Source organism: Brevundimonas lutea, from assembly GCF_003704105.1.
Classification (GTDB): domain Bacteria; phylum Pseudomonadota; class Alphaproteobacteria; order Caulobacterales; family Caulobacteraceae; genus Brevundimonas; species Brevundimonas lutea.
This window is the reverse complement of record NZ_QUOQ01000002.1, coordinates 55095-109131: the sequence shown is the minus strand read 5'-3', so window position 1 is coordinate 109131 and position 54037 is coordinate 55095. Positions and strand designations below refer to the sequence as shown.

Annotated in this window: 63 protein-coding genes and 3 tRNA genes (2 of these 66 only partly in view); 25 read left to right on the top strand and 41 right to left on the bottom strand. The window is 67.2% G+C overall.

The window, feature by feature from the left end; genetic code table 11:
• From EES48_RS00615 to EES48_RS00605, 3 genes are all read left to right on the top strand, one after another.
• Positions 1-1040: the 3' portion of an argininosuccinate synthase gene (locus tag EES48_RS00615; protein WP_122464449.1), read on the top strand. It extends 193 nt beyond the left edge of the window; the window shows 1040 of its 1233 coding nt (coding positions 194-1233); the start codon falls outside the window, past its left edge; the stop codon is at positions 1038-1040.
• Between the two features lie 104 nt (positions 1041-1144).
• On the top strand, positions 1145-1711 hold the full coding sequence (locus tag EES48_RS00610) for a response regulator (protein WP_240623168.1): 567 nt from the start codon (positions 1145-1147) through the stop codon (positions 1709-1711).
• Positions 1708-2178: a chemotaxis protein CheE gene (locus EES48_RS00605; RefSeq protein WP_122464448.1), complete on the top strand. Its 471-nt coding sequence runs from the start codon at positions 1708-1710 to the stop codon at positions 2176-2178. Before EES48_RS00610 ends, EES48_RS00605 begins: the two co-directional genes overlap by 4 nt.
• Here the strand turns inward: EES48_RS00605 and EES48_RS00600 are convergent.
• Positions 2175-4016, bottom strand: coding sequence for an ABCB family ABC transporter ATP-binding protein/permease (locus EES48_RS00600; protein WP_122464447.1), 1842 nt, complete (start codon positions 4014-4016; stop codon positions 2175-2177). The genes EES48_RS00605 and EES48_RS00600 overlap by 4 nt on opposite strands.
• Positions 4017-4095: 79 nt before the next feature.
• Positions 4096-4809 (bottom strand): RlmE family RNA methyltransferase, encoded by a 714-nt coding sequence (locus tag EES48_RS00595; protein ID WP_122464446.1) that lies wholly within the window; start codon positions 4807-4809, stop codon positions 4096-4098.
• A gap of 67 nt (positions 4810-4876) precedes the next feature.
• On the opposite strand from EES48_RS00595, the gene EES48_RS00590 reads away from it, so the two are divergent.
• Complete coding sequence (locus EES48_RS00590; protein WP_122464445.1) at positions 4877-5326, top strand: peptidylprolyl isomerase; 450 nt, start codon at positions 4877-4879, stop codon at positions 5324-5326.
• Positions 5327-5330: 4 nt separating this feature from the next.
• Here the strand turns inward: EES48_RS00590 and EES48_RS00585 are convergent, their stop codons facing one another.
• On the bottom strand, positions 5331-6476 hold the full coding sequence (locus EES48_RS00585) for an acyl-CoA dehydrogenase family protein (RefSeq protein ID WP_122464444.1): 1146 nt from the start codon (positions 6474-6476) through the stop codon (positions 5331-5333).
• Positions 6477-6483: 7 nt separating this feature from the next.
• A complete protein-coding gene (locus tag EES48_RS00580) occupies positions 6484-7668 on the bottom strand; it encodes an acyl-CoA dehydrogenase family protein (protein ID WP_122464443.1) in 1185 nt (394 codons plus the stop codon).
• Positions 7669-7767: 99 nt separating this feature from the next.
• On the opposite strand from EES48_RS00580, the gene nhaA reads away from it, so the two are divergent.
• Positions 7768-9003, top strand: coding sequence for a Na+/H+ antiporter NhaA (nhaA, locus tag EES48_RS00575; RefSeq protein WP_122465068.1), 1236 nt, complete (start codon positions 7768-7770; stop codon positions 9001-9003).
• Positions 9004-9009: 6 nt separating this feature from the next.
• Here nhaA and mscL read toward each other — a convergent pair whose 3' ends face one another.
• The 6 genes from mscL to aroA form a co-directional block, all read right to left on the bottom strand.
• Complete coding sequence (gene mscL / locus EES48_RS00570) at positions 9010-9435, bottom strand: large-conductance mechanosensitive channel protein MscL (RefSeq protein WP_122464442.1); 426 nt, start codon at positions 9433-9435, stop codon at positions 9010-9012.
• Between the two features lie 9 nt (positions 9436-9444).
• Positions 9445-9921: a GNAT family N-acetyltransferase gene (locus EES48_RS00565; RefSeq protein ID WP_122464441.1), complete on the bottom strand. Its 477-nt coding sequence runs from the start codon at positions 9919-9921 to the stop codon at positions 9445-9447.
• A gap of 6 nt (positions 9922-9927) precedes the next feature.
• Positions 9928-10218, bottom strand: coding sequence for an integration host factor subunit beta (locus EES48_RS00560; RefSeq protein WP_122464440.1), 291 nt, complete (start codon positions 10216-10218; stop codon positions 9928-9930).
• A 134-nt stretch (positions 10219-10352) separates the two neighbouring features.
• A complete protein-coding gene (gene rpsA / locus EES48_RS00555; protein WP_122464439.1) occupies positions 10353-12059 on the bottom strand; it encodes a 30S ribosomal protein S1 in 1707 nt (568 codons plus the stop codon).
• A gap of 151 nt (positions 12060-12210) precedes the next feature.
• Positions 12211-12855, bottom strand: a complete 645-nt coding sequence (cmk, locus tag EES48_RS00550) for a (d)CMP kinase (protein ID WP_122464438.1) — start codon at positions 12853-12855, stop codon at positions 12211-12213.
• Positions 12852-14195 (bottom strand): 3-phosphoshikimate 1-carboxyvinyltransferase, encoded by a 1344-nt coding sequence (gene aroA, locus EES48_RS00545; protein ID WP_122464437.1) that lies wholly within the window; start codon positions 14193-14195, stop codon positions 12852-12854. Before aroA ends, cmk begins: the two co-directional genes overlap by 4 nt.
• 80 nt (positions 14196-14275) lie before the next feature.
• Here aroA and EES48_RS00540 point away from each other — a divergent pair, with 80 nt between their 5' ends.
• The 4 genes from EES48_RS00540 (at position 14276) to EES48_RS00525 (ending at position 15836) form a co-directional block, all read left to right on the top strand.
• Complete coding sequence (locus EES48_RS00540) at positions 14276-14734, top strand: TIGR02300 family protein (RefSeq protein ID WP_122464436.1); 459 nt, start codon at positions 14276-14278, stop codon at positions 14732-14734.
• A 134-nt stretch (positions 14735-14868) separates the two neighbouring features.
• A tRNA-Ala gene (locus tag EES48_RS00535) sits at positions 14869-14944 on the top strand.
• A 147-nt stretch (positions 14945-15091) separates the two neighbouring features.
• Complete coding sequence (locus tag EES48_RS00530; protein ID WP_205679315.1) at positions 15092-15508, top strand: Hsp20 family protein; 417 nt, start codon at positions 15092-15094, stop codon at positions 15506-15508.
• 73 nt (positions 15509-15581) lie between these two features.
• Positions 15582-15836: a DUF1150 family protein gene (locus EES48_RS00525; protein ID WP_122464435.1), complete on the top strand. Its 255-nt coding sequence runs from the start codon at positions 15582-15584 to the stop codon at positions 15834-15836.
• Between the two features lie 62 nt (positions 15837-15898).
• Here the strand turns inward: EES48_RS00525 and hpf are convergent, their stop codons facing one another.
• Both hpf and rpoN read right to left on the bottom strand, forming a co-directional pair.
• Entirely contained in the window at positions 15899-16552 is a 654-nt protein-coding gene (gene hpf, locus EES48_RS00520) for a ribosome hibernation-promoting factor, HPF/YfiA family (protein WP_122464434.1), read from the bottom strand.
• Positions 16553-16636: 84 nt separating this feature from the next.
• Positions 16637-18151, bottom strand: a complete 1515-nt coding sequence (rpoN, locus tag EES48_RS00515; RefSeq protein ID WP_122464433.1) for an RNA polymerase factor sigma-54 — start codon at positions 18149-18151, stop codon at positions 16637-16639.
• A gap of 142 nt (positions 18152-18293) precedes the next feature.
• Between rpoN and EES48_RS00510 the strand changes: the two genes are divergently transcribed.
• A complete protein-coding gene (locus EES48_RS00510; RefSeq protein ID WP_122464432.1) occupies positions 18294-18701 on the top strand; it encodes a hypothetical protein in 408 nt (135 codons plus the stop codon).
• 4 nt (positions 18702-18705) lie between these two features.
• Here EES48_RS00510 and lptB read toward each other — a convergent pair whose 3' ends face one another.
• From lptB to EES48_RS00485, 5 genes are all read right to left on the bottom strand, one after another.
• A complete protein-coding gene (gene lptB / locus EES48_RS00505; protein WP_240623204.1) occupies positions 18706-19437 on the bottom strand; it encodes an LPS export ABC transporter ATP-binding protein in 732 nt (243 codons plus the stop codon).
• 99 nt (positions 19438-19536) lie between these two features.
• The gene (locus tag EES48_RS00500) at positions 19537-20034 is read right to left on the bottom strand and encodes an LptA/OstA family protein (protein ID WP_122464430.1); all 498 of its coding nucleotides are present in this window, start codon (positions 20032-20034) and stop codon (positions 19537-19539) included.
• A gap of 27 nt (positions 20035-20061) precedes the next feature.
• Entirely contained in the window at positions 20062-20739 is a 678-nt protein-coding gene (gene lptC, locus EES48_RS00495; RefSeq protein WP_122464429.1) for an LPS export ABC transporter periplasmic protein LptC, read from the bottom strand.
• Positions 20739-21353 carry a ribonuclease D gene (locus EES48_RS00490; protein ID WP_122464428.1) on the bottom strand — a complete coding sequence of 205 codons (615 nt, stop codon included), beginning with the start codon at positions 21351-21353 and terminating at the stop codon, positions 20739-20741. Before EES48_RS00490 ends, lptC begins: the two co-directional genes overlap by 1 nt.
• A 96-nt stretch (positions 21354-21449) precedes the next feature.
• A tRNA-Leu gene (locus tag EES48_RS00485) sits at positions 21450-21536 on the bottom strand.
• 201 nt (positions 21537-21737) lie between these two features.
• On the opposite strand from EES48_RS00485, the gene EES48_RS00480 reads away from it, so the two are divergent.
• The gene (locus tag EES48_RS00480; protein WP_122464427.1) at positions 21738-22736 is read left to right on the top strand and encodes a complex I NDUFA9 subunit family protein; all 999 of its coding nucleotides are present in this window, start codon (positions 21738-21740) and stop codon (positions 22734-22736) included.
• Positions 22737-22775: 39 nt separating this feature from the next.
• Here the strand turns inward: EES48_RS00480 and EES48_RS00475 are convergent, their stop codons facing one another.
• The 5 genes from EES48_RS00475 to EES48_RS00455 form a co-directional block, all read right to left on the bottom strand.
• Positions 22776-23045 (bottom strand): ATP synthase F1 subunit epsilon, encoded by a 270-nt coding sequence (locus EES48_RS00475; protein ID WP_122464426.1) that lies wholly within the window; start codon positions 23043-23045, stop codon positions 22776-22778.
• On the bottom strand, positions 23045-24595 hold the full coding sequence (gene atpD / locus EES48_RS00470; RefSeq protein ID WP_122464425.1) for a F0F1 ATP synthase subunit beta: 1551 nt from the start codon (positions 24593-24595) through the stop codon (positions 23045-23047). Before atpD ends, EES48_RS00475 begins: the two co-directional genes overlap by 1 nt.
• 37 nt (positions 24596-24632) lie before the next feature.
• Complete coding sequence (locus tag EES48_RS00465) at positions 24633-25511, bottom strand: F0F1 ATP synthase subunit gamma (protein ID WP_122464424.1); 879 nt, start codon at positions 25509-25511, stop codon at positions 24633-24635.
• A 35-nt stretch (positions 25512-25546) separates the two neighbouring features.
• Positions 25547-27079: a F0F1 ATP synthase subunit alpha gene (gene atpA, locus EES48_RS00460; protein WP_122464423.1), complete on the bottom strand. Its 1533-nt coding sequence runs from the start codon at positions 27077-27079 to the stop codon at positions 25547-25549.
• Between the two features lie 66 nt (positions 27080-27145).
• Positions 27146-27703, bottom strand: a complete 558-nt coding sequence (locus EES48_RS00455; RefSeq protein ID WP_122464422.1) for a F0F1 ATP synthase subunit delta — start codon at positions 27701-27703, stop codon at positions 27146-27148.
• A 258-nt stretch (positions 27704-27961) separates the two neighbouring features.
• On the opposite strand from EES48_RS00455, the gene EES48_RS00450 reads away from it, so the two are divergent.
• From EES48_RS00450 to EES48_RS00440, 3 genes are all read left to right on the top strand, one after another.
• Complete coding sequence (locus EES48_RS00450; protein ID WP_240623166.1) at positions 27962-28873, top strand: endonuclease/exonuclease/phosphatase family protein; 912 nt, start codon at positions 27962-27964, stop codon at positions 28871-28873.
• A gap of 96 nt (positions 28874-28969) precedes the next feature.
• Positions 28970-29800, top strand: a complete 831-nt coding sequence (locus EES48_RS00445) for a TerC family protein (protein WP_122464421.1) — start codon at positions 28970-28972, stop codon at positions 29798-29800.
• 3 nt (positions 29801-29803) lie between these two features.
• Positions 29804-30673 (top strand): glutaminyl-peptide cyclotransferase, encoded by an 870-nt coding sequence (locus EES48_RS00440; RefSeq protein WP_240623165.1) that lies wholly within the window; start codon positions 29804-29806, stop codon positions 30671-30673.
• Here EES48_RS00440 and ypfJ read toward each other — a convergent pair.
• From ypfJ to EES48_RS14690, 4 genes are all read right to left on the bottom strand, one after another.
• Positions 30634-31458 carry a KPN_02809 family neutral zinc metallopeptidase gene (ypfJ, locus tag EES48_RS00435; protein ID WP_122464420.1) on the bottom strand — a complete coding sequence of 275 codons (825 nt, stop codon included), beginning with the start codon at positions 31456-31458 and terminating at the stop codon, positions 30634-30636. The two genes, EES48_RS00440 and ypfJ, sit on opposite strands and share 40 nt — an antisense overlap.
• Before the next feature lie 133 nt (positions 31459-31591).
• Positions 31592-32671, bottom strand: a complete 1080-nt coding sequence (locus EES48_RS00430; RefSeq protein WP_122464419.1) for a site-specific DNA-methyltransferase — start codon at positions 32669-32671, stop codon at positions 31592-31594.
• Between the two features lie 51 nt (positions 32672-32722).
• Positions 32723-33475 (bottom strand): HesA/MoeB/ThiF family protein, encoded by a 753-nt coding sequence (locus EES48_RS00425; protein WP_122464418.1) that lies wholly within the window; start codon positions 33473-33475, stop codon positions 32723-32725.
• Positions 33476-33543: 68 nt separating this feature from the next.
• The gene (locus EES48_RS14690; RefSeq protein WP_162997942.1) at positions 33544-33795 is read right to left on the bottom strand and encodes a YccF domain-containing protein; all 252 of its coding nucleotides are present in this window, start codon (positions 33793-33795) and stop codon (positions 33544-33546) included.
• A gap of 25 nt (positions 33796-33820) precedes the next feature.
• Here EES48_RS14690 and EES48_RS14685 point away from each other — a divergent pair, with 25 nt between their 5' ends.
• Positions 33821-34183: a hypothetical protein gene (locus EES48_RS14685; protein ID WP_162997941.1), complete on the top strand. Its 363-nt coding sequence runs from the start codon at positions 33821-33823 to the stop codon at positions 34181-34183.
• A gap of 40 nt (positions 34184-34223) precedes the next feature.
• On the opposite strand, the gene EES48_RS00410 is transcribed toward EES48_RS14685, so the two are convergent.
• Both EES48_RS00410 and EES48_RS00405 read right to left on the bottom strand, forming a co-directional pair.
• Positions 34224-35726 (bottom strand): sensor histidine kinase, encoded by a 1503-nt coding sequence (locus EES48_RS00410; protein WP_240623164.1) that lies wholly within the window; start codon positions 35724-35726, stop codon positions 34224-34226.
• Complete coding sequence (locus EES48_RS00405) at positions 35723-36445, bottom strand: TVP38/TMEM64 family protein (RefSeq protein ID WP_122464415.1); 723 nt, start codon at positions 36443-36445, stop codon at positions 35723-35725. The genes EES48_RS00410 and EES48_RS00405 overlap by 4 nt, the downstream gene beginning before the upstream one ends.
• Positions 36446-36557: 112 nt before the next feature.
• Here EES48_RS00405 and rpmH point away from each other — a divergent pair, with 112 nt between their 5' ends.
• The 6 genes from rpmH (at position 36558) to EES48_RS00375 (ending at position 41309) form a co-directional block, all read left to right on the top strand.
• Positions 36558-36692, top strand: a complete 135-nt coding sequence (rpmH, locus tag EES48_RS00400) for a 50S ribosomal protein L34 (RefSeq protein ID WP_122465063.1) — start codon at positions 36558-36560, stop codon at positions 36690-36692.
• Positions 36693-36727: 35 nt separating this feature from the next.
• Positions 36728-37138, top strand: coding sequence for a ribonuclease P protein component (locus tag EES48_RS00395; RefSeq protein WP_122464414.1), 411 nt, complete (start codon positions 36728-36730; stop codon positions 37136-37138).
• A gap of 6 nt (positions 37139-37144) precedes the next feature.
• Entirely contained in the window at positions 37145-38941 is a 1797-nt protein-coding gene (yidC, locus tag EES48_RS00390) for a membrane protein insertase YidC (protein ID WP_122464413.1), read from the top strand.
• Between the two features lie 20 nt (positions 38942-38961).
• Positions 38962-39606, top strand: a complete 645-nt coding sequence (gene yihA / locus EES48_RS00385; RefSeq protein WP_122464412.1) for a ribosome biogenesis GTP-binding protein YihA/YsxC — start codon at positions 38962-38964, stop codon at positions 39604-39606.
• A 102-nt stretch (positions 39607-39708) separates the two neighbouring features.
• A complete protein-coding gene (locus EES48_RS00380; RefSeq protein WP_122464411.1) occupies positions 39709-40731 on the top strand; it encodes a hypothetical protein in 1023 nt (340 codons plus the stop codon).
• An 11-nt stretch (positions 40732-40742) separates the two neighbouring features.
• Positions 40743-41309, top strand: a complete 567-nt coding sequence (locus tag EES48_RS00375) for a fasciclin domain-containing protein (RefSeq protein WP_122464410.1) — start codon at positions 40743-40745, stop codon at positions 41307-41309.
• A gap of 18 nt (positions 41310-41327) precedes the next feature.
• Here the strand turns inward: EES48_RS00375 and EES48_RS00370 are convergent, their stop codons facing one another.
• The 7 genes from EES48_RS00370 to EES48_RS00340 are packed head-to-tail and all read right to left on the bottom strand — an operon-like array spanning position 41328 to position 47249.
• A complete protein-coding gene (locus tag EES48_RS00370; protein WP_122464409.1) occupies positions 41328-42146 on the bottom strand; it encodes a sulfotransferase in 819 nt (272 codons plus the stop codon).
• 3 nt (positions 42147-42149) lie between these two features.
• Positions 42150-43223 carry a hypothetical protein gene (locus EES48_RS00365; protein ID WP_122464408.1) on the bottom strand — a complete coding sequence of 358 codons (1074 nt, stop codon included), beginning with the start codon at positions 43221-43223 and terminating at the stop codon, positions 42150-42152.
• The gene (locus tag EES48_RS00360) at positions 43220-44089 is read right to left on the bottom strand and encodes a class I SAM-dependent methyltransferase (RefSeq protein WP_122464407.1); all 870 of its coding nucleotides are present in this window, start codon (positions 44087-44089) and stop codon (positions 43220-43222) included. The genes EES48_RS00365 and EES48_RS00360 overlap by 4 nt, the downstream gene beginning before the upstream one ends.
• Positions 44086-44334, bottom strand: a complete 249-nt coding sequence (locus tag EES48_RS00355; protein WP_122464406.1) for a hypothetical protein — start codon at positions 44332-44334, stop codon at positions 44086-44088. Before EES48_RS00355 ends, EES48_RS00360 begins: the two co-directional genes overlap by 4 nt.
• Positions 44331-45251: a polysaccharide deacetylase family protein gene (locus EES48_RS00350; RefSeq protein ID WP_162997939.1), complete on the bottom strand. Its 921-nt coding sequence runs from the start codon at positions 45249-45251 to the stop codon at positions 44331-44333. The genes EES48_RS00355 and EES48_RS00350 overlap by 4 nt, the downstream gene beginning before the upstream one ends.
• A 25-nt stretch (positions 45252-45276) precedes the next feature.
• Positions 45277-46773 (bottom strand): AMP-binding protein, encoded by a 1497-nt coding sequence (locus EES48_RS00345; protein ID WP_122464404.1) that lies wholly within the window; start codon positions 46771-46773, stop codon positions 45277-45279.
• Positions 46770-47249: a GNAT family N-acetyltransferase gene (locus EES48_RS00340; RefSeq protein WP_122464403.1), complete on the bottom strand. Its 480-nt coding sequence runs from the start codon at positions 47247-47249 to the stop codon at positions 46770-46772. Before EES48_RS00340 ends, EES48_RS00345 begins: the two co-directional genes overlap by 4 nt.
• 91 nt (positions 47250-47340) lie before the next feature.
• Here EES48_RS00340 and EES48_RS00335 point away from each other — a divergent pair, with 91 nt between their 5' ends.
• Together EES48_RS00335 and EES48_RS00330 are read left to right on the top strand one after the other, a co-directional pair.
• Positions 47341-47814 carry a hypothetical protein gene (locus tag EES48_RS00335; protein WP_122464402.1) on the top strand — a complete coding sequence of 158 codons (474 nt, stop codon included), beginning with the start codon at positions 47341-47343 and terminating at the stop codon, positions 47812-47814.
• Positions 47811-50141: a hypothetical protein gene (locus tag EES48_RS00330; protein ID WP_122464401.1), complete on the top strand. Its 2331-nt coding sequence runs from the start codon at positions 47811-47813 to the stop codon at positions 50139-50141. Before EES48_RS00335 ends, EES48_RS00330 begins: the two co-directional genes overlap by 4 nt.
• Positions 50142-50145: 4 nt before the next feature.
• Here the strand turns inward: EES48_RS00330 and EES48_RS00325 are convergent.
• From EES48_RS00325 to EES48_RS00300, 6 genes are all read right to left on the bottom strand, one after another.
• Positions 50146-50220: transfer RNA gene (locus EES48_RS00325), tRNA-Gly, on the bottom strand.
• 73 nt (positions 50221-50293) lie between these two features.
• Complete coding sequence (locus tag EES48_RS00320) at positions 50294-51253, bottom strand: TraB/GumN family protein (protein ID WP_122464400.1); 960 nt, start codon at positions 51251-51253, stop codon at positions 50294-50296.
• 44 nt (positions 51254-51297) lie between these two features.
• Positions 51298-51969: a hypothetical protein gene (locus EES48_RS00315; RefSeq protein WP_122464399.1), complete on the bottom strand. Its 672-nt coding sequence runs from the start codon at positions 51967-51969 to the stop codon at positions 51298-51300.
• 11 nt (positions 51970-51980) lie between these two features.
• A complete protein-coding gene (locus tag EES48_RS00310) occupies positions 51981-52172 on the bottom strand; it encodes a helix-turn-helix transcriptional regulator (protein WP_122464398.1) in 192 nt (63 codons plus the stop codon).
• On the bottom strand, positions 52169-52618 hold the full coding sequence (locus tag EES48_RS00305) for a hypothetical protein (protein ID WP_162997938.1): 450 nt from the start codon (positions 52616-52618) through the stop codon (positions 52169-52171). The genes EES48_RS00310 and EES48_RS00305 overlap by 4 nt, the downstream gene beginning before the upstream one ends.
• On the bottom strand, positions 52615-53052 hold the full coding sequence (locus EES48_RS00300; RefSeq protein WP_122464396.1) for a hypothetical protein: 438 nt from the start codon (positions 53050-53052) through the stop codon (positions 52615-52617). Before EES48_RS00300 ends, EES48_RS00305 begins: the two co-directional genes overlap by 4 nt.
• 101 nt (positions 53053-53153) lie before the next feature.
• On the opposite strand from EES48_RS00300, the gene EES48_RS00295 reads away from it, so the two are divergent.
• Positions 53154-53897, top strand: a complete 744-nt coding sequence (locus EES48_RS00295) for an alpha/beta hydrolase family protein (protein ID WP_122464395.1) — start codon at positions 53154-53156, stop codon at positions 53895-53897.
• Between the two features lie 11 nt (positions 53898-53908).
• A protein-coding gene (locus EES48_RS00290; protein WP_122464394.1) for a MaoC family dehydratase crosses the window boundary here: on the top strand, positions 53909-54037 show its start. The gene runs 330 nt beyond the window's last position; the window shows 129 of its 459 coding nt (coding positions 1-129); it begins with the start codon at positions 53909-53911; the stop codon falls past the right edge of the window.

Sequence of the window (54037 nt, the reverse complement as noted above, 5' to 3'; positions counted from 1 at the left end):
TCTTCATCGACGACCTACGCGAGGAGTTCGTGCGGGACTATGTCTTCCCGATGTTCCGGGCCAACACCCTGTACGAGGGTCAGTATCTGCTCGGCACTTCGATCGCCCGGCCGCTGATCGCCAAGCGCCAGATCGAGATCGCCCGCCAGGTCGGCGCCGACGCCGTCTGTCACGGCGCCACCGGCAAGGGCAACGACCAGGTCCGGTTCGAGCTGGGCTACTATGCGCTGGAGCCCGACATCCGGGTGATCGCCCCGTGGCGGGAATGGGAATTCCGCAGCCGCGAGGCGCTGCTGGACTTCGCCGAGAAGCACCAGATCCCGATCTCCAAGGACAAGCGCGGAGAGGCCCCCTTTTCGGTCGACGCCAATCTTTTGCACTCCTCCTCGGAGGGCAAGGTGCTGGAGGACCCTGCGGTCGAGGCGCCGGAGTTCGTGCATCAGCGGACGCTGAGCCCTGAGGACGCGCCCGATCAGGCCACGGTCATCGAGATTGGCTTCGAGCGCGGCGACGCCGTGTCGATCGACGGCGTGGCGCTGTCGCCCGCCGCCCTGCTGACCAAGCTGAACCAGCTGGGCCACGACAACGGGATCGGGCGGCTGGATCTGGTCGAGAATCGCTTCGTCGGCATGAAGTCCCGGGGAGTCTATGAGACGCCGGGCGGGACGATCCTGCTGGCCGCCCACCGGGGCATCGAATCGATCACCCTGGATCGCGGCGCCGCCCATCTGAAGGACGAGCTGGCGATCAAATACGCCCATCTCATCTATAATGGGTTCTGGTTCGCGCCCGAGCGCGAGATGCTCCAGGCCGCCATCGACAAGAGCCAGGAGCGGGTCGAGGGCGTGGTCAAGGTTAAGCTCTACAAGGGTTCGGCCACCGTCATCGGCCGCGAGAGCGCCCAGAGCCTGTACGATCAGGAACTGGTCACCTTCGAGGAGGGCGCCGTGGCCTATGATCACCGCGACGCCGAGGGCTTCATCAAGCTGAACGCACTGCGCCTACGGGTACTGGCCAAGCGGGACGCGCGGCTTCGTTAACCAATGATCCACGGCCATGCCTCACGCTCGCCCGGGCTCCGAGTCGGGGCGGCGTGGGGTGGTTCGATCATGGCGTTCCAGGGTGACGTCGGGGACGGGATCGGGTGAGCGGCGTCGGTGAGGCGCTGAGGTCCAGCGCGGTCGTCAATCTGTCCAAGGCGGTGGTGATGGTCGTCGACGACGAACCGTTCTCCCTGGCCCTGACGGTTCAATCGCTGTCGGGGTTCGGGGCCCAGACCAAGTTTGCCTGCGCGAACGCCGCCGAGGCCTTGAACATCCTCAAGGACGAGATCGTCGACCTGATGGTGATCGACTGCGAGATGCCCGAGGTCGACGGCTACGACCTGGTCAAACAGCTTCGCTCGGCCAAGAACGAGCCCAATTCCTATGTGCCGGTCATCATGACCGCAGGCCACGTCAAGAAGTCGAAGGTTCACAAGGCGCGCGATTGCGGCGCCAACTTTCTGGTGACCAAGCCATTCAGCCCCGCCACGCTTTTGGAACGCATCGTGTGGGCGGCGCGAGATAGCCGACCCTTCCTGCAAGCGGGTGACTACTTCGGTCCCGACCGGCGCTTTCGCGATGACGGACCGCCCTCAAGCGGAGAGCGTCGCTGGAACGGCTCGTCTGCGACGACGTCCGCTGAGCCGAAGACAGGAAACCCATCATGAGCGTGGTCACCTGGGTACGCCGGAAGTCCCGCCTTGCGACCATGATCAACGAGCGCGGCGGCGTCAGCATCGGCGCGGCGCTGAAACAGGCCGAGGCCAATCTCGCCCCGATGCGCGATGAGGGCATGGCGGTGATCAATGCGCGGCTGAAAGAGCTGACCGCCATCCGTTCCGAGGATGGACCGACAGACGACAGGGTCGAGCGCGCCTATCACGCCAGTTCGGCTATCCTGGACGCCGCAAGCCCGTTCGAGATCGCTCACGTGTCGAAGGCGGCGCATAACCTCTGCGAGATCGCCGACAATCATCAGGCCGGGCGTGAGTTCGACTGGCGCGTGGTCGATGTCCACGTCGGCGCCATGACCCTGCTGATGAGCCTGCCGACGGACGCCACCGCCGCAAGGGATCAGGTTCTGGCCGGCCTGTATCAGGTTGCCGAGAAAAAGGGCGTCGAGCACAAGGCTTAGGCCGACGTTCGCGCGCCCCGGGTCTGTTTGCGCCACAGGGCGGCGTATTCGCCGCCGACGCGCGCGACCAGTTCAACGTGCGAGCCGCGCTCCACGATGCGGCCGTCCTTGAGCACCAGGATCAGGTCGGCGTCGGCAATCGTCGACAGCCGGTGTGCGACCACCAGGGTGGTGCGCCCCTGACGCGCCTTTCTCAGCGTCTTCTGGATCGCGGCCTCGGTGCGGCTGTCCAGCGCGGAGGTCGCTTCGTCGAGGATCAGAATGCGGGGATCGGCCAGCAGGGCGCGCGCGATGCCGACCCTCTGACGCTCGCCGCCCGACAGTTTCAGGCCGCGCTCGCCGACGCGCGTCTCCAGCCCGTCCGGCAGTCCGTCGATGAAATGGTCCAGTTCGGCCGCCTCGGCCGCCGCCCAGATCTCGGCCTCGCTCGCCTCGGGTCGCGCGAAGGCGATGTTGGCGCGGATGGTGTCGTTAAACAGGGCCACGTCCTGGGGCACCAGGGCGATGGCCTGGCGCAGCGACGCCTGGGTCACCTGGCGCAAGTCCAGCCCGTCCAGGGTCACCCGCCCCGCCTGAGGATCGAGCAGACGCAAGGCCATCTTGACGATGGTCGACTTGCCCGCCCCCGAGGGGCCGACCAACGCGACGGTCGTGCCGGGGCGAGCGTCAAACGACACGTCCTCCAGGCCGGATGAGCGCGCGTCGTGGCGAAAGCCGACACCCTCGAACACAAGATCGCCGCCGCGGTCATCGGCGGGACGGGGAAGGTCGGCGGCGTCCGGCGCATCGGCCACGGCCGGGCGCTGGCGCGTGACTTTCAGCATTTCCTCCATGTCGATGAAGGACTGGCGGATCTCGCGGTAGGCGAAGCCCAGGATGTTCAGAGGCGCATAGAGAGAGATCAGGATCAGCACCGCCGCCGTGACATCGCCCGGTCCCATGCGACCGGCCAGGGCCTCGAACCCGGCCATCACGGCCATGACGCCAAGGCCGACATTCATGATCGCGGCCTGGATCATGTTCAGCATGGCCAGCGAGCTGTTGGCCTTGAGCGCCGCGTCGCCATAGACGGTCAGGGCGCGGTGATAGCCCTCGGCCGCGCGGGCCTCGGCCCCGAACGACTTGACCGTCTCGTAGTTAAGCAGGGAATCCACCGCGAGGCCCGCCGCCTCGGAATCGGCCGCGTTCATCACCCGGCGATGCTCCAGCCGCCAGTTGGACAGGGCGAAGGTGGAGACGGCGTAGATCACCACCACGACCACGGCGACGGCCCCGAAGCGCCAGTCGTACATGCCCCCCAGCACGCCCGCCGCCAGCGCCAGTTCGACTCCAGTCGGGATCAAATTGAAGGCCAGGATGCGCAGCAGGAAGTCCACCGCCCGCGAGCCCCGCTCCACCGTGCGCGACAGGGCGCCCGAGCGTTTGGTCTGGTGGAAGTCCAGAGACAGGTTGAGCGCATGGGCGAAGGTCTCGGCCGCCGTGGTCCGCTGGGCGGCCTGGCGCACCGGCGCGAAGATGACGTCCGAAATCTGCGGCGCGGCGCTGGAGAGCAGCCGGATCAGGGCCCAGCCGACCGCCAAGGCGGCGAACCCGGCGGCCACGCCGACGCCCGCGCCCTGATCGGCCGCCAGCCGGTTGACCGCCGCGCCCAGCGCCAGGGGCGCCAGCACGCCCAGCGCCTTGCCCACCAGGGTCAGGGCGATGGCGGCGGCAAGGCGCAGTTTCAGCTGGGGGGCATTGGAGCGGCCCACGAGGCGAAACAGGTCGCTGAGCGCGGCCCAGGTGTTGGGTGCTTCGGACGGCGCGGCGACGCCGGCCATCTGGGCCCGCGCCTCCATACTCCCCCTGCCCCGACCACCCGCGCCTCTCGCCATGGGCGCTATATGGCGATCGCGCGGGAGCGGTCCAAGGCTTAGGTCAGCGCAGCCGGTTCAGCGCCACCAGATAGACCTCGGAGCTGTCCTTACGGCTGGAGCTGGGCTTGACGTATTTCACCGTCTCGAAGCCGGCGCGCAGGTCGGCCAGCACGCCGCCGGCGTCGCCGCCCTGAAAGTTCTTGGTGACGAAGGCGCCGCCGGGCCTGAGCGTCCTGAGGGCGAATTCGGCGGCGATCTCGATCAGGGCGATGATCTTCAGGTGGTCGGTCTGGCGGTGGCCGATGGTGTTGTGGGCCATGTCCGACAGCACCAGGTCGGGCAGGCCGCCAAGCTCGGCGATCAGCTGGTCGTCGACGCCGGCTTCCGTGAAATCGGCCTGGATCAGGGTCGCCCCCGGGATCGCGTCGACGGGCAGAAGATCGACCCCGACCACCGCCGCCGCGCCGCGATTGACCGCCACCTGCACCCAGCCGCCCGGCGCCGCGCCCAGATCGACCACGCGCGAGCCGGTCTTGATCAGATGGAACCTGTCGTCGATCTCGATCAGCTTGAAGGCCGCCCGGCTGCGCCAGCCCTCGGCGCGGGCCCGTTCAGACCAGGGATCGGCCAGCTGGCGCTTGATCCATTCCTGGCTGGACAGGGATTTTTTCTCGGCGGTGCGGATCTTCTGGCCCATGCCGCGTCCAGCCGCCGTGCCGCCCGTGGGCGGGCGCACCATGCGGCGGCGTTCGGGGGGCGTATCGTCGTCGGTCATGCCTTCCCCATAGCCCCCGACGGGCGCAACCGCTATGACCCCGCCGAACCGATGAAAGGAGCCCGCCGTGGCCGACACCCTGACTCTCTCTCTCGACAGCGGCGGCGACGTCGTCATCAAGCTGCGTCCCGACCTGGCGCCCGGCCACGTCGCGCGCATCACCGAGCTGGCCTCGGAAGGCTTCTACGACGGCGTGGTCTTCCACCGCGTGATCCCGGGCTTCATGGCCCAGGGCGGCGATCCGACCGGCACCGGCACCTCGGGCTCCAACAAGCCGAACCTGAAGCAGGAATTCTCCAAGGAGCCCCACGTGCGTGGCGTCTGCTCCATGGCCCGCACCTCGGACCCCAACAGCGCCAATTCGCAGTTCTTCATCTGCTTCGACGACGCCCGCTTCCTAGACGGCCAGTATACCGTCTGGGGCGAGGTGATCGAAGGCATGGAGCATGTCGACGCCCTGCCCAAGGGCGAGCCGCCGCGCGAGCCGGGCAAGATCGCCAAGGCGACGGTGGGCTAAGACCTCACCAGCCGTCGGCCGTCGCCAGGGCCTCCTGGTGATGGCCGACGTCACCCAAGGTCTCGTTCAGAACGCGGACGCGCTTCATATAGAGGCCGACGTCGAATTCGTCGGTCATGCCGACGCCGCCGTGCATCTGCACCGCCTCCTGTACGGCCAGTTCCGCGACCTGTCCGGCCTTCGCCTTGGCCACGGCGACGGCGCGGGCGGCCTGGGCGGGCGCGACGCCCGGCCGGTCCAGGGTCTGAAGCGCGCCGAGGACGGCGGCGCGGGCGATCTCGAGTTCGGTGAACAGATGGGCGGCGCGGTGCTGCAAGGCCTGGAACTCGCCGATGGCGCGGCCGAATTGAGTGCGGGTCCGTAGATAGTCCAGCGTCAGATCGAATGCCTGAGCGCCCGCGCCGACCAGCGACGCCGCCGCGCAGCCTCGGCCGAGATCGAGCACGCGGTCCAGGGCGGGGCCGGCCCCGTCGAGCTCACCTAGCAGGGCGTCGGCGTCCACCCGCACATCGTCCAGCATGATCCGCGCGGCGTTATGGGCGTCGACCATGGCGGTGCGTTCGATCGCGACGCCCGCCGTCCCCGGATCGACCAGGAACAGGCTGACGCCCTCGCGGTCGCCAACCTTGCCCGAGGTGCGCGCAGCCACGATCAGGGCGTCGGCGACATGACCGTCCAGCACGAAGGCCTTTGAGCCATTCAAGCGAAAGCCGTTGCCATCGCGTTCGGCGCGCGCGGCTATCCGATGCGGGGCATGACGACCGCCCTCTTCCAGCGCCAGCGCCAGGATGGCCTCGCCCTCCGCCACTCCGGGCAGCCAGCGATCCTTCTGTTCAGCCGACCCCAGGTCGACAATCAGGCCGGCGCCCAGCACCGACGAGCCGAGGAAGGGCGAGGGCGTCAGATGCTTGCCCAGGGCCTCGGCGATCACGCCCGCCTCGACCGCGCCCAGGCCTGAGCCGCCGTGCGCTTCATCGATCATCACACCGGCCAGGCCCATCTCGCCGAAGGTGCGCCACAGGTCGCGCGACAGGCCGTCGGGATCGCGGTCATCGCGCAGGCGGCGCAGCGCGCCGACGCCCTCTTCGCCCAAGAGGCCGTCGGCGGCCTCGGCCAGCATCTGCTGTTCGTCGGTCAGAATCAGGGCCATGGAAACCTCAGGCGCCGGGCAGGCGAAGCAAATGCTTGGCGATGATGTTCAGCTGGATCTCCGAGGTCCCGCCCTCGATGGAGTTGGCCTTGGTGCGCAGCCAGTCGCGGGCGGCCTGGCCGTTCCGTGAACGCTCGCCCTCCCATTCCAGGGCGTCGGCGCCGCCGGCCGCCATCGCCAGTTCGTGGCGGCACTTGTTCAGCTCGGAGCCATAGTATTTCAGCATCGACGACAGGGCCGGGTGCGCCCGTCCGGCCTTGGCGAGATCGCCTGTCCGTTCCATCGCCAGGCGGAAGGCCTCGGCGTCGATCTCCATCTCGGCGATGCGGGCGCGAAGCATGGGCTGGTCCAGTCGGCCCGACGCGTCGCGGCCGATGGCGTCGGCGGCGATCTGGCCCAGGGGCCGGCCAACGTCCCCCTCGCCGATGGCGCCGATCATGGTCCGCTCGTGGGCCAGCAGATACTTCGCCACGTCCCAGCCGCGGTTCAGCGCGCCAACCAGGTTCGCTTTATCCACCCGCACATCGTCGAAGAAGGTCTCGCAGAAGGGCGACTTGCCCGAGATCAGGGTGATCGGTTTGGTCGAGACGCCGGGCGTCGCCATGTCGAACAGCACAAACGATATGCCCAGGTGCTTGGGCGCCTCGGGATCGGTGCGGACCAGGCAGAAAATCCAGTCGGCCTGATCGGCGTAGGAGGTCCAGACCTTCTGGCCGTTGACGATCCAGTGGTCGCCCTGATCCACCGCGCGGGTCTGGAGGCCCGCCAGGTCCGATCCCGCGCCGGGTTCGGAATAGCCCTGGCACCATCGGATCTCGCCGCGCGCAATCGGCGGCAGGAACGTCTGCTTCTGCGCTTCCGTCCCGAACTTCAGCAAGGCCGGGCCCAGCATCCAGACGCCGAAGCTGAACAGGGGCGGCTGGGCCTCGATCCGGCGCAGCTCCGAGGCCAGCACCTTGGCCTGATCGCGTGACAGGCCGCCACCGCCATACTCCGTCGGCCATTCCGGCGCGGTCCAGCCGCGAGCCCCCATCCGCTCCAGCCACAGCCTGTGCGCGGGCGTCTTGAAGGTCGCGTTGCGGCCGCCCCAGATGCGGTCGTCCTCGCCGGCCATCGGCCCGCGCACCTCGGCCGGGCAGTTGTCGGCCAGCCAGGCCCGGACCTCGGCCCGAAAATCCTCAAGCTCGCTCATGCGGGGCTCCCTGATACGTGATCACGCTAGCAGGCTCCGTGGCGAAAAACGACGCTCTCGGGGGTGACCCAGGGCCCTGAGCTTGGCTATGACATCCCCATGCAGGAGATCACCGACAAACGCGCCCGCCGGCGCGACCGCCGCGCGCGCCTCACTTCGGCGCTTCGCCACTTCCTCAGCAACCAGGCCTCGGCCGGCATGGTGCTGATGGGGGCCGCGGCGCTGGCCTTGATCGTGGCCAATTCGCCGCTGGGCGAGGCCTATGCGACCGCGCTGACCCGCTACATCGGCCCATTGAATCTGCTGCACTGGATCAACGACGCCCTGATGGCGGTGTTCTTCCTGCTGGTCGGCCTGGAGATCAAGCGCGAGGTGACCGACGGCGAACTGTCGTCATGGTCCCGTCGAATTCTGCCCGGCATGGCGGCCCTGGGCGGGGTCGTCGTGCCCGCCCTGATCTATCTGGCCATCGCCGGCGGCGATCCCGTCACGCGCCACGGCTGGGCCGTGCCGATGGCCACCGACATCGCCTTCGCCCTCGGGGTGCTGGCGCTGCTGGGCTCGCGCGTGCCGATTTCGCTGAAGATCCTGCTGACCGCCCTGGCCATCATCGACGACCTGATCGCGGTGATCATCATCGCCGTCTTCTACACCGCCGACCTGTCCGTCCTCATGCTGGCGGGCGCGGGCGGGGTGATCCTGGCCTTGCTGATGCTGAACCGCTTCGGGGTGAAGGCGCTGTGGCCCTATCTGCTGCTGGGCGTCGTACTGTGGGTGTTCGTCTATCGCTCGGGGGTTCACGCCACCCTGGCCGGCGTCGCCCTGGCCCTGACCATCCCGATCACCCGCAGCCCGGCGGCGCCCGACGACAAGGAATCGCCGCTGCATATCCTGGAGCACGGCCTGTCGCCGTGGGTGGCCTTCCTGATCGTGCCGATCTTCGGCTTCGCCAACGCCGGGGTTTCCCTGGCGGGACTGACGCCGGCCGTCCTTCTGGAACCCGTCCCTCTGGCCATCGCGCTGGGCCTGTTCATCGGCAAACAGGTTGGGGTGATGGCGGCCTGCTGGGTGACCGTGAAGCTGAAATGGGCCGAGATGCCGACCCACGCCAACTGGCGTCAGCTTTACGGCGTGGCCCTGCTCTGCGGCATCGGCTTCACCATGAGCCTGTTCATCGGCCTGCTGGCATTCCCCGGCGCGCCTCACCTCGAGGATTCGGTGAAGATCGGCGTCCTGATGGGGTCGCTGCTTTCCGCCTTAGCGGGCGCGGGCATCCTGCTGTCCAGCCCCAAGGGCGCCGAGGGCCCGCCGCCGGCGGCGAACCCCTTGCACTGAGGACAATCAGGAGCGGGGCCGGGCCTTCAGCTCGTCCCTGATCTCGGCCAGCAAGGCCTCGGTCGGGGTGGGGGCCGGCGGCGTCGCGGGCACCGGCTCTGCGGCCTGCTGCCGGCGCAGATTGTTGATCGCCTTGACCACCAGAAAGACTACGAAGGCCACGATCAGGAACTGGATCAGGGTGTTGACGAAGGCGCCGTACTGGATGGCCACCTCCTCAATGGCCTCGGTTGCGGGATCTTCGGGGACCAGCACCCACTTCAGCTCCGAAAAGTCGACGCGGCCCAGCAACAGGCCGATGGGCGGCATGACCACCTGATCGACCAGGCTTGTGACGATCTTGCCGAAGGCGGCGCCGATAATGACCCCGACCGCGAGGTCGACGACATTGCCGCGTGCGGCGAACTCCTTGAACTCGGACAACAGACCCATGGCGGCCTCCTAGGCGGGGATGAGCGGAAGGTGAAAGAACTGGTTGAAACCGGTCGGGGCGTAATGGGCGAAGGCGGGGCCGGGTTCGAAACCGCGCCGGCGATACAGATGCAGCGCCGCCTGGAACACCGGGCCGGTCCCGGTCTCCAGGCTGATACGTCTCGCGCCGCGCCGCGCCGCCTCCGTAATGAGGTGCTCCAGCAGATGTCGCCCGACGCCGCGCCCCAGATGGTCGGGATGGGTGCGCATGGATTTGATCTCGAACTCGCCGTCATCGATCCGTCGGAGCGCACCGATGCCCAGCAAAGCCTCGCCCTCGGACACCGTGAACAGGTCGACATCCGGCGCGCGCAGGTCCGAGGCGTCCAGCGCATGCGCGCATCCGATGGGAGAGAAGCCCAGCATCTCCGCCAGATGGTGGTCAATCAGGGCGATCAGCTTCGGATCGGCGAAATCCGCAGCGTCGATGCGCCACGTCGCCGACATCGGGAGTTACTCGTCACCCGAGGCGTTCAGCCGCTCGCGCAGCTCCTTGCCGCTCTTGAAGAAGGGGACGGATTTGGCCGGCACCTGGACGCTTTCGCCCGTGCGCGGATTGCGACCGGCGCGCGCGGGACGATGCCGCACCGAAAAGGCGCCGAAGCCGCGAAGCTCGACCCGTCCGCCCTGGGTCAAAGACGTGGTCATGCCGTCGAGGACCAGATTGACCACCCGCTCGACTTCGGCTCGCGTCAGATGCGCGTTCTCGTCGGCAAGGGTGTCGATCAGTTCGGATTTGATCATTGCGGACGCGGCGCCCCCTTCGCTCCGTCGGCTGGCTGACACGGGAACCCTAGCCCGGCTTTCGCCCGCGAAAAAGCCCCGACCGCGAAACGGCCGGGGCTTTCACCACGATTATCGAGGCTTTGGGGCCAGAATTACTCCTTGCCGCCCGCCTTTTCGCGCAGGGCCGCGCCCAGGATGTCACCCAGCGAAGCGCCGGAGTCCGACGAACCGAACTGCTCGATGGCTTCCTGCTCGTCCTTCATCTCGAGCGCCTTGATCGAGACGGAGACGCGGCGCGAGGCCTTGTCGACCGAGGTGATCATGGCGTCGACGCGGTCGCCGACCGAGAAACGCTCGGGGCGCTGCTCGTTGCGATCGCGCGACAGGTCCGACTTGCGCACAAAGGCCGTGACCGGCGCGTCGTCCTCGCCGAACTTGACCTCGATGCCGCCGGTCTCGATCGAGGAGACGGTGACGGTGATCTGCTGGCCGCGCTTGTAGGTGTCGCCCTCGCCGACCGGATCGCCGGCCAGCTGCTTGATGCCCAGAGAGACGCGCTCCTTCTCGACGTCGACGTCCAGCACCTTGGCCTTGACGGTTTCGCCCTTGCGATAGCGCTGGATGGCTTCTTCGCCCGAGACGGACCAATCGAGGTCCGACAGGTGCACCATGCCGTCGATGTCGTTGTCCAGGCCGATGAAGAGGCCGAACTCGGTGGCGTTCTTGACTTCGCCCTCGACCGTCGAGCCGATCGGGTTGTTGGCCACGAAGGCATCCCACGGATTGTCCTGAGCCTGCTTCAGGCCCAGCGAGATGCGGCGCTTGGACGAATCGACGTCCAGCACGACCACGTCCACTTCCTGAGAGGTGGAGACGATCTTGCCCGGATGGACGTTCTTCTTGGTCCAGGACATTTCCGAGACGTGGACCAGGCCCTCGACCCCGGCTTCCAGCTCCACGAAGGCGCCGTAGTCGGTGATGTTGGTGACGCGGCCGGTGTACTTGGCGCCGACCGGGTACTTGGCCTCGACGCCATCCCACGGATCGGCCTGCAGCTGCTTCATGCCCAGCGAGATACGCTGGGTGTCCGGGTTGATCTTGATGATCTGGACCTTGACCGTATCGCCCACGGCCAGGACCTGAGACGGATGCGAGACCCGCTTCCAGCTCATGTCGGTGACGTGAAGCAGGCCGTCGATGCCGCCCAGGTCCACGAAGGCGCCGTAGTCGGTGATGTTCTTGACCACGCCGTCGCGGACTTCACCCTCGGCCAGCTGGCCGACGAGCTCGGTGCGCTGCTCGGCGCGGGCCTCTTCCAGGATGGCGCGACGCGACACGACGATGTTGCCGCGCGGACGGTCCATCTTGAGGATGGCGAAGGGCTGTTCCTTGCCCATCAGCGGGCCGACGTCGCGGACCGGACGGATGTCGACCTGCGACCCCGGCAGGAAGGCCGAGGCGCCGCCCAGGTCGACGGTGAAGCCGCCCTTGACGCGACCGACGATGGCGCCGTTGACCGGCTCACCCTTCTCGAAAACGCCTTCCAGGCGGGTCCAGGCTTCCTCGCGGCGGGCCTTGTCGCGGCTGATGACCGCTTCGCCCAGCGCGTTCTCGACGCGCTCCAGATAGACTTCGACGTTGTCGCCGACCTTGGGCAGGGCGCCGTCGTCGCCCTGGCCGAACTCGCGCATCGAGATGCGGCCTTCGGTCTTCAGGCCGACGTCGATGATGACGATGTCTTTTTCGATGCCGACGACGCGGCCGTGGACGACCTGGCCTTCGCCGAGGTCGCGGCCCTGGAGCTGTTCGTCGAGCAGGGCGGCGAAATCGTCGCGCGAGGGAGTGAGGGTGTCAGTCATGAGGAATGGGGGTCTTTGGGTTCGGGCGTGCGAAATGGAGTCCGCGCGCGGTTAAGATGTCGGGAAAAGTCAGGCTCGGCGGTGACGCGGAGATCGTTGATCCCAGGCGCCCGCGGCTGGCGAGAACGGAGCGTTGGATTATCCGGAGGCCTCAGAGGACATGACGGACGCGCTTCGTCTCGACGATACGGCGGGCCGCATCGAAGGCGGCGTCTATACCCAGATCGGTCGTGTCCAGCAAGACCGCATCCTCGGCCTGCACCATCGGGGCCGCGCCCCGGCCGGCGTCACGCTCGTCTCGGCGCATGATGTCAGCCAGCATCTCCTCGAAGGCGATGACCTCGCCGCGCCCGGTGAGTTGGGTCCAGCGGCGGCGCGCGCGAACCTCCGGCGCGGCGGTGACATAGAGCTTGGCGACGGCGTCCGGCGCGATCACCGTGCCGATGTCGCGTCCGTCCAGAACCGCACCGCCCGGCTGGCGCGCGAAGTTCTGCTGGAGCATCAACAGCGCGGCCCGGACCTCCGGGTGTCCGGCCACCCGACTGGCGGCTTCGCCCGCGCCTCGATCAATCAGGCGGGGGTCGCGGGCGATCTCTGAGACGTTCAGCCCTTGGGCCCGCCGCGCCGCCTCCGTCCCGTCGTCCAGAGACCCGCCCGCGTCCAGCACGGCCAGACCCACGGCGCGGTACAGCAGGCCTGTGTCCAGGTGCGGTAGGCTGTAGTGGGCCGCCAGCCGAGCGGCGATGGTTCCCTTGCCCGAGGCGGCCGGGCCGTCGACGGCGATGACGAAACTCATGCGCGATCTTCTCCTTCGACCTCAGCGCCCAGCGTACGCATAAGGTCCACAAACCCCGGAAAACTGGTGGCGATCATCTCTGGATCGCGAACACTGACCGGTTCCGACGCCGCCAGGCCGAGTATCAGATGGCTCATGGCGATGCGGTGATCGTGGGCGGTATCGATCACGGCGCCGCCCCGCACGGGGCCTCCGGTGACGATCAGGCCGTCCGGCTCCTCCTCGACCGCCACACCACACGCCGCAAGCCCCCGGGCCATAAGGGCGATGCGATCGCTCTCCTTGACCCGCATCTCGCCGATGCCGCGCATCACGGTGCGGCCCTGGGCGAAGGCGGCGGTGGCGGCCAGAATGGGATACTCATCGATCATCGAGGCGGCGCGGTCTTCGGGCACGACGACACCCCGGAGCGCGGAGTGTCGGGCCGTGACGTCGCCGACCTCTTCGCCTCCCGCATGGCGCCGGTTCGAGATCGTCAGGTCGGCCCCCATCTCGCGCCAGGTCTCGAACAGGCCGGTGCGCAGCGGGTTCAGCATCACCCCCTCGACCGTCACCTCCGAGCCCGGAACGATCAAGCCGGCCGCCAGGGGGAAGGCGGCTGAGGACGGGTCGCCCGGAACCGCCACGGTCGCGCCGCTAAGTTTTTGGCCCCCCACGAGAATGATGCGCCATCCGTCGGCCATCGGCTCGATCCCGACCTCGGCGCCGAAGGCCCGCAGCATGCGTTCCGTGTGGTCTCGGCTCCGCTCGGGTTCCTCGACGATCGTCTTCCCTGTGGCGTTCAGACCCGCCAGCAGCAGGGCCGACTTGACCTGGGCCGAGGCCACCGTCTGCCGATAGGTCGCGCCGCTGAGCCCGCCGCCGGTCAGGCGCACCGGCAGCCGGCCCTCCCGTTGCAGCCAATCGAACCGCGCGCCCATGGCCGTGAGCGGCCTGGTGACCCGCGTCATCGGCCGCTTCCGCAACGAGACGTCGCCGTCGAACACGGCCTGAAGATCGAAGCCGGCCGCCGCCCCCATAAGCAGCCGCACGCCTGTGCCGGCGTTGCCGCAGTCGATGACCTCGTCGGGCGTGCGGAACTCTCCCAGCCCAGTGATCCGCCAGTGGCTTGATCCCAGCCGCTTGACCCCGGCGCCGAAGGCCGCGACCGCGCGCGCCGTGGCGAGGATGTCGTCGCCCTCAAGCAGGCCTTCGATCTCGGTGACGCCGGTCGCCATGGCGCCAAGGATCAGGGCACGGTGCGACATCGACTTGTCGCCCGGCGCGCGCACCCGACCGCCCAAAGCGGAGGCCGGATGTGCTTTCAGGATATTGGATGTTTCGGAAAGCTCGGCGTTCATCAGGCCCGGGGCTTTGACAGCGGCCCGGCATGGTGGCAAGGGAGCCGCCCCCGATCCCCACCTTCCATTTAGGTACCGCCGTGGCCAATCCCGAACTGGGCGCCAAGCAGGTCTGTCCGAACTGCCAGGCCAAATTCTATGATCTGAACCGTCGGCCGGCCCACTGCCCCAAGTGCGACGCCGAGTTCGATCCCGAAGAGGCGCTGCGCGCCCGTCGCGGCCGCGGCAAGGGCTATGCGCCCGAGGAAGCCGAAGAGGCCGAGGATCAGGTCAAGGACAAGAAGGCCGAGGACGACGAGGACGAGGACGACACGCCCGCCGCTCCGGAAATCGACCAGGAAGGCCATGAGCCGATCCTGACGCCTGACGACGACGATGCCGACGAGTCGGCCGACGAATCCGGCATGAACACCACCGACGGTGACGATGACGATGTGTCGGATGACGACGATTCCGTGCCGTTCATCGAGGATGAGGACGACGACGGAATCGACGACGAGATCGTCAAGGGCGGCAAGGGCGACGACGACGATCGATGATCGTGAAAAAAAGCGGCGGGACCCGCTTGATCGGCGAAAGCCGCTGACATAGGTTCCGCCGCCTCGCGCCACCCCCTCCCGGAAACGGTCGGACGGCGGCGCGAACCAGGCCTTCTCCTCCGGGAGAAAAGCCCGGGGCTATAGCTCAGTTGGTAGAGCGCTTGAATGGCATTCAAGAGGTCAGCGGTTCGACTCCGCTTAGCTCCACCACAACGGCCGCTTCCCTAAAGGGAGCGGCCGTTTCCTTTTGCCGCACAGGCTTGGCGCGGGCCGCGCCCCCTCCCATATGAACCCATCGAGGCGTCGCCGATGACGGGGCGCTCTCACCGTTCCCGGTCGCTTCCTGTGAGGGCCATCATGACGACACGCCTGATGCTCGACAGCCCCTTCCTGCTGGGCTTCGACCACACCCGCAGCCTGATCGACCGCGCCGCAAAGGCGGCGGCCGAGGGCTATCCCCCATATAATGTCGAGCAGATTGGCGATCGATCGGTGCGCATCACCCTGGCGGTGGCGGGCTTCACCGTCGACGATCTGACCATCACCCTGGAAGGGCGTCAGCTGACCATTGTCGGCAAGCGCGAAGATCAGGCCAAGGACCCGCAGGCCTTCCTGCACCGGGGCATTGCCGCGCGAGGATTCACGCGGGCTTTCGTCCTGGCCGACGGTCTGGAGGTGGAGGGCGCCGCGCTGGACCACGGCCTGCTGCATGTCTCGCTGATCAGGCCGGAACGCACGGCGTCGGTCCAGCGCATCCCAATTACGGCCGCTTGAGGCGTCCGCGACAATACGGCGGTCGAACCTTCCATCGAAGCCGGACGTTCAGTCAGAGTAAGGAGGCGGTCAGATGACGCCGATGATGAGCAAGAAGGATTTTCGCGGCCTGGGCGCTCCGGACCTTGTCTATGTGCGCGAGATCGTCGCCAGCGAGGTGCTTGGAGCCGTTCCGGTTGAGACGGTCGAAGGCTTAGACATCAAGCCCGACCAGACGCTTTACGCCGTGCATGGCGCCGATGGTGAGCGTCTGGCCGTCATGATCGATCGCGACACCGCCTTCGCCGCCGCCGTGGCGCACGAACTGGCTCCCGTCTCGGTTCACTGAACCAAGCCTTGAATCAAAAAGGCCCCGGAACGCGCGTTCCGGGGCCTTCGTCGGTCTACAGGTTAGTTCGCCTTGGCCCCATTGGCGTTGGCGCCGCCGATGCGCGCCGGATCGATCCAGCCCACATTGCCGTCGGGGCGGCGGTAGACCACCGCCAACTCGCCGTGAGCGGCATTTCTGAACACCACGACCGGATAGCCGGTCATGTCCAGTTCCATGACCGCGCGTCCGACGGTGAGGGTGCGTATCTCCGCCTCGGTCTCAGCGATGACCATGCCCACAGGTGGCGGCTCGTCGGGCTTGCCGGCCTCCCCGAACGCATCGTCCTCGACGGACTCCGGGTCTCGCAACACGATCGAGCGAGCCACATCGCGGGCGGCGTTCTCGGCCTTTTCGGGTGAAAGGCGCTTGGGACCGATATGGTGATCCTTGAGCCGACGCTTGTAGCGGCGCACCCGGGTTTCAAGACGGTCCAGAGCCTCCGAAAAGGCCGCCTGGGCGTCGCCGCCGTGGCCGGTGGTGACGAGCGTCTGGCCGGACGCCAGTCGCACCCAGCAGTCCACCTTGAAGCCATGGCCGTCTTTCGACACCACGACCTCGGCGTTCTCACCGCCCCTTTCGAAATATTTGCCGACCCCGTCGACCAGTTCCTGGGAGATGCGCGAGCCTAACGCTTCGCCGACATCCACGTGCTTGCCGCTGACTTGGACTTGCATGTCGATAGAACGCGACCGCTCTGATTTGGTGTCAAGCGTTCGCCAGCAAATTCACCGATCACGGTTCCTCGACCAATTACCGGGTCAGGCGCGCCTCAGCATCCGCTTGCGCTCCACCGATGAGGGAATGCGCAAGGCTTCCCGATACTTGGCGACGGTGCGTCGGGCGATGTCGACACCGGCCTCCTTCAGGATGTCGACGATGCGATCGTCGGACAGGACATCACCGCCCTGCGCCTCGCCGTCGATCATGGACTTGATGCGCTGGCGGACCGCCTCGGCCGAATGGGCCGCGCCGCCGTTGGCGCTGGCCAGGGCGGCGGTGAAGAAAAATTTGAGCTCGAACACCCCGCGCGGGGTCGAAACATATTTGCCGGAGGTGACGCGGCTGACGGTGGACTCGTGCATGCCGATGGCGTCGGCCACGGTCTTTAGGTTCAGCGGCCGCAGGAACTCGATGCCGAAGGCCAGGAAAGCGTCCTGCTGGCGCACGATTTCAGACGAGACCTTGAGGATGGTGCGGGCTCGCTGGTCCAGCGATTTGACCAGCCAGTTGGCCTGGGCGGCGCAGTCGGCGACGAAGGTCTTCTCGGTATCGGAGCGGGCGCCCGAAGCGATCTGGGCATGGTAGCGTCGATCGACCAGCAGGCGCGGCAGGGTGTCGGCGTTCAGCTCGACTTTCCATCCGCCGGCCGGATCGGGGCGCACGTGAACGTCGGGGATCAGGGTCTGGGCCGGCTCGCCTCCGAAGGCCGCCCCTGGACGGGGCGTCAGGGCCTTGAGCTCGGCGACCATGTCGAACAGGTCGTCCTCATCGACGCCGCAGGCGCGTTTCAGGCCTGGATAGTCGCGTCGCGCCAGGAGCTCGAGATTGTCCAGCAGACAGGCCATGGCTGGGTCGAAACGATTGCGCTCTATCAGCTGCAGCTTCAGGCACTCCGGTACGGAGCGGGCCATGACGCCGGTCGGTTCAAAGCCCTGGCAGGCGGCCAGGACGGCCTCGACCTGCTCTACCGTCGTCCCAAGGCGCTCGGCGATTTCGGCCAGTTCGCCGCGCAGATAGCCCCCCTCATCGACCTGATCGATCAGGGCAAGCGCAATACCGCGCTCGACCGTCGTAAACCCGGCGGCGGCGGCCTGGTCGTGCAGATGATCCCAAAGGCTCTTTTCGCGGGTGTCGGCGCGATCGTCGCCGAGATCGTCCGGAAGACCGCCGCCGCCTCGACCGACGGCGGACCAGTCCGATAGCCCCGGTTGGGCCTCGCCCGCCTCGGCCATGCGGTCGCCGGGGGCGGCGTCGGCGTGAATGTCGTGGCCAGAGTCCATGGCGCGCTCGGCTTGATCGGCGCCGCCGTCGCCCAGTTCGACCTCGCCGTCGCTGAGCGAGGACTCCGCCACCCGGTCGTCGGAACGCTCACCCGCGGGCTCTCCACCTTCCGGCCCATCGTCGCGTTGGAGCAGCGGGTTACGCTCCAGCTCGCCCTCGACGAATTCGTCCAGCTCGAGGTTGGACAGCTGCAACAGCTTGATCGCCTGCTGCAGCTGGGGCGTGATGACCAGCCCCTGGCCCTGCCTGATCTCCAGCCTCTGACCGATCACGGCGTCACGTCCCCTCGCTGGGCCAATTGGCCCGAAACTTGCTGGCGAGACTGCCCTTCGAGAGTTAACGCCGGTCTAAGAGCGGACGGAGAACGAAAGTCCGCCCTGACGCATTGTCCCCGCGCACCCTCTGGAGACCGTAATGAAGATCGCCGCCCTTGCCCTGTCCGCCCTGCTGGCGCTGGGCGCCTGCGCGCCGGTAGAAAACGACGCTGATGGCGCTCTGGGTTCGGAGACCGCCGGGACCCTGCCTCCACAGCCCGGTCGATCGGTCGCTGCCAGAGATCAGGCCTCGTGCGAGGCGGAGGGCGGGAATTGGACGCGCCAGGGGCGGCTTCAGTCCTACATGTGCGTGACGTCCTACGCCGACGCGGGAAAACAGTGCACCGATGGCGATCAGTGCGCGGGTGACTGCCGACTCCCCGACGGCGAGCGTGCAGGGATGAATTCAGGACCGGTCACCGGCGTCTGCCAGGCCAGTTCCGTGCCCTTCGGCTGTTTCACCCGGGTCGAGGATGGCAAGGCGGCGGCGACCCTGTGCGTCGACTGATGGCTCAGCCGTAGAGGTCGCCCAGATAGACGCGGCGGACCTCGGGATTGTGGATCACCTCGTCCGGCGAGCCCTCGAACAGCACCTCGCCCGCGTGGATGATGGCGGCGCGGTCGATGATGTCGAGCGTTTCGCGGACATTGTGGTCGGTGATCAACACGCCGATCCCCTGACCGGCCAGATAGCGGATGACCTCGCGGATGTCGGAGATGGCCAAGGGATCGATGCCGGCGAAGGGCTCGTCCAGCAGCATGAAGCTGGGTTTGGAGGCCAGGGCCCGGGCGATTTCGACGCGGCGCCGCTCGCCGCCCGACAGGGCCGTGGCGCGCGCCGCGCGCAGGTGGTCGATGTGCAACTCCTCCAGCAGACGCGTGGTCTCGCGCCGGGCGGCGGCGGCGTCCTTCTCGGCCAGTTCGACGACCGACAGGACATTCTCTTCGACGGTCATACCGCGAAAGATGGAGGCTTCCTGGGCCAGATAGCCGACGCCCATGCGGGCGCGCTGGTACATCGGCTGTTTGGTGATCTCGACCCCGTCCAGCCAGATGGAGCCGTAGTCCGGCGCGATCAGGCCGGTGATCATGTAGAAGCAGGTGGTCTTGCCCGCGCCGTTGGGCCCCAGCAGCCCTGCCACCTCGCCGCGCTCGACGCGCAGGGAGACGTTCTTGACCACCTGACGTGCGCCGAACGACCGGCCGACGCCCTCGACGCGAAGCCCGGTGCGGGAAGCTTCCACGCCGGCGGGGGCGGCGGCCTCGGCCACAACCGTCGCGCCGCCCGGCGCCGGCGCGGTGTCGAGGTTCAGGGCGGACAGCTCCTTGCGCGCCACCGGACCTCAGTTCTCGCCTTCGGGATAGAAGACCCCGCGCACGCGGTTGCCTGCGGCGGTCGGGGCGCCCTCCATCCGGGCGCGGCCCGTCTCGGTGTTGTAGGTCAGGCGCGAGCCGGTGATGACGTTGCGGCCCTGGCTCAGGATCACGTCGCCGGTCACGGTGATGGTGTTGTTGGCCACCACGAAGACGGCGCGGTCGCCGCGCATGGTCTGCTCGGGCGTGACGAAATAGACGTTGCCGATGGCCTCGATGCGGTCGACACCGCTGCCCAGCCCCTCGCCATCGCCTTCGGAATAGGCGTCGATCCGGTCCGACCGCAGCCGGTTGTCGCCCTGGGTGACCTCGGCGCGGCCGATATAGGAGATGCGCCCGGCTTCCTGGTCCAGATCCAGCTCATCGCCATTCACGCCGATCGGACCGCCGCCGGGGTCGATCTGCGCCGAGGCGCCGGAGGCGAGCAGCGCGATCGCGGCGGCCACGGCCAGGGAGGTGCGTTTCATCGAGGATTCGTCCGTTCGCCGACCGATCTAGGGTGTTTCGGCCAGATTCAAAGTGCTGGTGACCTTGTTATCACCGTCTCCCCTGAACGTAACCCGACGACCCTGATCGGAAATGGTGAAGGACTGGGCCGAGATTTGCCCCATGCGGCCCGAGCCCTCGATGCCTTTGTCGCCGGTGACCACGCCGGTCTGGGTGTCGACCACAGCCTCCGGCGTAACGAAGGTCATGTCGGACTGGGCGTCGGCGATCCGTACCCGGTCCCGCAGGATCAGGTTCTTATTGGCCTCGTCATAGATACCGTGACCGGCGGACAGTTCCGAGCTTTGCCCCGGACTGAGGTCTAGACGCACCAGGGGCCCGTCCAGCCGGAAATGACCGGTGGCCGGGTCGCGCACGGCCTGCTGGGCGCCGATGATGAAGGCGCGGCCCTGTTCGTCCTGGCCCTGGAATCTCGGATTGGCGAGCTTGACCTCTTGGGCCTCCTGGTCGCGCTGGATGCCCGAGATGACCGAGCGGCCGACAATCCAGACCAGCACCGCGCCGCCCAGCACCAGGATGAGGATTGGCAGAACCCGGCGGAACCAATGGACCCGGCGCGAGCGGGCGCGCCAGGCCTCGGCCGCCTTGGCCACGCGCGCCTCGTCGGCCGCGCGACGCTGGGCGGCCACGTCCGGATCGGGAGAGGGCGCGTCGGTGTCGGCCATCAGCTGTGGGCGAAGATGTCCACCTCGTCCCAGCCCTCGAGATCGAGGCGGCTGCGCACGGGCAGGAAATCGAAACAGGCGCGGGCCAGTTCGGTGCGGTTCTGGCGGGCCAGCATCATGTCCAGCCGCCGCTTGATGGCGTGCAGGTGGAGCACGTCCGACGCCGCATAGGCGAGTTGCTCAGGGCTGAGCGTCTCGGCGCCCCAGTCCGAGGACTGCTGGGCCTTGGAAAGGTCCACGCCGGCCATCTCACGGGCCACATCCTTGAGGCCGTGCCGGTCGGTATAGGTGCGCGCCAGCTTGGAGGCGATCTTGGTGCAATAGACCGGGCGGGTCTCGACCCCCAGGTGCAGCTGGAACATGCCGATGTCGAAGCGGCCGAAGTGGAAGATTTTCAGCGAGCCGGGATCGGCCAGCAGCCGCTTCAGGTTCGGACAGTCATAGGTCTGGCGATCCAGCTGGACCACATGGGCGTCGCCGTCCCCGGCCGAGAGCTGGACGACGCACAGCGGGTCGCGGCGAAAGCGCAGGCCGAGGGTCTCGGAATCCACCGCCACCTCTGGCCCCAGGTCCAGGCCGTCGGGCAGGTCGCCTTTGTGCAGATGAATGGTCATGCGCCTGTCCTTAGCCGAATCTTCGCTCTGTCAGTAGCGGACGGCGCCCCAAACCAAAAACGGCGCCGCATCCGAGGACACGACGCCGTTTGAAAATGGTGCCCAGAAGAGGACTCGAACCTCCACGGCCTTTCAGCCACTGGCACCTGAAGCCAGCGCGTCTACCAATTCCGCCATCTGGGCCCGGTCGGCCTCGCCTCGTGAAAGGCTTGTCCATCCGGAAGGCGCGGACCCTTAAGGGAGGACTCCACCCCGGTCAACGGCCTTTAGCGGTTTCTGGCGTGTTCTCAGCTGTTCTGGCGCGTTGCCCGCGCGGGCGGGCTGTTCTATGGCCTCACGGGCCGGCGACGCGCCGGCCAGAGGCGATGAAGGCGAGCAGGCGACATGGCGGTCAGCGGTCCGGGTCTGGTGGTGGTTTTCGGGGGGTCCGGCTTTGTCGGGACCCAGGCCGTGCGCGCCCTGGCCAAACGCGGCTGGCGCGTTCGCGTCGCGGTGCGGCGCCCGCACCACGCCGTCGACCTGAAGCCCATGGGCGATGTCGGCCAGATCCAGATCGTGCGCTGTGACGTGCGGCGCGACGCCGATGTCGAGGCGGCCCTGCGCGGCGCCGATGCGGCAGTCAATCTGGTCGGGGTGCTGTACGAGACCGGCTCGGCCGATTTCCAGACCATGCACGTCGAGGCGGCTGAACGGATCGCCAAGGCTGCCGCGGCCGACGGCGTGACCCGCCTAGTCCAGGTTTCGGCCATCGGCGCCGACGAGAACGCTGAGGGTGCCTACGGCCGCTCCAAGGGCCAGGGCGAGGCCGCCGTGCGGGCGGCGATCCCCGGCGCGGTGATCCTGCGCCCCTCGATCGTGTTCGGGGCCGGCGACGGCTTCCTGAACAAGTTTGGCCAGATGGCGACGATGGCTCCGGCCCTGCCCCTGATCGGCGGCGGCCATACCCGGTTCCAGCCCGTCTATGTCGGCGATCTGGCCGAGGCCATCGCCCGCGCCACCACCGACGCCGGGACCGAGGGCAGAACTTACGAGCTGGGCGGCCCGGCCGTCTGGACCTTCCGCCAGATCCTGGAGCTGATCCTGCGCGAGACCAACCGCAGCCGCTTCCTGGCCCCGGTACCGTTCCCCATCGCCCGCATCCTCGGCGGTTTCGCCCAGATGACCGCCATGATTGGAATCGCGCCGGCTCTGACCCGCGATCAGGTGGTGATGCTGCAGTCCGACAATGTGGTTTCGGACGGCGCCTTGGGGCTCAACGACCTCGGCATCGAGCCCACCGGACTGGAGGCCATCGCCCCATCCTATCTGTGGCGCTATCGCGACGGCGGCCAGTTCGCCGAACGCACCCCCGAAGCCCTCAACGAAACGCCCCAGCCCGCGTAAGCGGACTGGGGCGCGGAAGGTTGTGATTGACGCTTCGCCTTACGCGGCGGAGACCTCGGTGGCTTCCTCGGCCAGGATGGTGAGGCCGGCGGGAGTCACGTCGGCGAAGCCGCCCTTGACCGCGAACACCCGACGATTGCCGCCGTCGATGACCGTGACCGGGCCCTCGCGCAGCGCGGTCATGAAGGGCGCGTGATCCGGCAGCACGCCGAAATCGCCCTCCACGCCCGGGGCGTCGACCTGATCGACCAGACCCGCGAAGACCTCGCGCTCCGGGGCGACCAGGGAGAAGTTCAGCTTTCCGGCCATCAGGCGTCCGCCGCCATCTTCTGGGCCTTCTCCACGGCTTCCTCGATGGCGCCGACCATGTAGAAGGCGGCTTCCGGCAGGTGGTCGTACTCGCCGGCGACGATGGCCTTGAACGAGCGGATGGTGTCGGCCAGCTCGACGAACTTGCCCGGCGAGTTGGTGAACTGCTCGGCCACGAAGAAGGGCTGCGACAGGAAGCGCTGGATCTTGCGGGCGCGCGAGACGACCAGCTTGTCGTCTTCCGACAGCTCGTCCATCCCCAGGATGGCGATGATGTCCTTCAGGCCCTTGTACTGCTGCAGCACTTCCTGGACCGAACGGGCCACTTGATAGTGCTCTTCGCCGATGACCAGCGGGTCCATGATCCGCGAGGTCGAGTCCAGCGGGTCCACGGCCGGGAAGATGGCCTGGGCGGCGATGTCGCGGCTGAGCACGGTCGTCGCGTCCAGGTGGGCGAAGGAGGCGGCGGGCGCCGGGTCGGTCAGGTCGTCGGCGGGGACGTAGATGGCCTGGACCGAGGTGATCGAGCCCTTCTTGGTCGAGGTGATCCGCTCCTGTAGATTGCCCATCTCGGTGGCCAGGGTCGGCTGATAGCCCACCGCCGACGGGATGCGGCCCAGCAGAGCCGACACTTCCGAGCCGGCCTGGGTGAAGCGGAAGATGTTGTCGACGAACAGCAGCACGTCCTTGCCTTCCTCGTCGCGGAAGTACTCGGCCTGGGCCAGGCCGGTCAGGGCGACGCGGGCGCGGGCGCCGGGAGGCTCGTTCATCTGGCCATAGACCAGGGCGCACTTGGAGCCCTCGGTCGAGCCGTTGTTCTTGGTCGGGTCCACGTTCACGTTGGACTCGATCATCTCGTGATACAGGTCGTTGCCCTCGCGGGTGCGCTCACCGACGCCGGCCAGGACGGAATAGCCGCCATAGGCCTTGGCGATGTTGTTGATCAGCTCCTGCATGGTCACGGTCTTGCCGACGCCGGCGCCGCCGAACAGGCCGATCTTGCCGCCCTTGGTGTAGGGGCACATCAGGTCGATGACCTTGATGCCGGTGACCAGGATTTCCGACGAGGTCGACTGTTCCTCGAAGCTGGGCGCCTCGCGGTGGATCGGACGGTACATCGTCGTCTTGATCGGGCCCTGCTCGTCGATCGGCGCGCCGACCACGTTCATGATACGGCCCAGGGTGCCGGGGCCGACCGGCGCCAGGATGGACTCGCCGGTGTCGGTCACGGGCTGGCCGCGGGTCAGGCCCTCGGTGGTGTCCATGGCGATGGTGCGGACCATGTTCTCACCCAGGTGCTGGGCGACCTCAAGCACCAACTGGAAGGGCTCGCCCGTCTTCTGGTCGGTGTTCTCGGTGGTCAGGGCGCTGAGGATCGCCGGCAGGTGACCTTCGAACTCGACGTCGACGACGGCGCCGATGACCTGGGCGATCTTGCCGGTGGCGACGGCCTGAACGGGCGCGCCGGCGGCGGCCTGGGCGGCGGGAGCGGCCTTTTTGGCGGCCGGCTTCTTGGCGGGGGTCTTCTTGGGGGCGACGGTGTCGGTCATGGCGTGGGTCCGGTTCGGAATGTCGTGTCGGTCGGGATCAGAGGGCTTCGGCACCGGCGATGATCTCGATCAGCTCGGTGGTGATCTGGGCCTGGCGGGAGCGGTTATACTGCAGCGTCAGGGCGTTAATGAGGTCGCCGGCGTTGCGCGTGGCGTTGTCCATCGCCGCCATCTGCGAGCCGAAGAAGCCCGCCTGGTTCTCGTACAGGGCGGCCAGGATTTGGGTGGTCAGGTTGCGCGGCAGCAGGGTCTCGAGGATTTCCTCTTCCGAGGGCTCGTACTCATAGACGGCGCCGTTCAGGTCGATCGGCTCGGCCTCCGCGCCGACCACGGCCGGGACCAGCTGGTTGGCGGTCGGGACCTGGCTGATCACCGACTTGAAGCGGCTGTAGAACAGGGTGACGACGTCGGCGCGGCCGGCCTCGAACTCCTCGGCGATCATCTCGGCGATCGGCTGGGCGGCCGGCAGACCCAAGGTCTTGTGCTCGCTCAGCTCGAAGGTCTTCACCACGCGGGCGCCGAACAGCCGGGTCAGCTGGTCGCGCGACTTGCGGCCTACGGCGATGATCTGGACGTCCTTACCGTTGGCGATCAGCTCCTTGATGCGGTCGCGGGCGGCGCGGACCACATTGGTCGAGAAGCCGCCGGCCAGACCCTTGTCGGCCGTGGCCACCACAACGAGGTGCTTCTGGTCCGAGCCGGTGCCGGCCAGCAGCTTGGGCGCGCCGTCGCCGGACACACCCGCCGCCAGATTGGCGATAACCGCGGCCATGCGCTCGGCATAGGGCCGGGCGCTCTCGGCCTGATCCTGGGCGCGCTTCAGCTTGGCCGCCGCGACCATCTGCATGGCCTTCGTGATCTTCTGCGTGGCTTTCACGCTTCCGATCCGATTGCGCATTTCCTTGAGGCTGGCCATCCGGCGCTACTCTCTCAGCTTTCCGTGGTCAGGGCTCAGGCGAAGGTCTTGGTGAAGTCGTCCAGGACGGCCTTCAGCTCGGATTCCAGCTCGGGCGTCAGGTCCTTCTTGGTGCGGATGCCGTCCAGCAGGCCCGGCTTGGAGGACTTCACCCGCGCCAGCAGCTCGGATTCGAAGCGGCCGATGTCGGCCACGGCGATGGCGTCCAGATAGCCGCGGGTGCCGGCGTAGACCGAGATGACCTGCTCTTCCATGGTCAGCGGGCTGTACTGCGGCTGCTTCAGCAGCTCGGTCAGGCGCGCGCCGCGGGCCAGCAGCTTCTGGGTCGAGGCGTCCAGGTCCGATCCGAATTTGGCGAAGGCGGCCATCTCCCGATACTGGGCCAGCTCGCCCTTGATGGTGCCGGCGACCTTCTTCATCGCCTTGGTCTGGGCCGAAGAGCCCACGCGCGACACCGAGATGCCGACGTTCACGGCCGGGCGGATGCCCTGATAGAACAGGTCGGATTCCAGGAAGATCTGGCCGTCGGTGATCGAGATCACGTTCGTCGGAATGTAGGCCGACACGTCGTTGGCCTGGGTCTCGATCAGCGGCAGGGCGGTCAGCGAGCCCGAGCCGTTGTCCGCGTTCAGCTTGGCCGAACGCTCCAGCAGGCGGCTGTGCAGATAGAAGACGTCGCCCGGATAGGCCTCGCGGCCCGGCGGGCGGCGCAGCAGCAGCGACATCTGGCGGTAGGCGACCGCCTGCTTCGACAGGTCATCATAGACGATCAGGCCGTGCATGCCGTTGTCGCGGAAATACTCGCCCATGGCCGTGCCCGAGAAGGGGGCCAGGAACTGCAGGGGCGCCGGCTCCGACGCCGTGGCGGCGACGACGATGGTGTATTCCATCGCGCCCGCTTCCTCGAGCGTCTTGACGATCTGGGCCACGGTCGAGCGCTTCTGGCCGATGGCGACGTAGATGCAGTAGAGCTTGGCGCTCTCGTCGTCGGTGGCGTTGACCGATTTCTGGTTCAGGATGGTGTCGATGGCGACAGCGGTCTTGCCGACCTGACGGTCGCCGATGATCAGCTCGCGCTGGCCGCGGCCGACGGGGATCAGGGTGTCGATGGCCTTCAGGCCCGTCTGCATCGGCTCGTGAACCGATTTGCGGGGAATGATGCCCGGCGCCTTGACGTCCACGCGGCGGCGCTCAGTGAACTGGATCGGGCCCTTGCCGTCGATCGGCTCACCCAGCGGATTGACGACGCGACCCAGCAGACCCTTGCCGACTGGCACGTCCACGATCTCGCCCAGACGACGGACCTCGTCGCCCTCGGCGATCTGGCTGTCCTGGCCGAAGATCACGGCGCCGACGTTGTCGCGCTCCAGGTTCAGGGCCATGCCCTTCACCCCGGCCTTGGGGAATTCGATCATCTCGCCGGCCTGGACATTGTCCAGACCGTGGATGCGGGCGATGCCGTCGCCGACCGACAGCACCTGGCCGACGTCGGAAACGTCGGCTTCAACGCCGAAGTTGGCGATCTGCGACTTGAGGATGGCCGAGATTTCAGCGGCGCGGATGTCCATGACTGGCTCTTTCGTCTTGGTCTGATCGGAGCGGCGGAGCCGTCCGGGGCGTCAATTCAAAGGCGGTTAGGCGCGCTTGAGCGCGAATTTCATCTGGTCGAGCTTGGTCTTCAGCGAGGCGTCGTAAAGCTTGGAGCCCACCTTGACCTTCAGGCCGCCCAGGATCGACGGATCGACCCGAGCGGTGAGTTCGGGATCGCGACCGCCCAGCGCCGCGCGCAGGGCCGTCTTGATCTTGGCCATCTGGCCGGCGTCCAGCGCCTGGGCTGAGACCAGCTCGGCGGCGACCACGCCGGTCTTCTTGGCATAGAGGCGCTCAAAGCCGGCAATCACGGCGGTCAGATCACCGGAGCGGCCGTTCTGGGCCAGAAGACCCAGGAAATTGCGGGTCGTCGGATTGAACTTCGCCTTGTCGGCGATGGCGACCAAACCCTTGCCCTGATCATCGTCCGAGATGACCGGTGAAGTGGCCAGGCGACGCAGGTCGGCGCTGTCCTTCCAGGCCGCGGCCAGAGACTTGAGATCGGCGCGAACAGCCTCGAGCGCGCCCGTCTCGTCGGCGAGATCGAACAGCGCCTGTGCGTACCGGTCGCCGACTTCCGTCGTCCTGAAATCCATGGCCACGTATAAAAGTCCGCTGTGAGCGTCTGGGTCGCGACCGGCGGCGGAATCTCCGCGCCAGCCAAGCCTCTGAAATGCTGAATGAAAGCACGCTAGCGACAGTTCCTCTCGGAACCGTCCTCGCCAAGGCGGGCGCCTGATAGCACGGGGTCCGGCCCATCGCAACCGAGGCGGCGCGTCGCAAGGACGCGGGCCGGCGGGGCTTTATTCAGCGGCGGCGCAGTAGGATGGTGACGTTCGTCTCCTTCTGATCAGGCCATTATGTCCCTCCGCAGCGCCCTCCTCCTCGCCGGCATGTTTCTTGTGGCCTGTTCACCCGAGGCCCAGAGCGAACCGCCGGTCGCGGCCAGCCCCGCCTCCCGCGAATTGGCGGCCCAGCCCGGTCCCGCGGCGATCGGCCAGGAAGCCCCGCCGATCCGGGTGATGAGCTACAACATCCGCGTCGCCCTGGCCCAGGACACGCCCAGCTGGCCCGAGCGCCGGCCCCATCTGGCCGCACAAATCCGGCGGGTCGATCCCGACATTCTCGGCGTTCAGGAGTCCAAGCGTCAGGTGGTCCGCTGGCTGGGTCGCCAGCTGCCCGGCTTCGAGAGCTATGGCCTGGGGCGCGACGACAGTCGCACGGCCGAGAGCGCCACCTTGTTCTGGCGAACCTCTCGCTTCGAGGCGCTGGAGCGCCAGACCCTGTGGTGCTCGCCGACACCGGACCGGCCGTCCAAGGGATGGGATTCGGCCTATCCGCGCACCATCACCCGCGTCCTGCTGCGCGACCGCGCCGATGGCCAGCTGTGGGACGTGCGCAATACCCATTTTGATCACGAGGGCGAGGAGGCGCGGCTTCAGTGCGCCCGCATTCTCGCCGACCTGCCGGTGGCCGACGGCGCGGTCGAGGTCGCTCTGGGCGATTTCAACACCGGACCCGGCACCGCCCCCTATCGCCGTATCGTCGAGGGTGGGCTGGCCGACGCCCGGCGAGTCAGCCCGCGTGTCGCGGGGCCGGAGGGCACCTTCAACGGCTTCGACATCCGCCGCACGGACGGCGAGGCGATCGACCATATCTTCGTCGGCGACGGGGTGGAGGTGCTGAATTTCTCGACCCTGACCGACTCCTTCGATGGCCGGGTGATCTCGGATCATTTCCCGCTGGTGGCCGAAATTGAGGCCGAGGATTGAGCGACCGCCGGCCACGATGTCGCATCACGGGCGCTTGATCGGAACGGCCAAGCCTCCTAGCGCTTACCGACGCAGCCTTATGCGCAGGAACCCACGATGCTCGACAGCATAATCCCTCTTCTCTCCGACCCCGCCGCCTGGGCCGCCCTCATCACCCTGATCGTGATGGAAGTGGTGCTGGGCATCGACAATCTGATCTTCATTTCGATCCTGTCGAACAAGCTGCCGCCCGAGCACCGCTCGCGCGTGCGCCGCATCGGTATCGGACTGGCGCTGGTGATGCGCCTGGTTCTGCTGTCGACCATCGCGTGGATCGTCACCCTGACCGCGCCCATCTTCACGGTCATGGGCAACGAGTTCTCGTGGAAGGACGTGATCCTGATCGCCGGCGGCCTGTTCCTGATGTGGAAGGCGACCAAGGAGATTCACCACTCGGTCGATCCTACCCCGTCGGACAACGACGTTCTCGACAAGAAGGCGGTAGTCATCAACAACGCTGGGGCTGCGATCTTCCAGATCATCCTGATCGACCTGGTGTTCTCGATCGACTCGATCCTGACCGCCGTCGGCATGACCGAGCACCTGCCGATCATGGTCGTCGCCGTGCTCGTGGCCATCACCGTCATGCTGCTGGCGGCCGACCCGCTGGGCGATTTCATCGACAAAAACCCGACCGTGGTCATGCTGGCCCTGGGCTTCCTGCTGATGATCGGCATGGTGCTGATCGCCGAGGGCTTCGGCGCCTATGTGCCCAAGGGCTACATCTACGCCGCCATGGCCTTCTCGGCGGGGGTGGAGATCCTCAACATGTGGAGCCGTCGGGCCGAGACCAAGCGGCAGAAAGCGACGACCCTGCGAGCCCAGGCCGACGCCGCCGAGCAGAAGGCGCGCGCCGCCGAGGCCGAAGCCGCCAACGAACCCGCCTGACGCATGGCCCGCGCCTGGGCCGCCTTGATCGTAGTCGCCGGCCTTGCGGTCGGCGGCTGCGCCTCGGCTCAGGGCATGGCCCCGGCCGGCCCGATCGCCGCGGCGCCCGCGTCCGAGGGGCCCGCGCCGGTTCAGACCTATGAAGTGGTGCGGCGCTATCCGCATGACCCCACGGCCTTCACCCAGGGCCTGATCTATCGCGACGGTCTGCTCTACGAATCCACAGGCCAGTATCCATCGACCATCCGCCGCGTGCGGCTGGAGGACGGCGTGGTGCTGGAGCGGCGCGAGCTCGCCACCGTCTATTTCGGCGAGGGCCTGACCTACTGGGGCGACCGGCTGATCAGCCTGACGTGGCGCAGTCAGACCGGCTTTGTCTGGGACATCGACACCCTGGCCCCGATCACCGGCTTCACCTACCCCGGCGAGGGCTGGGGCCTGACCCAGGACGGCCGTCGCCTGATCATGAGCGACGGCACGGCCGAGCTGCGCTTTCTCGATCCCGAAAGTCTGGCCGAGACGGGTCGGGTCACCGTCACCGACGACGGTCGCCCCGTGGTCGATCTGAACGAGCTGGAATGGATCGATCCCGACGGCTCGGGGCCCGCCCCCGGCGAAGTCTGGGCCAATGTCTGGCAGACCGACCGCATCGCTCGCATCGACCCTCAGTCAGGCCGCGTTCTGGCCTGGGTCGACCTGACCGGCCTGCTGCCACCGGATCAGCGCGATCCGCTGGACGACGTGCTGAACGGCATCGCCTGGGACGCCGAGGGCCGTCGCCTGTTCGTCACCGGCAAGAACTGGCCTGCGCTCTTTGATATCCGGGTAGTGGATCAGGCGCCCGTGGCGCAGGCGGCCGGATCGCCGGACTGATAGCCGCGACGCAGCCAGGCGACGCGCTGATCCGACGTGCCGTGGGTGAAGCTTTCCGGGCTGGCCCGCCCGCCGGTCAGGGCGTCGTCGCCGATGGCGGCGGCGGTGTTCATGCCTTCCTCGAGGTCGCCCGATTCCAGCGCCACCTGGCCGCCCGAGACGGCGGCGGCGTTGGCGGCCCAGACCCCGGCGTAGCAGTCGGCCTGCAGCTCCAGCGCCACCGAGGCGGCATTGGCCTCGCCTTGGCTTGACGCATTCTGCTGCGCCTGGCGGGTCCGACCCGAAGCCCCATTCAGGGTCTGGACGTGGTGGCCGATCTCGTGGGCGATCACATAGGCCTGGGCGAAATCCCCGCCCCCGCCCAGCTCCTGCAGCTGTCGCCAGAAGCCGAGGTCCAGATAGACCGTCTGATCGGCCGGGCAGTAGAACGGCCCCATCGCCGCCTGGCCGTAGCCGCACTGGGTGCCGGTGCCCTGTTCGTAGAGGACGATGTTCGGAGCACGGTAGCCGGGCATGGCCTGAGTCCAGACATCGGAGACATTGGTCCCGATCACATCGACGAACTGGCCGGCCTGATCCTCGGGAGTGCCGACCTCGCCCTGCTGCTGGGTCGCGCCGCCCAGACTGGACGCCACCTGAGTCGTGGTCTGGGGATCGATGCCGAAGACGAAGTAGCCGATCAGCCCCAGGATGGCGACGCCGATGCCGCCCCCCGCCATCGCGCCGCCGCCCATCCCGCGCCGGTCTTCAATCCCGCCACCACGCCGTCCGCCCTGCCACCGCATGTCCGATCCTCCCAGAAAGCGAGGCCGTAACGTCGCAGGGGGCGGAAGGGATGCCTGCAAGGTCGTGAGTGGTGAGTCGTGAATCGTGAATGCGGGCGCGTCCTACTCACGACTCACCAATCACGACTCACGATCACTGCATCCCCGCCCGCACCTCGGCCCTCAGGGCGTCGATGGAGCGCAGGCCGGTGTCGGATTTGAAGCGCCAGTAGGTCCAGCCGTTGCAGGCCGGCGCGTTCTCCAGCAGCGCGCCCAGCTTGTGGATCGAGCCGGTCAGGTCGCCCGAGATCAGCGAACCGTCGGCCCGGACCCGCGCCTCGCGCTCGCCCCTGGGGCAATACAGGCTGTCGCCGGGCCGCAGCAGCCCGGCCTCGACCAGGGCGCCGAACGGCACCTTGGGCTCGGACTTCTTGGAGCCCATCACCTTGAGATCGTCGGGCGAGGCCGGGATGACCTCGGCGATGCGGCGCTCGGCCAGGGCGGCATAGGTCTCGTCGCGTTCGATGCCGATGAACTTGCGGCCCAGGCGGCGCGCCGCCGCCCCGGTGGTGCCCGTGCCGAAGAAGGGGTCCAGCACGACGTCGCCCGGTCGGCTGGCGGCCAGCAGCACCCGGTGCAGCAGCCCCTCGGGCTTCTGGGTCGGGTGGGCCTTGCGGCCGTCGGCGTCCTTCAGCCGCTCCTCGCCGGTGCACAGCGCCAGCGTCCAGTCCGAGCGCATCTGGACGTCTTCGTTGAAGGCCTTCAGCGCGTCGTAGTTGAAGGTGTAGCGCTTCTGCTCGCGGCTCTTGGTCGCCCAGATCAGGGTCTCGTGCGCGTTGGTGAAGCGCGTGCCCTTGAAGTTCGGCATCGGATTGGACTTGCGCCAGATGATGTCGTTCAGCACCCAGAACCCCAGGTCCTGGACCGCCACACCGAGCCTGAAGACGTTGTGGTAGCTGCCGATCACCCAGATCGAGCCTTCGTCCTTCAACACGCGGCGGCATTCCGTGAGCCAGGCGCGCGTGAAGGCGTCGTACGTGGCGAAGCTGTCGAACTTGTCCCAGTCGTCGTCGACGGCGTCGACCCTGGAATTGTCCGGCCGGGTCAGGTCTCCGCCCAGCTGCAGATTATAGGGCGGGTCGGCGAAGATCAGATCGACCGACCGGTCGGGCAGTCCACGCAGGGTCTCCACGCAGTCGCCGCGCAACACCACATCGGTCTTCAGGTCTGTCATCACGCCACGAGGCCCCGCCAAGCTTGAGACCCGATTGGTGAATCATCGCGGTTAAGGAGCGGTTGAGAGAGCGCCCTGCCCGCACACCAGGCAGTCGGGATCGGCCGCCACCGCCACCGTCCGCGCCGCGCCGGACAGGCCGTCGACGATCATCATCCGGCCGCTGAGAGGCTGGCCAGCGCCGGTGATCCGCTTGACGGCCTCCAGCGCCGCCAGCGTCCCGACCACCCCGGCGATGGCGCCGACGACGCCGGTGCGGGCGCAGGTCTCCGCGTCGGTCGGCGCCTCTGGGACGAGGCAGCGATAGCAGGGTCGGCCCTCGAACACCGCCACCTGGCCGCTCCATCGACCCAGGGCGCCGGACACCAGGGGAACGCCCGCCGTCACGCAGGCCGCGTTGACCGCATGGCGCACGGCGAAGTCGTCGGTCCCATCCAGCACCAGGTCATGCTCGCCCACGCGATCCGCCACGGCCTCGAAGGGCTGGGCCACGGCCTCGATCTCGACGTGCGGATTGAGCGCGCCCAGCCGCTCGGCCCCCACCTCGACCTTGGGTCGGCCGACGTCGGCGGTAGCGAACAGCACCTGGCGCTGAAGGTTCGACAGGCTGACGATGTCCGGATCGACCAGGGTCAGCCGCCCCACGCCCGCCGCCGCCAGATACTGCGCCGCCGGCCCGCCGACCCCGCCCAGGCCGACGATCATCACCCGCGCCGCCTTCAGCCGCTGCTGCCCCGGCCCGCCCACCTCGGCCAGCACCAGATGCCGGGCATAGCGCTCGATCTCGTCATCGGAAAAGGTCACGGAAGGAGTTTAGCAGGTGGAGGCGTGAAACGGACTCTTTGGATCTCCGCACTGGGTGGGAAGCGGAACTACCGCTCTGTGCGTCTACACAGAGCCCAGCGTACGAAGAGCCATTGGATGCCGACGAAGCTGAGGACTGCCACTATCAGGGTCGGCCAGAAAAACAGGTCGGCGAGTTGGGTGCAGGTTTCGCCGGCGTCGATCTGGGCGTCGCTCAGGACGCAATGAGCCATGACCAAGGCACCGAGGACCATTACGGTCGCGGTCCAGAAGGCCGCCGTTATGACGCAAAAGCCGATGGCCGCTCCGAGATAGCGCATCACGCCTCCTGCCCCATTATCAGGGTTGGCGACCGACATCCTGACCTTGGACCTTGCATCGGCGCAACGTCCGCTATGGGTCGGAAGCGGACTTGAGAGCCGATGCCTGATTGAAAGCGGGTGGTGGTCGGCCGCTTGGGATGGTTTGATGGGGCGCATGGGTGATGGTCAAGACCAACACAGACGTGCGAGCGGCTACTTTTTAGTCGGCTTGGGCGCTCCCATAGCAGCGGCCTTCATCTATCCATTCATTGGCGGGAGGCGTGGACGCGGTCCGCTGATCGAATGGCAGGCGTTGTCAGCGCAAGAGCTGGCCATCTTCGCGGTTGGAGCGGGCGCAGGCATCGCGATGATTGTCGCAGGCACCATCATCTTGAAGTGGCGCTGAACGTCCGCAACGGGTCGAAAACAGTCACCGCTCCCCCTCCCTAAACCGGCAACGCCAGCTCGAACACCGTGCCCCTCGGCCCCGTCTCGATCAGGTTGAGCACGCCGCCGTGGTTGGCGGCCAATTCTCGGGAGATGGTCAGGCCGAGGCCCGCGCCCTGGCCGCCACCGGAGACGAATGGCTGGAACAGGCGTTCGGCGAGGCGGTCGGGGATGCCCGGCCCATCGTCGGCGATGCGCAGGATCAGCCGGTCGTCCGAGGTCTTGGCCGTGACCCGGACCACGCCCCTGCCCTGGCGGCGGACATCGGCCTGGATGGCCTGGCGGGCGTTCTTCATCAGATTGACCAGGATGCGGTGCAGCTGGTCGGCATCGGCGTGGATGGTGGCGCGGGCCGGCAGCTTTTTCTCCAGCCGCACCCCGTCGCGCTCCAGCCCGGCGTCCTCGGCCGCGGCGCTGAGGGCGGGCCCAAGGGGCAGGCGCGCCAGCACCGGCGGCGGCTCTTCTGATCGGCCATAGTCCAGGGTGTTCTGGGCCAGGGCGGCGGCGCGGTTCAGGGCGCGTTCGAGACGCGGCAGGGCCTTGGCCACATTGGGATCGGCCGATGCGGCCAATCGCTCAGAAGCAAGCTGGGCCGACGTCAGCATGTTCCGGAGGTCGTGGTTGATCTTGGCCACCGCCTCGCCCAGCGCCACCAGCCGGGCGCGCGAGCGCAGGGCGCCGCGCACCTCTTCCTGCATCCGGTCCAGCTCCTCCTCGACCCGACCGATCTCGTCGCGGCGGCCCGAGGGGGCGACGGTCGAGGGCGCCTCGGGCTCGGCCCGGAACCGCTCGATCGAAGCCGTCACCCGCCGCATTGGGGCCAGCACCAGATAGGCAAGGGCCGCGTAAAGCGCCGTGCCGGCCAGGGCCGAGATCAGCAGCGACAGCAAAAGGCTCTGCAAAAGGAATTCCCGCAGCTCGGCCTTCAGCGGCTGCACCGGGGCGATCACTTCGATGAAGTCGCCGGAGCGATACCGCGGCCGCGCCATGACCCGGATCGACCGGTCGTCGGGACCCAGCAGCGTGCGCCACGGATCCAGGGTGCGCGCCACCCAGTCCGACTGCCTCAGGTCGATGAAGTCCGGCGCGCGGCTCAGCGTCGGCGCCTCGAGCAGCAGCCGCCGCACGCCCTGTTCGCCGACCGCGATGGCCTGGACGCCGCCGATCTCGAGCAGCTGGCGGGCGGTGTCATCCTCGACCTCGGAATAGGGCAGGGCCTCGACCCCAACGGAGGCCGCCTCGGCCACTCGCACCCGATCGAGCAGCCAGCGCTCATGGAAGGAGGCGGCCGAGGGCGCCACGATCAGGGCCTCGACCACGACCGCGAAAACCCCGGTTAGCAGCAACAGACGCGTCGACAGGCCGGCGGGGGATCGAAAGCGCGGCCGCGACAGCCGCAGGCGCGGGCGCATGTCCTTCACCCGGTCGCCGGCCAGCCAAGGCGCGCGCCGCCCGGCGGCGTCCTCCGCGTCCGTCAGCGTGTCCAGACCGCGCTCGCTCATGCCGGCGCCGCCCCGCGCCGCTTGCGCCACAGGCGAAAGGCCAGGGGCAGCACGATGGCCAGCAGCGCCACGCCGGCCAGGGGCAGGGCGAACTCACGCATCAGCGATGTGAGGTCAGGATCGGCATCCCGGGCCAGCACCTCCGAAAGGCCCGACCCGATCCAGCAATAGATCACGTGGGCGGGCAACAGCCCCAGAAATGTAGCGCCGAGATACGGCCGCAAGGGGGCGGAGATCACCCCGGCCGCCAGGTTGATCAGGTGGAAGGGCACGGTGACCACCAGGCGCGCCGCCAGCACATAGGAGAAGGTGTCGCGGTCGACGCCCTCGCATATCTTCTGCAGCATCCCGCCCTGGTTGGCCTCCGCCTTCTTCCGCAGGCTCTCGCCCAGCGCGGTGCGCGCCACATAATAGATCACGGTGGCGCCGAGGGTCGCCGCCAGGGCGGTGGCCACGCCGCCCACCCACGGCCCGAAGAGATAGCCGGCCGTGATCGTCAGGAAGAAGACGCCGGGAACCACGCTGGCCGTCGCCAGCGCGAAGATCAGAACCAGGGCCAGCAGGCTGAGCGCATAGTTCTCACGCGCGAATTCCCGCAGCGCGCCGCCATGCTCCCTCAGGGTGTCGAGCGAGAGATAGCGGTGCCAGCCCATGGCGAAAATCAGCCCGGCTAACGCCAGGATCACGATCAGGGGGATGAACCGGCCGAAGTTGCGCATCTCGCTCCAGGAACGCAGGCGCGGCGTTGACAGACGCCGACCTTTCGACCTATACGCCCGCCTCCCGCGACGGACCGCCTTGTCCGCCGCACTTTTTGTATTGGAGCCGACCGTGAAGCGGACCTACCAGCCGTCCCGACTCGTGCGCAAGCGCCGTCACGGCTTCCGCGCGCGCATGGCCACCAAGAATGGCCAGAAGATCGTCGCGCGCCGTCGCGCCAAGGGCCGCAAGAAGCTGACCGCCTGATTGGGCTTCAGCTCGCCCCGCCTCTGCGAGGGCTTGTGACCGACGAGATCGTCAAAATCAGACGCCTGACATCGCGGCCCCAGTTCCTGGCGGCCGCGAAAGGCGTTTCAAAGGCCTATGGCGCCGTCGTGGTCCAGCGCCTGGACCGGGCGGATGGCGATCAGGCCATAGGCGTCGGCTTCACGGCGACGCGCAAGGTCGGCGGCGCCGTGATCCGCAACAGGTCGAAGCGCCGTCTGCGCGAGGCCGCGCGCACCCTCATTCCCAAGCATGGCGTGCCCGGCAGCGACTATGTGTTGGTGGCGCGCCAGGGGACGGCCGACCGCGAATGGCTCCGTTTGCTTGACGACGTACGCTCCGCCCTTACAAGGCTCGCCGGCGCGCTCCATTCTCCGGGTGCGGCACACGCCGCGAAAGATCGCGCCCCCTCCGACACGGACCGCTAAGCTCCAATGCAGCAAGACAACGCGCGCAACACGATCCTCTTCATCGTGATCACGGTGGCGATCCTGATCGGCTACCAGATGCTGGTGCTCCAGCCCCAGGCCGAACGCCGCGAGGCGATGCTGGAGGCGCAGGGCGCGACCCCGGCGGAGAAGGCCGCCGAGGGCACGGTGCTGCGGCCCGAGGGCCCGGTCTTCACCGACCGCCGAACCGCCCAGGCCGCCGGACCTCGCGTGCCGATCGAAACCCCGACGCTGCGCGGATCGCTGTCGCTGCGCGGCGCGCGCGTCGATGACCTGTTCCTGACCAGCTACGACGAAACCCTGGACAGCGACACGCCAGTCGAGCTGTTCCGGCCCCAGGGGACCGAACACGCCTATTTCGCCCAGTTCGGTTGGCTGGGACAGAATATCGCCGGCGGCGTCCCGGGGCCCAACACCGACTGGACCCTGACATCGGGCGAAACCCTGACGCCGCAGACGCCCGTCACCCTGGTCTGGGACAACGGGGCGGGCCTGCGCTTCACCCGCGTTATCTCGATCGACGACCAGTATATGTTCTCGGTGGCGGACACCGTGGCCAATCTGTCGGCCGATCCGGTGACCCTGGCCCCCTACGGCGTGGTCGAGCGGCAGGGTGTGCCCGAGGACCTGGGACGCCAGTTCATCCTGCACGAGGGCGCCATCGGAGTGATGGGCGACCGGCTGAAGCTGGAAAAGTACGGCGACTGGGTCAAGGAGCCGCGCATCGATTACGCCTCGACCGGCGGATGGCTGGGCATCACCGACAAATACTGGCTGGCGGCCATCATTCCCGACCAGACCGACGCGGTCGACGCGCGTCTGACCGTCGATGAGGTCGGCGGCGCCAACCTGCACCAGGTGCAGGTGATGAGCGAGGAGGTGACGATCCAGCCCGGTCGCCAGATCGTCGAAACCCAGCGCCTGTTCGCCGGCGCCAAGCGCGCCGAGATTCTTCGAGGCTACGAATCCAGCCTGGGCGTGCCTAAGTTCGACCTGGCCATCGACTGGGGCATGTTCTGGTTCCTGACCCGGCCGATCTTCCTGATCGTGGAGTTCTTCTACGGCCTGGTCGGCAATTTCGGCGTGGCCATCCTGCTGCTGACCGTCGTGATCAAGCTGATCATGTTCCCGCTGGCCAACAAGAGCTACGAGAGCATGTCGAAAATGAAGATGCTCCAGCCCAAGATGGAGGAGCTGAAGGCCAAGCACAAAGACGACCCCGCCAAATTCCAGCAGGAAATGATGGGGCTGTACCAGAAGGAGAAGGTCAATCCGCTGGCCGGCTGCCTGCCCATTCTGGTTCAGATTCCGGTCTTCTACGCCCTGTACAAGGTGCTGTTCGTCACCATCGAGATGCGCCATGCGCCCTTCTTCGGCTGGATCCGCGACCTGTCCTCCCGCGACCCCACCAACATCTGGAACCTGTTCGGCCTGATCCCCTGGGACCCGGGCCAGACCCCGCTGATCGGCGGCCTGATCGGCGTGTCGGCGACGGGCATGGGCGGGTTCACCCTGTCGCTCAGCGTGCTGGCCATCGTCTACGGTTTCACCATGTGGCTGCAGATGGCCATGAACCCGCCGCCGCCGGATCCGGTCCAGCGCCGGATCTTCGGCCTGATGCCGATCGTGTTCACCTTCATCATGGCGCCGTTCGCGGCGGGCCTGCTGATTTACTGGACCTGGAACAACATTCTCTCGATCATCCAGCAGTATTTCATCATGCACCGCTTCAAGGCGGATAACCCGATCGACAACCTTCTGGCGCGTTTCCGGAAGGCTTGAGGGGTTGCATTGGGGGCGGCATGGACGACTTCACCGACGAGGAAATCGAAGCTGCCCGCGTGCTGTTCTCGCGCCGCGCCGAGTTCGTCATGGGCGCGGCCAAGATCGAGCAACTTCCCGAGCCTGACCGGCCCGAGGTCGCCTTCGCGGGCCGGTCGAACGTCGGCAAGTCCAGCCTGATCAACGGGCTTGTGGGCATGAAGGCCTTGGCTCGCGCCTCGACCGAACCGGGGCGGACGCGCGAGGTGAATTTCTTCTCCCTGGACGACCGCATCCGCCTGGTCGACCTGCCCGGCTACGGGTGGGCCAAGGCGTCAAAGACCGAGGTTAGGAAGTTCCAGAACCTGGGGCGCGACTACCTGCGCGGCCGGGTCACCCTGTCGCGGGTCTACCTCCTGATCGACGCTCGCCACGGTCTTAAACCGGTGGATGCGGAGGCTCTAGACGCCCTCGACCTCGCTGCCGTCAGTTATCAGATCGTCTTGACCAAGGCCGACAAGATCAAGCCAGCCGAGGCCCAGCGCACCGCCGAGTCCACACTCAAGGCCATCGCCAAACGGCCCGCCGCCTACCCTGCGGTCGCCGTGACGTCATCCGAAAAGGGAACCGGCCTCGCTGAGCTGAGGGCTGCGATCGCCCGTGCGACGGGCGTGCTCGCCGACTGAGGTGGGGCGAGACGCCACACCGCGAGCGACACCGGACCGGCGATCCGCGGAACGAGGGTTGGTGTGGGGACGTTTCAGCCACTTCGCATACGGAGGTTCACGATGCGTCGTTCGATCTGGCTCGCAAGTGTCGCGGTCGCCCTTATGGCGGCGGCTCCCGGACTCGTTCAGGCTCAGCCTGAAGGCAAGGGCCGTGATCGCGATCGCGGCGGGGCGGAGCGGGGCCCGCCCGGGAAGGGCGCGGACCGGGACCGCGGCGAAAGGTCGGCCCGCGGCCCGGACCGGGAGCGCGAGGATCGCGGAGGACGGGCGGAGCCGCGACGCGAGCGTCCGGAAGCTCGAGGCCGCGATAACGACGCCGGCAAGTGGGCCGAGCGCCGGGACAGGGAAGGCGAGCGACGGGCGCGCGAGGCCCTGAGACCGCCGGGCAAGACGGCGGATCGGGATCGCGGCGATCGGGATCGCGGAGACCGGGACGGTCGGGACCGCCGCTATGACCGGGACGACGGCCGGCGACTGGTCTGGCTTCGCCGCGAGCCGGATCGGCGCATGATCGACGGATGCCCGCCCGGCCTCGCCAAGCAGAACCAGTGGTGCCTGCCGCCCGGCCAGCTTCGCCAGATCGCGCGCACCCGCTACGAGCGACCGCGCTACGACTACGTCTGGCGTTCATACCGTGACGAATGGGACTACCGCTACGGCGACGGCTATCTCTACCGGTATTCGCCTCAGGGTTCTCTGCTCGGCTATATCCCGGTTCTGGGGGGCGCCCTGTCGATCGGCTCGGCCTGGCCGGGACAATATGACTGGCAGCCCGTCCCGGAATATTACGGACGGTACTACGGGCTCGGTGACAGCTACGATTATCGGTTCAGCGACGGCGTGGTTTACGGAGTCGATCCGCAGACCCAGGCGATCCAGACCATCGCCGCCCTGCTTACAGGCCAGGATTGGACCGTGGGGCAGCAAATGCCGACAGGCTACGACGTCTACAACGTCCCGTATCAATACCGGGATCGCTATCGAGACGGTCCGGACCGCTGGTACCGCTACGACGACGGCTATGTCTATCAGGTCGATCCCAACACCCGATTGATCCAGACAGCCATTCAACTGCTGGCCTGAGGGGGTCTGACATGTCGCGGATGCTGATCCGAGGAGCGCTGATTGTCGGCGCCATTGCCGTCGCGGCTTGCGGTCGATCGGACATCGATGACAGCGGCTCCGCTCAACCGGCTGAGGCGAGTCTGGCTTCGGTGCTGGAGCGAAACCCGGGTCATGCCCGGCTAGAGGCCATGATCGAAAGCACGGGCCTGACTGAAGCGCTGGCTGCGACGGGGCCGTACACCCTTTTCGCACCACCCGACGACGCGCTCGCCACGGCCGGCGGCGACGCCGACATGACGGACGATGCCTTGAAAGCACAGGCGGCTCAGCTGCTGCGCGCCCACATCGTGCCCGGAGCCCTGACGCGAGCCGACATCGCCGCCGCAGTGGACCGTGCCGGTGGAGAGGGCGCGAAGATGCGCACCATGGCTGACGCGGTGTTGACGTTTACGCGTGATGGCGAACGCTTGGTCGTCAGGGGGCCAGACGGACCTGCGGTGGCTTTGTCGGGTGACGAAGCCTTGGCCAGAAATGGCGTTATCCAGCCTGTCTCAGGGTTGCTGCTTGCGCCGTCTACCGCACCGGGGGCGGGGTAAGGAGCGAGGCCGTCTGCGCTAGAGATCGCTCGGGAACAGCGAGCGCAATCCAGTCCGCTCCGCCTTCGTCGAGGTAAGCGGCAGATCCAGGCGCCGAAATGTCGGCTCGCAGGCCGTCTCTATGAGAGCTCGCTCGAGCCGCGAAACAGGACCACGAGCACGGGTACGGCGCAGGCCGTGATCGAGGGTGAATTGCGCTGCACCGGCCGACGAAAAGGATGAGTTGGCCGCCACACGACCCTGGTGGAGGCTGGCCCAATCATAGTGGTCGGGATCGAGGCCCGCTGCCGCGAGCACGCGCCTGATGGCCAGTTCGGGTCGCCGGACCAGCTCGTCGTATTCCACAATCAGAGCGTCCGTGCGCGCCGTGATCAGCGCCTCATTCACGTTGATCGCCCGGCAAATCTGTAACGCCGCGGCCGCGGACAAGCTCCGTCTCGCGCGGTGCGATCGGTAGATGGCCACAGGATCGCGAACGCAGATCACCAGGACAAGCTTCGGAAAAATAGCTTCCAACGCCTCGATCTGAGCCAATGCCCTGTGCGTGACCTTGGCCCCCAGCACCTTGGGGTCGCGACTGGGCGCCAAGGTCAGAATTTCGCTGCGGATGGCCGCCAGATCTTGCGCCGCCGGCGCCCCTTCCGCCCCGACCGCCGCCACGGTCCGGCCTTCGTTATTGTCGAAGGCGAGATGGGGGTGACGCGGCTCGCGATAGGCGCGCGAGTACAGGAGTTCACCCATCAGGGTCGTGCCCGAGCGCATCGGGCCCGTGACAAGGATGAACGGATCTGGATCAGGGGAGATCGTCGTCTTCCGGCTGCGGGAGGCTGGTGGCATGCCCTACCCTATCGCATTCGGCCGATCCTGGTCGGAATCGGCGCGCAGTGCGGAAAGGTTGGCGAGGTCTGCTCGGGACAACCGCGGCGTCAATGTCTTGTAGGCCGAGTTCAGTGGCCGATAGGCGGGCGCTAGAGGCTGGAACAGGTTGGGCGGGGGGTGGTGGTCTGACGTTGCTCTCCGCCAGCCTGCCTTAGCGAAGGCTTCGCCCCCGGGACGGTCGCCGACGAAATCGACAAGGAGGTGGCCCTCGTTCTCCACCTTCTGGGCGAACGCCTGGAGCAGGCTGACCATCGCCAGTTCGTCTCCGTGAAGCTCCACGACCCTCAGCACCGACCCGCCGTCGGGGAGAATGTCCTCCACCCGATAGATCGCCAGACCGCGCCATTTCTCCCCTTCTCTAACCACCAGCGCGCGGTAGTCAAAAATCGGGTGGTTGTCATAGCGCCAGTTCAAGTAGCCGGCGTCGCGATCGACGCCGAAATAGTTTGAAGGGCGCGTCGACCACAGGCGGTCCCAAGGCTCACCGAACGGCCCATCGACGTTTTCGCAATCATCAGCCGACTGCGCCGGGCGGGCGCGGTCATCCTCCCCTACGAATGCGGAGATGATGGGAGAGTTCGCGCGACTGCGAGACAGCCAGACCCAACGGCCCATCTGGGGCCGAACCATGAACCCCATCGCGGGATAGACGCGGTACAGGGCCGGATTGATGCCGGCCGTCATCAGCACGTCCAGCCCCAGATCGGTGACAGCCTTCAGCATGGTCATGCCCGCGCCGGCCGCCCTCGCGCCTTCAGCCGCCATCAAGTTGCAAAGCCAGGCCCCATCGAAGGTCTCTTCGGCCCGCACCACGCGCGCGCCGATCAGCCCCTGCATAGCGACGATGCGGCGAGCCTCGTCGCGCAGCAGCAGCACTCCCAGGTCGGACGGCTGGGCGCCCTTCAGGCGAGCCCCATCGAATTGCCAAGCCAGCAGGGGCCGGCTGCGCGCCAGCACGTGGCTCGGTCCCCAGGTCGAGGCGATGAAGTCGATAAGTTCGTCGACCTCTTCGGGACCACAGAGCGTCGGCGTCATGCCGTCTCGGCGGCGCGTTCGGCGATCACGGCGTAGAGAGATGGACCATCGCTCCGGCCCACACCGACGGATTCCGTCTGCAGTATGCGAAATCCGCTCTGTTTGAGCAGGTGGTCGATCTGATCGCTGTGGGTCCATCGCCGCACATGATCGGGCGCCGCCGCTTCGATCGGACAGTTCAGAAACAGCCTGCCGCCGGGGCGAACGAGTTCAGCCAGGCTGCGCATGGCCGCTTCGGGCGAAGGCACCACCTCCAGCACCTGTCCCAGCACCGCCGTGGCGACTTGCGGATCGTCCGCCCGAGGTGGCTCGCACACATCTCGCAACGCCGGACAAAACCGTGTCACCGGTGAAAGGGCCGAAAGGGCCTGGCGAGACATGGCCAGACTGGTCTCGCTGACGTCCCAGCCATGCGCGCTCGTCAGCCCCATCCGTTTGGCGCTGAGCGCCAGCGTCAATCCATGGCCAGGGCCGATCTCCAGATAGCCGCCTTCAGGATCGCAGTCGGGGAGGAAGCGCTCTAGATACCAGGAAAGAAGCCGCCGATGCTGTGGCCAGAGCACCTGCGACATCAGAAGGCCGGTCATGTAACGGCGCATCTCGTCGGGCGCATAGATGCCGCTGTGCAGATCGCCGGGGTCAGTCTGCTTGTAGGAGCCTGATCGCCTGAACTGCATCTCCGCGGCAAGAAAACGGGTCTGCATCCAGCGAAAATCGGCCATCGCCTCTTCAAGATGGCCGTCGATCAGAGCAAGCACACCGGCGGCGATCGTCGCGATGGTGTCGGCGTTCTCCGACGGCGACAGGCTCGCGCGGGCTCTGTCCTCGGGGGTCGGCAACAGGCGGTCGAGCGCGTCCCCGCTCACCGCGACACCAGGGCGTGAAGCGCCCGGACGCTGCTGAAGTCCTGAATTTCAAGTTCGGTGACATCGATCGGCGTGCCGGACACGTCCTCGGCATACATAACGAGATTCAGCAGGCCGAAACTGTCGAGAACGCCGCCTGCCAGCAGGTCGTTGTCCAATCCGATCAGGGCCGCGGTTTCGGTGCCGACGATCTCCTGCTCCAGCAAGAAGGCGCGGCAACCTTCGGCGAACTCGTCGAGCGTCATGCGGCGTACGCGGCTCCTGTCTTGGCGCTGAACTCGAGGTGATCCAGCCGCGGCAGTTCCAGCTTCGATGGATGCGTCATCGTCGCGTTCGATCGAAAGCCGACCGTAACACCGAGGTCTTTGAGAATTTCCAGCGTGCGTGCGCTATACGAATTGCTGGGATGAGACATAACGGTCGGACGAGCGCCGAGAATTTCAGTCAGGTGACGGGCATTGGCCCGGTACTCCTCCTCCTGCACACCGGGCGGCAGGCTGCCCAGGGTGGTGGGATGCGAGTATGAATGCAACCCGACGCAGTGTCCTGCGTCAGCGAGGGTTCGCAGATCTTCGTCAGTCATCCAGATTTCCCGAGCCAAGGCCGCGACGTCGACCGAATGAGCAGCCAGCATTTCGATCATCAACTCGGCATAGACCTCGGGCGTCACCAACTGGTCGCGGAAGAAGCGAAATCGCCGGTCGCCCTCGCTGTAGAAGCTGTACTCCGCCAGCCAGGACTGAGCCTCTTCCGTTGTCAGCGCTCTGTCCACGGCTGCCGACAGCCCCGCCTTGCGAGCGGTTTCGTAGAACTCCGGATAAAACTGCTCCGGGGTCTCGAAATGTCGGTTACGGAAGTAGCGCTGGACTTCGAAGCTGACCGGTGAAGGCGCCACGAACGGCTGGGAGTAGACGAAGAAGAAGGCCGTCAGCCCCCGTTCGGCCAGCACCGGCGCGGCGATGTCGATCTGGCTCTTAAGCGCGTCGTCGAAGGTCAGACAGATTTCACCTGGCTGCAACGACCCGTCTCGGGCGGCGGCCGCATAGGCGTGAGCTGTCAGGATGCGGAAGGCGCCGAGCCGATCCAGAAAACGGCGCAAATCATCGGCGGTAAGCGCTCCCTGAATATAGGGATGCGCTTCTCCGGTGAAGTGGTGCAACATCGGACTGGGGGTTGTCACCGGAACCTCACCGTTCGCTCTCGAGCAGGGCGGACGCGGCCGCGCGATCGAACTTCCCATTGAGATTCTTGGGGATGACGTCAACCAGTTTCACCGTCGCCGGCACCATGTAGCGCGGCAGAAGCGCCGCCAATCCCTCCCGAATCTCAGCAGCCGATTTCTGCGGGCCGGCGATGACCAACGCCAGACCAGTGACGACGCCGTCTGCGTCTCTGCGCGCAATAGCGACCAGTTCGTCCGAGCCGCTAACGCGTCGCCCCGCATGCTCGATATCACCGAGTTCGATGCGGAAGCCGTTGAACTTGATCTGGGAATCCATGCGGCCGAGGAAGTGGAAAACGCCGTTTCCATCCCGACGGGCCAGGTCACCCGTCCGATACCGCTGCGATCCCTCGGCTTCGAAATATCGGCGCTCGGTTTCCTCGGGGTTTTGAAAATACCGGCCCGTCAGTTGGCTGCCGCCCAGCACCAGTTCTCCCTGGCCCTCGCCTTCGATCAGCCGGGCCTCAGCATCGATCAGAGCCAAGGTCTGACCCGAGAAGGCCCTGCCGATCGGCACGATCCCATCGTCCGCCTTGCTGCCGTCAACCGTGTGGCGGGAGATGGCGATGGTCGCCTCGGTCGGGCCGTAGAGGTTGTCGACGCGCGATTTCGGGGCCGCTTCATGCCAGGCCGCAGCCACCGAAGCCGGCAACGCCTCGCCGCAGAACAGCGAAGTGCGCAGGTTTGGAAACGCGCCCGGGGTCAGGGCCTTCGTGCGCTGCATCAGAATGGCGAGCGAGGGAACGCTGAACCAGCAGGTGATCCCGGACCCAACGATGAACCGCCCAGCGGCGAAGGCGCCCGTTGCCGGCATGTGCGCGAGCGCGCCGCCCGTGGACCAGGCGCACATCATGTCGTGAACGCTCAGGTCGAAGCTGAACTCGAAGGTCTGGGAGTGAACATCGTCGGGACGGAAGGCGTAGGTCGCGACCGTGTCGTCCAGATAGGCGGCGAGGTTGCCGTGAGAGACCGACACCCCCTTTGGCGCGCCCGTGCTGCCTGAGGTGAACAACAGATAGGCTGGGTCGGACGCTGATCTGCGGGGCGGCGAAACAGGATCGGAACGCCCCCCGTCGACACGCACGACCGTCAGTCGCGTCGCGCGATCGGCCAGTCGATCGGCGATGGCCGAGCAGGCGTCGTCGCAGACAACAGTCGTCAGCCCCGCCGCCTCGATTATGGCCGCGAGCCGATCGTCCGGCAGCGCGGGATTGAGCGGCGCCCAGGCCTTGCCCGCCAGCACAGTGCCGTGGATGGCGATGTATCCATCGACGCCGCGCTGGGTCAGAACGCCGACGTAATCGCCTTCTGCGCCGCGGAGGTTCGACGCCACCCCTCCAGCACGGCCAAGCAGCTCGTCGTACGTCAGGTCGACTGGACCGGATCGTACGGCGATCCGTTCTCCATACCGTCGGGCGGCGCTGAACAGCCTCGCGCCGAGATCCACCGGGCCCGAGGTCATGACGCGCCGACGAACACGCGCTCGTAGATCCTGTTCTGAAGGGTCATCTCCTGGCGTTCCCAGAACCGGTTCGCCGCCGCATTCGAGGCGATAACCTCGTGTGAAATCACTGCAGCGTGCTGGTTCAGCCAGTCCATCGACGCCGCCATAAGCTTGGCGCCGACCTCGCCTCTCCGCTTCTCAGGCGCGACCCAGATGTGGCGCAGACGCCCGATCATGTCGCCACCCTTCCACGCCGGCGCACGGGCCACCGAGGCTTCCGCAAAGCCGACGATCTTTTCGCGCTCGTCCAGGGCGACGCGAAAAAAGCGCGTCGAACGATCCAGCCGACGCATCTCCTCGGCCCAGTGGAGCCCGGCGTCCGATCGGATCGGCAGCGCATACCCCTGAGCCAGGAACTCCGCGTACTGCACGTCGAAGAGGCGCGCCAGGGCGCTCCAGCCGGTCCAGGAGTCGTCGGGATCGATCAGGCGCATCGCTTCACCTTTCGCGGCTTTGGCTATACTGACCCCGGACCGGGAGCAACCCGAGCGAGCAGGCGGGTCGCATCGTCACGGAGGCCATTGCGTGCGGATCGTTCGGCTGGAGAAGGGTTCGGCATACTGGTCGGCCGCTGGCCGCCTGATCGAAGGCAGCTACCAGCCATCTCGGGTCAATCCGCTGTCTCTGCCCGTTGATGGAAGCGCCTGGGCCGACCAGGCCGCCAAGGCCCATCCTCGGCTGCGCGCGGTCCACGCCGTAGTCGATGAAGAGCTGCTGGCGGTGGCGGACGCTTCGGTCACGCTGTTGGCCCCCCACATCGCGGTTCGACGTCTTGGCGTCATCGAGAATCTGGCGTGGAGAGAGACCTGGGATCAGACCGTGGTCGCCGCCGCGATCGAGGCGAGCTTCACATGGCTCAAGACGGTCGCCGATGTCGCTTGGCTGGATGCGCCCCAGCTGGCGCTAGCGCCCGCTGGCGCGATCGAAGCCATGGGATTGCAGGTTCAGTACAATCGGTTCGTCAAGTCGCTGGCCGCGCGTTCCTCGGCGGCGTCATGACCCCGGCGTTCGCTGCGGCGCGCCTCGAACGCATCGCGCGGCGGCCCGATCTGCGATATCGCGCTGGAGCGGTGCTGTTCAGCCGTTTCGCACGCGGCGGCGTACGCGCGACGCCACGAAACGCAGCCATCCTGGCGCCGCATCTCGTCCAACGCGGCTGCAATCGCGCCCTGATCCGACGCTTTGTGCTTCAGACCCAGGCGGTCGACCTGACCGGCGAAGGTCCAGAGGGACAGAACCCGGAAATCGACTTCGTGCGCGCGGTGGCCGCCATGTCCGCGCAGGATTTCGGCGAGGCCGTGCGACTTTTCGGGGCATTCCTTTCCAGGCCGGGCGTAATTGGCGCGACCGTCGCCGACGCATGCGCCGTGTGGCTGATCGACCGGCTGACGCCCTTGCTGGCCGATGGCGTAGGCAAACGTTCGAATGTAAACGACGCAACGGATCTCCGAGGCCGCGTTCTGGTGCTGGCCGAGCCGTCATCGCGGACCGTCGACAGCCTGAGCAGCATTCCCGGGGAGACCGAACTGACCGTGATCTCGGCCGGCGGCCGCGTCACGGCCGGAGCCGATCCGCGCGTGCGCCAGATCGAGAGCCTGACCGCCGCCTACTGGTACACCGCCGCTGCGTCCCGTTTTCACGGCGAACTGTTCACCGGCGCGCGTAGGCTCATGGACGGGATCGTCGGAGAGGGCGCGAGACGGCACTCCGTGGACGCCGTGGCCTTGCACGCCGTCGATGTGCTGCGGGCGGAATACTGGACCTTTTACCGGGCCCGAGAGAAGCTGGCGCTGGAAACCTTTGACGCGGTCGTCGTGCTGGGGGCCAGCGAACGGTTTCGGGCTCTCGCCGGCCTGGCCTTGGCTGATTACAAGCCATGTTTCATCGGGTTCCGACACCAGGCTGCGCCCCGACGGTTCGATCTGCCGTTCTGGCCCGCTGCGGCGCAGATCCAGCGCACCCTCGACTCTATCCGCCGGTCACGCGCGGCGATGACGGCGCGCGCGCGCCTCCTGAACACCCAGCGGGAGCCCGCGCCCGCCCTGATTCTCTGGGCGATCGGGAATCCCGATTACGAGCGCGCATTGGATGCGGTGCTGGACGCAACCCTGTCCAGACGTCCGGTCATCCTCTTGCTAAGGGCGCGCAACCCGGCTTCGGAGACGTTCCTGTCGCAGTTCCCCAAGCGCCATGGAGGCGGGCCCCACACCGCCGCAGTCGCCTATTTCGAGGACGTCGCGCCGGACCGTATCGCTCAGGCCGTGGCCAAGTCTCGGGTGATCGGATCGCTGATGGCGGCCCATCGATCGGCCGACGACGCCATCGGCCGCCTGCTCCCATTGGCCATCGCCAGTCACCGGGGCGTCATCGGTCCGCTCATCGCCTTTGGCTTCGGCATCGACCTGGTGAACAGGCTGGCTGACAGCCATCGCCTGCCGTACTGCGTCGCGGCCCCAGGGCGGTCGGGCATGTATTCCTCGATTTTCGCCGCGCTTCGCGAACGTGGCGTGCCGTCGATCGACACCTTTCTCTACACGGTCGCCAATTCCGTCCGTCAACTGAGCTCCGGGGCGACCCATTTTGCGGTGGTCGATACCCAGCAGGTCGAGTTCTGCGCCCGATTCTGGCGCACGCCGCCCGAGCGGTTCGTTCCGGTCGGCTATCTGGCGGCGCAAAGCGGTAGCGCGCTCAACGCGCCGGACTGCGGGTCTGGCGAGGCTGTCCGCCGGATAGCGGTCGCAACCCAGCCCGGCAGCGACCTTCAGGTCACCGCGCTGGTGGACATCATCGCCGGGCTGGACGCATCGCTGCCTCAGGCGGTGACCATCACCATAAAGCCTCATCCGAGAGAGCCGGCCGATAGCATCAGGCGCTATCACGATCTCGCATCCACCAGCGTGACCGGCCGGCTGCGCGTGAACACGGAGGGCACGCCTGCCGAGGTCATCGCCGGAGCCGACCTTCTGTTGACCCGGACCAGCAACATGGGCCTGGAAGCAGCCATGTCCGATCGCGCGGTGGTTCGCTGCCCTTACCTAGAAGCCGACATTGATCCGCGGTTCAACGAGACGCCCTATGCGCTCAACGCCATATCGGCCGACCAAGCGGTCGAAATGGTCAATCAGCTGATCGCGGACGCCGCGCTGCGACAGTCTCTCGCCGAGAGCCGACGTGCTTATTTTGAGTCCAATCCCGCCTTGCTCCACCGGGATGGGGCCATGCGTCTGATCGACTTCGCGGAAGATGTCGTGACGGCCTGGCGACCTCCCCCCGAGCCAGCCGCCACGTCCTGGTGGCGGCGATGGTGGCCCACCCAGCCACGTTAAAGGCTGGAGCGGCCGGCGGGAATCGAACCCGCGACATTCAGCTTGGGAAGCTGACGTTCTACCTCTGAACTACGGCCGCATCGGCGCCGTTATCGCCGTGAGCGACATGGAAGGGAAGCCCGCATCGGCGCGAGCCTCCCCCTCCACGACACTTATTGCCGCTCGACGGTCACGCCCTGCTGCTGAAGCATGGCCTGGACGCTGTCGTCGCCGGCCAGGTGGGCTGCGCCCACGGCGATAAAGGCCGTGCCTGAGCCTTCCAACATCTCCTGGATCTGGCCGGTCCAGTCGGCGTTGCGGTCGACCAGCAGCACCTCATAGACGTCGCCCCACTCGACCTTCATGTCCTCGACGATGATCTGGTCGATGGCGTCGATGTCGCCGCGCACCCAGGCGTCGACCATCTGGTCCAGTTCGGTGGGTGCGTCTTCGTAACCGTCCAGCGCCTGACGCAGGAACTCGACCTGGGTCTCGAGCGGCAGATTGGCGAAGAAGCCGAACTGCTGCTCCATCGTCTCCAGTCCCTTGACCGGCTTGCCGGCGGCGACGGCGGCGGCCTTGATCTTGGGGTCGACGCCGGATTCCGGATCGTAGCCGGCGCGCACGATGGCGGCGACGCTGACCTGCAGCGCGGCCAGCCAGGGGCGGAACGGCTCCATGGCGGCGGCGGAGGCGCCGATGGCTCCGGCGGCGGCGTCCAGCTTGGCGCGGTCTTCCTCGGTCAGGGTCGAAGACAGCGGCTGATCCGCGGGGGCCAGACCATAGCGCTGAATCAACGGCATGGCGGCGGCCTGGTCATCGACGTCGGCGATCTCCAGCCACAGCTCGTCCGAGGCCGCCAGGGCGGCGTCCACCTTGTCCGAGCGCCAGTCGACCTCGGGGCGCAGCAGGTGAACCGTGCCGAACAGATAGATGGTGGAGTCGGCGTCGCGCACGACCCACAGGGCGGGATCGGCGGTGGTCGCCGTAGCCGGCGCGGCGACGGCCGGCGCCTCTTGGGCCGCGACCGGCGCCGTGGCCCAGGACAGGGCGAGAGCGGATCCCAGCGCGGTTCCGACGGCCAGGCGAGCGGCGCGGGCGGCGACGGACTTGAGGGGATGTGAGAAAGTCATGGAAAACTCCGGAAAAACAGGTTGGTAGAGAAAGCGACGGTCGGTCAGTCAGGCGTGAGGGCGCCGCGCCGGGCGGCGACGATGAGGACCACGACCAGATAGGCGGCCATGACTAGGCTATAGAGCGTCCAGGCCGACAGGGTGGGGACCAGGCCCATGCGCTCTGCGCCGGCGTAGAGAAACAGCGGCGCGCCGCCGAAGAAGAACATCATCGCCCCGGTCTCGCGCACCATGGCGCGGGTCAGCTCGTCGGAAGTGCGATAGATTCGCCAGTTCAACGCCGAATGGATCGCGAAGCCCAGGGCGATGGCGATGAAGGCCCCCGGCCCGCCGAAGCCGTTGGTCTCGGCCACCAGCGGAGCCGCCAGCAGCACGCCGCTCAGCGCAATGACCATACACTGCAGGCGCATCTCGGTCACTTCGCGAGGTCGCACGGGATCGCGGTAGCCCAGGGACATGCCCAGCCATCGCTTGTTCAGCGTGGCCGCCGCCATGGCCAAGCCCCCGACCGTCAGCATGACGGCGGTGAACAGAGCCACGGCGTCGGGCCAGGCCATCCGGTCCCCGTCCAGCAGCCGGTCGATCGCTGGCAGCTCCGGCCCGAAGATGGCGAAGGCCGCCCCCACCACCCCGCCCGCGCCGGCGCACAGCAGAAGGCTGGTCAGGAATCTGGCGATGGGCCGGGCCTTGGGGTCGTCACGGGACGTGGTCATCATGGCGGGCTCCGTCAGTCCGAGATGAAGATGGCTTCGATCGGCAGGGCGAACAGTTTGGCGATCTTGAAGGCGAGCGGCAGGGACGGGTCATAGCGACCGGTCTCCAGCGCATTTATGGTCTGGCGCGAGACGCCGAGCTGCTCGGCCAAGTGCGCCTGGCTCCAGTCGCGCTCGGCGCGCAGCACTTTCAGTCGATTGTTCACGGTCGGGGGTCTCGCGGTCCGGAAGCGCGCGATAGGCTCCAGCGCGCCACCTGAGCCATGACCTCCCCAAAGAAGAAGGCGCCCGCGGGCAGCAAGGCCAGAAAGAAGCCGGGCGCGGGCTCGCGCAGCACGGCGACGTAGAAGCCATACATCATCGCGCCATAGGCCAGCGCCCACCAGCATCCCTGGGCCAGCATCGAGAGGGCCAATCGCGCCTCCAGCTCATCGACCCGGGCCTGACGCGCCAGATAAGCCATCCACAGAAACGGCGGCACACCGATCAGGGCCGCGCCGATCAGCCGGATCATCAGGCTGTCGTTCTCGGCGAGCAGCGCGGCCGGCCCGATGGCCGCCATCCACCCCAGGCCGATCGCCATCTTGAGGGCGAACACGCCCCAGCCGAGGGTCGGACGATCCTCGGTGCGGATTTTGTCGGCTGCTTTCATCGACGCACCGCCCACCACCAGAGCCAGGCCAGGGTGTAGCCGAGGATCTGCACGATCAGGACGAAGCCGACGCCGAGAGCGACCAGGGCGTCAGGTTCGAACCCGGCCAGCCAGGCGTCAGCCCAATCGCCGTTGATCAGCGCCATGACGCCGATACCGCCCACGGCCATGCCGGGACTGCCGCCCCACCACCAGGCCCACTTGTGCGCCTCACGGGCGGCTTCATCGACGCGACGCCACCACAGAAGCACGATGGCGATGATCCCGACCATGCCGACGCTGGCCATGACCAGCGCGGCGCCCGCATCGCCCAGCGCGGTGTCCTGAAGGAAGATCGAACCAAGGCCCATGATCAGGCCCAACAAGAGGCTGAGGCCCATCACCGCCAGGAATGATCGGAAGCCGGGCGCTCGATAGGGTTTGGGATCACTCACTGACGCTTATCCTTGTCTAAATGACAAGGATAGTTGTCACAGGGACAAGCAGGCTTGTCAACTCGCTTGTGGCGGAAAGACTGGTTCGATAGCCAGAGCCCATGACCGAACTCCAACGCCTCCGCCGGCCCGACGGCGAAACCCTGGCCTATCATCGGCGGGAGGGAACAGGCCCCACCGTTTTGTGGATCGGGGGATTTCGATCCGACATGGAGGGGACCAAGGCCTTGGCGCTGGACCAGGCGGCGGCCGAGCGCGGCTGGGCCTATGTCCGGTTCGACCACTTCGCCCATGGCGCCTCCTCGGGCGACTGGCGCCAGGCCACCATTGGTCGCTGGGCCGAGGACGCGGCCGCCATGATCGACGCCATCGAGGGGCCGGTGCTGCCGGTCGGCTCGTCTCTGGGAGGATGGCTGGCCCTTCTGTTGCAGACCATGAGGCCGGAGCGGATCGCCGCCACCGTGCTGATCGCCCCGGCGGCCGACTTCACCGAGCGGCTGATGTGGCCCTCGCTGGAGGACCACACGCGCCAGGCCATCCTGCGGGACGGCGAGGCGATGATCTCGGAGAAGGGCTTGGGCGACTATGTCCTGACCCGCCGGATGTTCGAGGAGGCGCGCGATCGCCTCATCCTCGACGCGCCCATCCGCGCCGCCGGAGCGATCCATATTCTCCAGGGCCGGCTGGACGACAGCGTGCCGTGGCGTCATGCGCTGCGTACGGTCGATCTGATCGAGGGCGCCGACGTCACCCTGGAGTTGATCGAGGATGGCGACCACCGCCTTTCCCGGCCTCAAGACCTCGATCGCCTGATCGCCGCCGTCGATCGTCTGCGTGCCCTCTAGGAGTTTCGTCCATGCCCACCGTCGCCGAACTGCCCGCTCTCATCGGCCAGGAGGTCGGGGTCAGCCGCTGGTTCACCCTGGACCAGGCGCGGATCGACGCCTTCGCCGAGGTCACCGAGGATCGGCAGTTCATCCACACC

Bases quoted from the DNA above. Each gene is read 5' to 3' on its own strand.
- EES48_RS00410 (WP_240623164.1), bottom strand. From the start codon at position 35,726: ATGAGCGAGCGCGGTCTGGACACGCTGACGGACGCGGAGGACGCCGCC.
- EES48_RS00525 (WP_122464435.1), top strand. From the start codon at position 15,582: ATGACGCCGATGATGAGCAAGAAGGATTTTCGCGGCCTGGGCGCTCCG.
- EES48_RS00345 (WP_122464404.1), bottom strand. From the start codon at position 46,773: ATGACCTCGGGCCCGGTGGATCTCGGCGCGAGGCTGTTCAGCGCCGCC.
- EES48_RS00405 (WP_122464415.1), bottom strand. From the start codon at position 36,445: ATGCGCAACTTCGGCCGGTTCATCCCCCTGATCGTGATCCTGGCGTTA.
- EES48_RS00445 (WP_122464421.1), top strand. From the start codon at position 28,970: ATGCTCGACAGCATAATCCCTCTTCTCTCCGACCCCGCCGCCTGGGCC.
- EES48_RS00585 (WP_122464444.1), bottom strand. From the start codon at position 6,476: ATGGCCCTGATTCTGACCGACGAACAGCAGATGCTGGCCGAGGCCGCC.
- EES48_RS00450 (WP_240623166.1), top strand. From the start codon at position 27,962: ATGTCCCTCCGCAGCGCCCTCCTCCTCGCCGGCATGTTTCTTGTGGCC.
- EES48_RS14690 (WP_162997942.1), bottom strand. From the start codon at position 33,795: ATGCGCTATCTCGGAGCGGCCATCGGCTTTTGCGTCATAACGGCGGCC.
- EES48_RS00605 (WP_122464448.1), top strand. From the start codon at position 1,708: ATGAGCGTGGTCACCTGGGTACGCCGGAAGTCCCGCCTTGCGACCATG.
- EES48_RS00295 (WP_122464395.1), top strand. From the start codon at position 53,154: ATGACCGAACTCCAACGCCTCCGCCGGCCCGACGGCGAAACCCTGGCC.
- EES48_RS00315 (WP_122464399.1), bottom strand. From the start codon at position 51,969: ATGATGACCACGTCCCGTGACGACCCCAAGGCCCGGCCCATCGCCAGA.
- mscL (WP_122464442.1), bottom strand. From the start codon at position 9,435: ATGGGTCTGTTGTCCGAGTTCAAGGAGTTCGCCGCACGCGGCAATGTC.
- lptC (WP_122464429.1), bottom strand. From the start codon at position 20,739: ATGGCCGACACCGACGCGCCCTCTCCCGATCCGGACGTGGCCGCCCAG.
- rpsA (WP_122464439.1), bottom strand. From the start codon at position 12,059: ATGACTGACACCCTCACTCCCTCGCGCGACGATTTCGCCGCCCTGCTC.
- ypfJ (WP_122464420.1), bottom strand. From the start codon at position 31,458: ATGCGGTGGCAGGGCGGACGGCGTGGTGGCGGGATTGAAGACCGGCGC.
- EES48_RS00330 (WP_122464401.1), top strand. From the start codon at position 47,811: ATGACCCCGGCGTTCGCTGCGGCGCGCCTCGAACGCATCGCGCGGCGG.
- atpA (WP_122464423.1), bottom strand. From the start codon at position 27,079: ATGGACATCCGCGCCGCTGAAATCTCGGCCATCCTCAAGTCGCAGATC.
- EES48_RS00340 (WP_122464403.1), bottom strand. From the start codon at position 47,249: ATGCGCCTGATCGATCCCGACGACTCCTGGACCGGCTGGAGCGCCCTG.
- aroA (WP_122464437.1), bottom strand. From the start codon at position 14,195: ATGAACGCCGAGCTTTCCGAAACATCCAATATCCTGAAAGCACATCCG.
- EES48_RS00600 (WP_122464447.1), bottom strand. From the start codon at position 4,016: ATGGAGGCGCGGGCCCAGATGGCCGGCGTCGCCGCGCCGTCCGAAGCA.
- EES48_RS00510 (WP_122464432.1), top strand. From the start codon at position 18,294: ATGAAGATCGCCGCCCTTGCCCTGTCCGCCCTGCTGGCGCTGGGCGCC.
- EES48_RS00430 (WP_122464419.1), bottom strand. From the start codon at position 32,671: ATGACAGACCTGAAGACCGATGTGGTGTTGCGCGGCGACTGCGTGGAG.
- EES48_RS00465 (WP_122464424.1), bottom strand. From the start codon at position 25,511: ATGGCCAGCCTCAAGGAAATGCGCAATCGGATCGGAAGCGTGAAAGCC.
- atpD (WP_122464425.1), bottom strand. From the start codon at position 24,595: ATGACCGACACCGTCGCCCCCAAGAAGACCCCCGCCAAGAAGCCGGCC.
- EES48_RS00440 (WP_240623165.1), top strand. From the start codon at position 29,804: ATGGCCCGCGCCTGGGCCGCCTTGATCGTAGTCGCCGGCCTTGCGGTC.
- EES48_RS00305 (WP_162997938.1), bottom strand. From the start codon at position 52,618: ATGAAAGCAGCCGACAAAATCCGCACCGAGGATCGTCCGACCCTCGGC.
- EES48_RS00355 (WP_122464406.1), bottom strand. From the start codon at position 44,334: ATGACGCTCGACGAGTTCGCCGAAGGTTGCCGCGCCTTCTTGCTGGAG.
- EES48_RS00480 (WP_122464427.1), top strand. From the start codon at position 21,738: ATGGCGGTCAGCGGTCCGGGTCTGGTGGTGGTTTTCGGGGGGTCCGGC.
- EES48_RS00560 (WP_122464440.1), bottom strand. From the start codon at position 10,218: ATGATCAAATCCGAACTGATCGACACCCTTGCCGACGAGAACGCGCAT.
- EES48_RS00375 (WP_122464410.1), top strand. From the start codon at position 40,743: ATGTCGCGGATGCTGATCCGAGGAGCGCTGATTGTCGGCGCCATTGCC.
- EES48_RS00580 (WP_122464443.1), bottom strand. From the start codon at position 7,668: ATGAGCGAGCTTGAGGATTTTCGGGCCGAGGTCCGGGCCTGGCTGGCC.
- EES48_RS00530 (WP_205679315.1), top strand. From the start codon at position 15,092: ATGACGACACGCCTGATGCTCGACAGCCCCTTCCTGCTGGGCTTCGAC.
- EES48_RS00320 (WP_122464400.1), bottom strand. From the start codon at position 51,253: ATGACTTTCTCACATCCCCTCAAGTCCGTCGCCGCCCGCGCCGCTCGC.
- EES48_RS00365 (WP_122464408.1), bottom strand. From the start codon at position 43,223: ATGACGCCGACGCTCTGTGGTCCCGAAGAGGTCGACGAACTTATCGAC.
- EES48_RS00500 (WP_122464430.1), bottom strand. From the start codon at position 20,034: ATGAAACGCACCTCCCTGGCCGTGGCCGCCGCGATCGCGCTGCTCGCC.
- EES48_RS00370 (WP_122464409.1), bottom strand. From the start codon at position 42,146: ATGCCACCAGCCTCCCGCAGCCGGAAGACGACGATCTCCCCTGATCCA.
- yidC (WP_122464413.1), top strand. From the start codon at position 37,145: ATGCAGCAAGACAACGCGCGCAACACGATCCTCTTCATCGTGATCACG.
- EES48_RS00595 (WP_122464446.1), bottom strand. From the start codon at position 4,809: ATGACCGACGACGATACGCCCCCCGAACGCCGCCGCATGGTGCGCCCG.
- hpf (WP_122464434.1), bottom strand. From the start codon at position 16,552: ATGCAAGTCCAAGTCAGCGGCAAGCACGTGGATGTCGGCGAAGCGTTA.
- EES48_RS00565 (WP_122464441.1), bottom strand. From the start codon at position 9,921: ATGTCGGCGACGTGGCGCATCGACGCTGCGGATTTCGCCGATCCGAAG.
- EES48_RS00380 (WP_122464411.1), top strand. From the start codon at position 39,709: ATGCGTCGTTCGATCTGGCTCGCAAGTGTCGCGGTCGCCCTTATGGCG.
- EES48_RS00490 (WP_122464428.1), bottom strand. From the start codon at position 21,353: ATGACCATTCATCTGCACAAAGGCGACCTGCCCGACGGCCTGGACCTG.
- EES48_RS00350 (WP_162997939.1), bottom strand. From the start codon at position 45,251: ATGTTGCACCACTTCACCGGAGAAGCGCATCCCTATATTCAGGGAGCG.
- yihA (WP_122464412.1), top strand. From the start codon at position 38,962: ATGGACGACTTCACCGACGAGGAAATCGAAGCTGCCCGCGTGCTGTTC.
- EES48_RS00475 (WP_122464426.1), bottom strand. From the start codon at position 23,045: ATGGCCGGAAAGCTGAACTTCTCCCTGGTCGCCCCGGAGCGCGAGGTC.
- nhaA (WP_122465068.1), top strand. From the start codon at position 7,768: ATGCAGGAGATCACCGACAAACGCGCCCGCCGGCGCGACCGCCGCGCG.
- cmk (WP_122464438.1), bottom strand. From the start codon at position 12,855: ATGAGTTTCGTCATCGCCGTCGACGGCCCGGCCGCCTCGGGCAAGGGA.